General features: G+C 64.6%; 43 protein-coding genes. 17 read left to right on the top strand and 26 right to left on the bottom strand.

The features are described 5' to 3' along the window. The first annotated feature begins 61 nt into the window (after positions 1–61). On the top strand, positions 62–1,063 hold the full coding sequence (locus ARC63_RS04645; RefSeq protein WP_057502645.1) for a helix-turn-helix domain-containing protein: 1,002 nt from the start codon (positions 62–64) through the stop codon (positions 1,061–1,063). Between the two features lie 34 nt (positions 1,064–1,097). Here the strand turns inward: ARC63_RS04645 and ARC63_RS04640 are convergent, their stop codons facing one another. The 4 genes from ARC63_RS04640 to ARC63_RS04625 form a co-directional block, all read right to left on the bottom strand. Further along, positions 1,098–1,592 carry a hypothetical protein gene (locus ARC63_RS04640; protein WP_057502644.1) on the bottom strand — a complete coding sequence of 165 codons (495 nt, stop codon included), beginning with the start codon at positions 1,590–1,592 and terminating at the stop codon, positions 1,098–1,100. Between the two features lie 91 nt (positions 1,593–1,683). Then, positions 1,684–2,271 carry a TetR/AcrR family transcriptional regulator gene (locus ARC63_RS04635; protein WP_057502643.1) on the bottom strand — a complete coding sequence of 196 codons (588 nt, stop codon included), beginning with the start codon at positions 2,269–2,271 and terminating at the stop codon, positions 1,684–1,686. Positions 2,272–2,357: 86 nt separating this feature from the next. Beyond that, on the bottom strand, positions 2,358–4,127 hold the full coding sequence (locus ARC63_RS04630; protein WP_057502642.1) for an oleate hydratase: 1,770 nt from the start codon (positions 4,125–4,127) through the stop codon (positions 2,358–2,360). 141 nt (positions 4,128–4,268) lie between these two features. Further along, on the bottom strand, positions 4,269–4,793 hold the full coding sequence (locus ARC63_RS04625; protein WP_010484639.1) for a GNAT family N-acetyltransferase: 525 nt from the start codon (positions 4,791–4,793) through the stop codon (positions 4,269–4,271). Between the two features lie 163 nt (positions 4,794–4,956). On the opposite strand from ARC63_RS04625, the gene ARC63_RS04620 reads away from it, so the two are divergent. The 6 genes from ARC63_RS04620 (at position 4,957) to ARC63_RS04595 (ending at position 7,980) form a co-directional block, all read left to right on the top strand. After that, on the top strand, positions 4,957–5,412 hold the full coding sequence (locus ARC63_RS04620; protein WP_057502641.1) for an SRPBCC family protein: 456 nt from the start codon (positions 4,957–4,959) through the stop codon (positions 5,410–5,412). A gap of 11 nt (positions 5,413–5,423) precedes the next feature. Beyond that, complete coding sequence (locus ARC63_RS04615; protein ID WP_049410880.1) at positions 5,424–5,738, top strand: ArsR/SmtB family transcription factor; 315 nt, start codon at positions 5,424–5,426, stop codon at positions 5,736–5,738. 2 nt (positions 5,739–5,740) lie between these two features. Next, positions 5,741–6,199 carry an SRPBCC family protein gene (locus ARC63_RS04610; RefSeq protein WP_057502640.1) on the top strand — a complete coding sequence of 153 codons (459 nt, stop codon included), beginning with the start codon at positions 5,741–5,743 and terminating at the stop codon, positions 6,197–6,199. Positions 6,200–6,333: 134 nt separating this feature from the next. Then, complete coding sequence (locus tag ARC63_RS04605; protein WP_057502639.1) at positions 6,334–6,753, top strand: helix-turn-helix domain-containing protein; 420 nt, start codon at positions 6,334–6,336, stop codon at positions 6,751–6,753. Further along, positions 6,750–7,616: an alpha/beta fold hydrolase gene (locus tag ARC63_RS04600; RefSeq protein WP_057502638.1), complete on the top strand. Its 867-nt coding sequence runs from the start codon at positions 6,750–6,752 to the stop codon at positions 7,614–7,616. The genes ARC63_RS04605 and ARC63_RS04600 overlap by 4 nt, the downstream gene beginning before the upstream one ends. Then, complete coding sequence (locus ARC63_RS04595) at positions 7,609–7,980, top strand: DUF4180 domain-containing protein (RefSeq protein WP_057502637.1); 372 nt, start codon at positions 7,609–7,611, stop codon at positions 7,978–7,980. The genes ARC63_RS04600 and ARC63_RS04595 overlap by 8 nt, the downstream gene beginning before the upstream one ends. Here the strand turns inward: ARC63_RS04595 and ARC63_RS04590 are convergent. Together ARC63_RS04590 and ARC63_RS04585 are read right to left on the bottom strand one after the other, a co-directional pair. Continuing rightward, the gene (locus ARC63_RS04590; protein ID WP_057502636.1) at positions 7,977–8,759 is read right to left on the bottom strand and encodes a 3-hydroxybutyrate dehydrogenase; all 783 of its coding nucleotides are present in this window, start codon (positions 8,757–8,759) and stop codon (positions 7,977–7,979) included. The genes ARC63_RS04595 and ARC63_RS04590 overlap by 4 nt on opposite strands. A 61-nt stretch (positions 8,760–8,820) precedes the next feature. Next, entirely contained in the window at positions 8,821–9,300 is a 480-nt protein-coding gene (locus ARC63_RS04585) for a tetratricopeptide repeat protein (RefSeq protein ID WP_057502635.1), read from the bottom strand. 684 nt (positions 9,301–9,984) lie between these two features. Here ARC63_RS04585 and ARC63_RS04580 point away from each other — a divergent pair. Both ARC63_RS04580 and ARC63_RS04575 read left to right on the top strand, forming a co-directional pair. After that, complete coding sequence (locus ARC63_RS04580) at positions 9,985–10,368, top strand: hypothetical protein (protein WP_231298579.1); 384 nt, start codon at positions 9,985–9,987, stop codon at positions 10,366–10,368. Then, positions 10,368–13,553 carry a zeta toxin family protein gene (locus ARC63_RS04575; RefSeq protein ID WP_057502634.1) on the top strand — a complete coding sequence of 1,062 codons (3,186 nt, stop codon included), beginning with the start codon at positions 10,368–10,370 and terminating at the stop codon, positions 13,551–13,553. The genes ARC63_RS04580 and ARC63_RS04575 overlap by 1 nt, the downstream gene beginning before the upstream one ends. A gap of 89 nt (positions 13,554–13,642) precedes the next feature. Here the strand turns inward: ARC63_RS04575 and ARC63_RS04570 are convergent, their stop codons facing one another. The 3 genes from ARC63_RS04570 to ARC63_RS04560 form a co-directional block, all read right to left on the bottom strand. Then, the gene (locus ARC63_RS04570) at positions 13,643–14,122 is read right to left on the bottom strand and encodes a hypothetical protein (RefSeq protein ID WP_231298578.1); all 480 of its coding nucleotides are present in this window, start codon (positions 14,120–14,122) and stop codon (positions 13,643–13,645) included. An 85-nt stretch (positions 14,123–14,207) separates the two neighbouring features. Continuing rightward, the gene (locus tag ARC63_RS04565; RefSeq protein WP_057502632.1) at positions 14,208–14,939 is read right to left on the bottom strand and encodes a hypothetical protein; all 732 of its coding nucleotides are present in this window, start codon (positions 14,937–14,939) and stop codon (positions 14,208–14,210) included. Between the two features lie 98 nt (positions 14,940–15,037). Then, positions 15,038–15,877: a type 1 glutamine amidotransferase domain-containing protein gene (locus tag ARC63_RS04560; protein WP_057502631.1), complete on the bottom strand. Its 840-nt coding sequence runs from the start codon at positions 15,875–15,877 to the stop codon at positions 15,038–15,040. 97 nt (positions 15,878–15,974) lie between these two features. On the opposite strand from ARC63_RS04560, the gene ARC63_RS04555 reads away from it, so the two are divergent. Continuing rightward, the gene (locus ARC63_RS04555) at positions 15,975–16,907 is read left to right on the top strand and encodes a LysR family transcriptional regulator (protein WP_057502630.1); all 933 of its coding nucleotides are present in this window, start codon (positions 15,975–15,977) and stop codon (positions 16,905–16,907) included. 533 nt (positions 16,908–17,440) lie between these two features. Continuing rightward, positions 17,441–17,797 (top strand): hypothetical protein, encoded by a 357-nt coding sequence (locus tag ARC63_RS04550; protein ID WP_057502629.1) that lies wholly within the window; start codon positions 17,441–17,443, stop codon positions 17,795–17,797. Between the two features lie 433 nt (positions 17,798–18,230). Here the strand turns inward: ARC63_RS04550 and ARC63_RS04545 are convergent, their stop codons facing one another. The 10 genes from ARC63_RS04545 to moeB form a co-directional block, all read right to left on the bottom strand. Next, entirely contained in the window at positions 18,231–19,304 is a 1,074-nt protein-coding gene (locus tag ARC63_RS04545) for an SAVED domain-containing protein (protein WP_057502628.1), read from the bottom strand. Then, the gene (locus ARC63_RS04540; protein ID WP_057502627.1) at positions 19,301–19,765 is read right to left on the bottom strand and encodes a Mov34/MPN/PAD-1 family protein; all 465 of its coding nucleotides are present in this window, start codon (positions 19,763–19,765) and stop codon (positions 19,301–19,303) included. The genes ARC63_RS04545 and ARC63_RS04540 overlap by 4 nt, the downstream gene beginning before the upstream one ends. Beyond that, positions 19,755–21,473 carry a ThiF family adenylyltransferase gene (locus ARC63_RS22660; RefSeq protein ID WP_082587813.1) on the bottom strand — a complete coding sequence of 573 codons (1,719 nt, stop codon included), beginning with the start codon at positions 21,471–21,473 and terminating at the stop codon, positions 19,755–19,757. The genes ARC63_RS04540 and ARC63_RS22660 overlap by 11 nt, the downstream gene beginning before the upstream one ends. After that, a complete protein-coding gene (locus ARC63_RS04525; RefSeq protein WP_057502624.1) occupies positions 21,470–22,669 on the bottom strand; it encodes a nucleotidyltransferase domain-containing protein in 1,200 nt (399 codons plus the stop codon). The genes ARC63_RS22660 and ARC63_RS04525 overlap by 4 nt, the downstream gene beginning before the upstream one ends. 471 nt (positions 22,670–23,140) lie before the next feature. Then, a complete protein-coding gene (gene guaA / locus ARC63_RS04520) occupies positions 23,141–24,706 on the bottom strand; it encodes a glutamine-hydrolyzing GMP synthase (RefSeq protein WP_005413109.1) in 1,566 nt (521 codons plus the stop codon). Continuing rightward, positions 24,703–25,179, bottom strand: a complete 477-nt coding sequence (locus tag ARC63_RS04515) for a hypothetical protein (RefSeq protein WP_057502623.1) — start codon at positions 25,177–25,179, stop codon at positions 24,703–24,705. Before ARC63_RS04515 ends, guaA begins: the two co-directional genes overlap by 4 nt. 107 nt (positions 25,180–25,286) lie before the next feature. Then, positions 25,287–26,744: an IMP dehydrogenase gene (guaB, locus tag ARC63_RS04510; RefSeq protein WP_005416248.1), complete on the bottom strand. Its 1,458-nt coding sequence runs from the start codon at positions 26,742–26,744 to the stop codon at positions 25,287–25,289. 257 nt (positions 26,745–27,001) lie between these two features. Next, complete coding sequence (gene folD / locus ARC63_RS04505) at positions 27,002–27,877, bottom strand: bifunctional methylenetetrahydrofolate dehydrogenase/methenyltetrahydrofolate cyclohydrolase FolD (RefSeq protein WP_010484605.1); 876 nt, start codon at positions 27,875–27,877, stop codon at positions 27,002–27,004. Between the two features lie 168 nt (positions 27,878–28,045). After that, positions 28,046–29,878: a monovalent cation:proton antiporter-2 (CPA2) family protein gene (locus ARC63_RS04500; RefSeq protein WP_057502622.1), complete on the bottom strand. Its 1,833-nt coding sequence runs from the start codon at positions 29,876–29,878 to the stop codon at positions 28,046–28,048. Positions 29,879–30,201: 323 nt separating this feature from the next. Next, positions 30,202–31,338, bottom strand: a complete 1,137-nt coding sequence (moeB, locus tag ARC63_RS04495; RefSeq protein ID WP_057502621.1) for a molybdopterin-synthase adenylyltransferase MoeB — start codon at positions 31,336–31,338, stop codon at positions 30,202–30,204. Positions 31,339–31,427: 89 nt separating this feature from the next. On the opposite strand from moeB, the gene ARC63_RS04490 reads away from it, so the two are divergent. The 3 genes from ARC63_RS04490 (at position 31,428) to ARC63_RS04480 (ending at position 33,809) form a co-directional block, all read left to right on the top strand. Further along, entirely contained in the window at positions 31,428–32,243 is an 816-nt protein-coding gene (locus ARC63_RS04490) for an AraC family transcriptional regulator (RefSeq protein WP_057502620.1), read from the top strand. Between the two features lie 74 nt (positions 32,244–32,317). Further along, positions 32,318–32,953 carry a LysE family translocator gene (locus ARC63_RS04485; protein WP_057502619.1) on the top strand — a complete coding sequence of 212 codons (636 nt, stop codon included), beginning with the start codon at positions 32,318–32,320 and terminating at the stop codon, positions 32,951–32,953. A gap of 94 nt (positions 32,954–33,047) precedes the next feature. Next, positions 33,048–33,809 (top strand): hypothetical protein, encoded by a 762-nt coding sequence (locus ARC63_RS04480; RefSeq protein WP_057502618.1) that lies wholly within the window; start codon positions 33,048–33,050, stop codon positions 33,807–33,809. 132 nt (positions 33,810–33,941) lie between these two features. Here ARC63_RS04480 and der read toward each other — a convergent pair whose 3' ends face one another. The 7 genes from der to ndk form a co-directional block, all read right to left on the bottom strand. Beyond that, positions 33,942–35,339: a ribosome biogenesis GTPase Der gene (der, locus tag ARC63_RS04475; RefSeq protein WP_010484595.1), complete on the bottom strand. Its 1,398-nt coding sequence runs from the start codon at positions 35,337–35,339 to the stop codon at positions 33,942–33,944. Between the two features lie 17 nt (positions 35,340–35,356). Next, a complete protein-coding gene (gene bamB, locus ARC63_RS04470) occupies positions 35,357–36,565 on the bottom strand; it encodes an outer membrane protein assembly factor BamB (RefSeq protein ID WP_010484593.1) in 1,209 nt (402 codons plus the stop codon). Further along, entirely contained in the window at positions 36,565–37,203 is a 639-nt protein-coding gene (locus ARC63_RS04465) for a YfgM family protein (RefSeq protein ID WP_010484590.1), read from the bottom strand. The genes bamB and ARC63_RS04465 overlap by 1 nt, the downstream gene beginning before the upstream one ends. A 65-nt stretch (positions 37,204–37,268) precedes the next feature. Next, positions 37,269–38,141 (bottom strand): RodZ domain-containing protein, encoded by an 873-nt coding sequence (locus ARC63_RS04460; protein WP_019338408.1) that lies wholly within the window; start codon positions 38,139–38,141, stop codon positions 37,269–37,271. Between the two features lie 18 nt (positions 38,142–38,159). Continuing rightward, a complete protein-coding gene (gene pilW / locus ARC63_RS04455; protein WP_057502617.1) occupies positions 38,160–38,945 on the bottom strand; it encodes a type IV pilus biogenesis/stability protein PilW in 786 nt (261 codons plus the stop codon). Next, complete coding sequence (rlmN, locus tag ARC63_RS04450; RefSeq protein ID WP_057502616.1) at positions 38,932–40,137, bottom strand: dual-specificity RNA methyltransferase RlmN; 1,206 nt, start codon at positions 40,135–40,137, stop codon at positions 38,932–38,934. The genes pilW and rlmN overlap by 14 nt, the downstream gene beginning before the upstream one ends. A 10-nt stretch (positions 40,138–40,147) precedes the next feature. After that, complete coding sequence (gene ndk, locus ARC63_RS04445; RefSeq protein WP_008265389.1) at positions 40,148–40,573, bottom strand: nucleoside-diphosphate kinase; 426 nt, start codon at positions 40,571–40,573, stop codon at positions 40,148–40,150. Positions 40,574–40,918: 345 nt separating this feature from the next. Between ndk and ARC63_RS04440 the strand changes: the two genes are divergently transcribed. From ARC63_RS04440 to ARC63_RS04430, 3 genes are all read left to right on the top strand, one after another. Continuing rightward, a complete protein-coding gene (locus ARC63_RS04440) occupies positions 40,919–41,572 on the top strand; it encodes a TetR/AcrR family transcriptional regulator (protein WP_019338406.1) in 654 nt (217 codons plus the stop codon). A 39-nt stretch (positions 41,573–41,611) separates the two neighbouring features. Next, positions 41,612–43,984, top strand: coding sequence for a 3-hydroxyacyl-CoA dehydrogenase/enoyl-CoA hydratase family protein (locus tag ARC63_RS04435; protein ID WP_057502615.1), 2,373 nt, complete (start codon positions 41,612–41,614; stop codon positions 43,982–43,984). 74 nt (positions 43,985–44,058) lie between these two features. Further along, positions 44,059–45,267 carry an acetyl-CoA C-acyltransferase gene (locus tag ARC63_RS04430; protein WP_005416236.1) on the top strand — a complete coding sequence of 403 codons (1,209 nt, stop codon included), beginning with the start codon at positions 44,059–44,061 and terminating at the stop codon, positions 45,265–45,267. Positions 45,268–45,593: the final 326 nt, after the last annotated feature.

Genomic DNA, 45,593 nt, shown 5'->3' with positions numbered 1-45,593 from the left:
CCACTCCCCTCTCCGGCGGCGCCTACATATGTATAAAAACACCCCCCCGTAGCATCAAGCCATGCCCAGCCCACCCGCCGATCCCGCCGCGCCGCTCGTTGCCATCGTCGCCTGCCACGGCCAGGGGCTGTTCGAATTCGGCTGTGCGGTGGGCCTGTTCGCGCCGATAAGGCCCGAGCTCGGCGTGGCCTGGTACCGCACCCAGCTATGCGCAGGCGAGCCCGGCGCACTGCGCATGCTCGGCAATGCGCAGATGCAGCTGCCCTGCGATCTCAGCACGGTTGATGACGCCGACATCATCGTCATCCCCGGTTGGCGCGAACCCAGCGAACGCCCGCCGCAGGCACTGCTCGATGCGCTCAACCGTGCCCACGCACGCGGCGCGCGCATCGCCTCGATCTGCTCCGGTGCGTTCGTGCTGGCTTGGGCCGGGCTGCTCGATGGCCGCCAGGCCACCACCCATTGGCGCCTCACCGAAGCGCTCGCACGTGAGTTCCCACGCATCGATGTGCGCGAAGATGCGCTGTATGTGGATACCGGCAGCATCATCACCTCGGCCGGCTCGGCCACCGGCATGGACATGATGCTGCACATGGTGCGCAAGGACTACGGCGCGCGTGTAGCCAACCTGGTGGCCGAGCGGCTGGTGCTGGCGCCGTGGCGCGACGCCGGCCGCAGCCAGCGCGTCAGCCGGGCCATTCCCCATGGCGAGCCCACGCGCTTGGCAAAGCTGATGGAATGGATGCGCCGCAACCTGCGCGAGCCACATTCCCTTGGCAGTCTCGCCGAGCAGGCTGCACTCAGCCAGCGCACCCTGCAGCGGCAGTTCCTGGAAGCCACCGGCCTGTCGCCGATCGACTGGCTGATCCGCGAGCGCGTGGCCTTCGCGCGCGAACTGCTGGAAACCACCGACCGGCCGCTGCAGTGGGTCGCCGAGCAGGCCGGCTTTGGTTCACAGGAATCGTTCCGTCGGCACTTCCGGGGTCAGGTCGATGCGAGCCCTACCGAGTACCGCAGCCAGCATCGCGGCGGGATTGGCGCAGATCGGCTGGTGGGCTGCTGATTCTGCGGTACTTCGTGCTGCGGGCCTGCATCGCTTACAACGTGGTGGTGCGCCGATGGATCCGCCAGCACTGCGCGGCAAAGCCCATCACAAACACCACAGCCAATCCCAGCAGCGTCTGCAGCACCACCGGGGCCATCGGCGCCGCAGCAATCGGATGCGCTGCCGGCAAGCGGGTCAGCGTTTCATTGACGCCGGGCACCAGCGACAACAGGAAACTGAACGACAGCGCGAAGGTCGACAGGTAACGCGCTGCGCGCCCCAGCCAGCGCAGCCGCGCGGCCAGCACGCCGCCGAATGCCACCAGCAGCACGATCACCCCGAATACGTGGCCCGGGTTGATCCCGCCCGTGCTGGAGACGGTGAATGAGGTAGCGACAGACAGCACCAGTCCCGCCAGGTACAGCTTGCCCGAGCGTGTTGCAGGGTCGATTGCGCGATGGCGAATGAAGGCATACAGGCCGCTGAGAACCGGGATCAGGCTGACAACGGTATGGAACACGCCCAGCGTGGACAGAGAGTGCGACATGGAACATCTCCAGAGTTAAATAAACCTACTAGTAGGTAGTTGCATGATTCAAAAAATGACCCGCGTCGCCGCGGGCCCCACCACAGTCATGTCAGGCAGTCGCGCTCACCCGCGCAATGGCCAACCGCGCCAGTGCCGCGAACGTCGCCGCATCGCCGAAACCGCGCGCAGCCAGCATCGCGCCATGCACCGACGACATGAAGGCCTTCGCCTCGTCCGCCGCCGAGCCCTGCAGGCGCAACTGGCCCTGCGCGGCGCCCTTCTCCAGCGTCACCGTCAGCCACCCGCTCAGATCCTCGAAATGCCCGCGTACTTCATCGGCTATCGCTGCTGGGATCATCGGTGCCTCTGCGGCCAGCATCGCGCAGATACAGAACGACGACGTGCCGCCAGCAATGCAACTGGACCAGTAGTCCACATAGGCGTTGAGCTCCTGCAACGGGTCGCCCAGCTGCCGGTCCAGCAGCACCAGGCCCTCACGCGCCTCGGCCCGGTACAGCTCAACCACCGTGCGCACCAGATCCGCCTTGCTGGGGAAATGGTGGTGGATGCTGGCCTTGCTGATGTTCACCCGCGCCGACACGTCGGCGTAGCTGAAGCCGTTGTAGCCACCGGCCTCCAGCAGCGAACGGGCGTGGGCCAGGATCTCCTGGGCCTTGGGCGAGAGCGACTCTTTCATGCTGCCAACCTACTAGTAGGTTGAGGCGCTGTCAACTCCCCCCTGTTGGACTCGCCGGGCGTGGCCCGGCGCTACCCACGCCCCGCTCAGTCCTCCTGTACCAGCTTGAACTCGCGCAGCAGGCCACCGATCTGGGTCTTGTCCAGCTTGTTCATCAGCAGGTTGCGCAGGAACGCAGGCCCGGGAATATCCAGTTCCTTGCCATCGCGCAGACGACCGGCGGCGGCCAGCAGCGAGCGCACGTCGTAGGTGGAATTGAACACCTCCGGCACGCCGCGTTCGATATCCAGCAACGTGTACACCGCTTCCATCGGCGTACGCACCGAATACTCGGTGGTGAAAATGCAGTCGCGCTGCTTCGATTCGGCGAACTGGCCGATGAAGGCGAAGTTCACCGCACCTTCCGGCACCACGTCAGGGCGATCACCGGCCTGGCGCGGCATGAAGAACGCGGTGATGTACGGCATCATCACCGGTACCGTCTTCGCACCGGTCGCGGCCAGCTCGTCGATCTCGTCCACCGGCACGCCCAGGTGGTAGAGCCACTCGCGGGTGATCTCCTCGCCGGTGCAGTCCTGCATCGGCTTGTTCACGTAGTCGCCGGGCGTATCCACGAACAGCGAATACACCCAGACCACGATCTGGTCCTTGGGCTGGTTCTTGAAATGTGGCTGGCGGTTCACCGTCCAGCTCATCAGCCAGCGCGAGTCACGCACGCTGACGATGCCGCCGGTCACCACCTTGCCGCTGAAGGGATCGCGCTTGGCGATCTTCTGGATGTAGGCCGGAATGCGCGCATCCAGCGTGGTCACCGTCGCCGATTCCCACTTGGTTTCCGGAATGTGCGCGCCGAACACGTCCGGGCGCCCGAACGCTGCATCCTTCGCGGCAATGCGCCGCCACAGGTCCCAGGCCGGCGCCGGGCCTTCATTCAGGCGTGCCGCAGTGTGGTGGTCGCCATTGTCCGAGTTCTCAGTCAGCGAGCCGATGGTCATGAACAGAAGATCGTCCGCGCCCAGATCCACGCCACCGGCTACACCATCACGCATCCAGTGGATGCGCGTGGCCTGCTTGCGGCCCGGCTGCAGATCGAAGTCGACGTCGGTCACCTCGGTGCCGTACTGGAACACCACGCCATGGTCCTGCAGCCACTTCACCAGCGGCAGCACCAGCGATTCGTACTGGTTGTACTTGGTGAACTTCAGTGCGGAGAAGTCCGGCAGCCCGCCGATGTGGTGGATGAAGCGGTGCAGGTACAGCTTCATCTCCAGCGCCGAATGCCACTCCTCGAATGCGAACATGGTGCGCCAGTACAGCCAGAAATTGCTGTCCAGGAAATCACGGCCCAGCACTTCGTTGATGCGCTTGTTCTCCATCTCCTGCCGGGTGGCCAGGAACAGCGCGATGATATCCTTCTGCGCCTGCTCGGTCAGCGTGAACAGGCCATCGGTGTGCGCGTCCTCGCCGCGATTGATGGTGGCGCGCTGCAATGAATAGTTCGGGTCGTCCTTGTTCAACCAGTAGAACTCGTCCAGCACGCTGGCGTCATCGATCTCCAGCGAGGGGATCGAGCGGAACAGGTCCCACAGGCACTCGAAATGGTTCTCCATCTCGCGGCCACCACGGATCACGAAACCCTTTTCCGGTACCTTCAGGCCATCCAGCGCGCCGCCGGCAATCTGCTGCTGTTCAAGGATGGTGATGCGTTCACCGGCCATGCGCCCATCGCGCACCAGGAACGCGGCGCCCGCCAGCGAGGCCAGGCCCGAACCGACAAACCAGGCGCTCTTGCCATCGACACCGGCCGGCTTGCGCGGGCGCGCGAAGGCTTCGTAGTTGCCACTGCTGTAGTACATGCGCTGCTCCTTCCTGGAGGGGGTCATCAGGAACCCGCAGCGGGATGACACAGCCATCCCGTGCAGGTCATGGCCCTACTCTAGCGCCGAACCGATGTACCGTTTCCTGCACACACGCTGCGACCGAATGACGCAGCCGCGTCAGAGCTGCCGGCCCAGCAGCATGCCAGGCCAACCGTCCACGTTGAACGGTGCGATGCGTGTGTAGCCACAGGACTCATAGAAGCGCACCAGATCCCCATTGCCACCGCCGTAGCAGTCCACGCGCAGATGGTCGAGTCCGGCAGCGCGCGCCTGCTCATCGGCAAACGCCATCAAGCGGCGGCCAATGCCGCGCACGCGGCCATCGCGCGAAGCCACCAGCACGCGTACGTACAGCTCTGGCCCATCGGGCGCCGGTACATAGGGCATCGCCTCACCCAGCGCCAGGAACGCACGCACCTCACCCAGTGCGTTCTGCGCCACCCACGCGCCGGGCAGCGCGCAGGCATCAGTCACCTGGGTGATTCGACGCGGCACCGTCGACCACGGCTCGCTGCCCCACTGCTGCAGATTACCGATCGACACGAACCATTCGATCACCTCGTCGAAGAGCCGCAGCACAGCAGGGGCATCGGCCACGCTGGCGCGGCGGATGGTCAAGGTGTCCTTTCCAGCTTCAGTCATGCACGTACTCCTTTCAACGCATCAATCGGCTGCACCGAGGATGCCGGCCAGCGGCCGGCACTACCAGGGCCGGACGTCCGTGGGCCGGATTTGACATGCAGGCATTTACCTGCATATAGTCCACTCGACGGCGGCGCCTGCCCGCCCACGCGAGGAACCTGCAATGGTGGATATCGCACATCGGGTCGGCATCAAGGCCCCCGCAAGCCAGGTGTATCAAGCCCTGGCCACCCCCGAAGGCGTCGCCGCCTGGTGGGCTGAAGACACCCACGGCGACCGGAACGTCGGCGGCACGGTGAAGGTCCGTTTCACCCACAACGGCCAAGAGATCGGCGCCATGGAAATGCTGCTGGAACAGCTCATTCCCGGCGAGCTGGTGCTCTGGAAGTTCCTGGCCGGTCCCGCCGAATGGATCGGCACGCATGCGCGTTTCGCACTGAAACAGGAAGGCGACTACTGCATCGTGCTGTTCACCCACGAAGGCTGGAAAGAACGCGTCGAGTTCACCTCCCACTGCAGCACCAAGTGGGCGGTGTTCCTGTTGAGCCTCAAAGCCCTGCTGGAAACCGGCAAGGGCCAGCCCAACCCGCACGACGTCAGGATCGACAACTGGAACTGAAGACGCCCCGCATGAATGCAGACAAGGTGTTCAAGGCCCTGGCCGACCCCACGCGCAGAACGCTGCTGGACCTGCTCTGCGAAAACAACGGCCAGACCTTGGGCCAGCTCTGCGAGCACCTGGACATGGCCCGGCAATCGGTCACCCAGCACCTGGGCCTGCTGGAAGACGCGAACCTGATCAGCACCGTGCGGCGAGGCCGCGAGAAGCTGCACTTCATCAACCCGGTGCCGCTGCATGAAGTCTACGAGCGCTGGGTACGCAAGTTCGAGCAGCAGCGCCTGAGCCTGCTGCATGACCTGAAACGAGAACTGGAAGGAGAATGACGATGTCCGCAGAGACCACCCGCTTCATCCACGTGATCTATATCGCCTCCACGCCACAGAAGGTGTTCGAGGCCATCACCCGCCCCGAGATCGCCAGCCGCTACTGGGGCCATGAGAACGTCTCGGACTGGAAGCCCGGCTCGCGCTGGCAGCACGTGCGCGCCAACGAAACGCGCTCGGTTGAGCTGGTCGGCGAGGTGGTGGAAAGCACCCCGCCCTCGCGGCTGGTCATCACCTGGGCCGCCGCCTCGCAGGCCGACAACCCGGATGCTTACAGCCGCGTGACCTTCGACATCGTGCCCTACCAGGACATGGTGCGGCTGACCGTTACCCACGACGAGCTTGAACCCGGCAGTGGCATGGATACCGGCATCCGCCAGGGCTGGCCGATCGTGCTGTCGAGCCTTAAGTCGCTGCTGGAGACGGGCAAAGGGCTGGATGTGTTTGCGAAGCCGGCGTAGTCGTCGGGAGGGTTGGCCCGCGCGAGCGGCACCGGGCAGATGGCCCGCTGTCGCCGCCGCCGCACAATCCCCAATCGCTCCCCCACATTGCATTTCATGGAACAATAGGGAGCACATGGTTCTCGAGTTCCGTTATGTCCCTCGCGTTGCTAACCGTCGATCAGGCTGCCCAGCAGCTCCGCCTGCACCCCAAAACCGTCCTGCGGCATATCCGTAGCGGCCAACTGCGCGCGACCCGCATCGGCAAGTCCTATCGCATCACCGCCGAAGACCTCGACGTGTTCACCGGCACCGTGCGTCAGCCCTCCGCTGCGCGCCCACAACTGACCACGGTGGTGGATATTCCCGGATGCGGTGCGGCACGTGCCGCCGACCTGGTGCGTGCCCTGCATGCGCGCGTCACCGGCCGCGAGGCCAACGATGAGCCGCTGCGCATGGAGACGATCTATTCGCCTGAGCACGATGTGCTCAAGCTGATCGTGATCGGTGGCCTGGCAGGTTCCACGGCGCTGCTGGTCAGCCTGCAGCGCCTGTTGCAGGACCGCAGCGCATGAAGCGGCAGCGCCCCGGCATTCCCACGCAGCACGTGCTTGCCGCCTATCGCCAGGTGCTTTCGGGCTGGCCGGTACCCCACGAATCGCACCATCTCGCCACCCGCGCCGGTTCGACATTTGTGGTCAGCTGCGGCCCGGAACACGGCCCTGCCCTGGTGCTGCTGCATGGCACCCTCAGCAATGCCGCCAGCTGGATGTTCGATGCCGAACGTTGGAGCGAGTACTACCGCGTGCATGCCGTCGACATCATTGGCGAACCGGGCCTCAGCGAAGGCACGCAACCTGCGCTGGACAGCGACGCGCATGCGCAATGGCTGGATGATGTCCTCGACGCACTTGGCGTGGAAAGCGCAGCATTCGTGGGCCTGTCGTTCGGCGGCTTCCTGGCACTGGGCTACGCGCTGCGAAGGCCTGCCCGGGTCAACGCACTGGTCCTGGTCAGCCCCTCGGGTATCGGGCGCCAGCGTGCATTCCTGCTCAAGGCGCTGCCACTGTTGCTGCTTGGCCGATGGGGACGCGAGCACCTGCGCCGCGCGGTCATGGGTCCCGCGCCACTGCATGCACCTGCACGTGCACAGCCGCTGCTCGACCTGTTGGCATTGATCCGTGCCGAGGTTCGGCCACGTCCGCTGCGCATTCCCCGCATCAGCGACGAGCGCCTGGCTGCGTTGCATCCGCCGGCAGCCCTTGTCATGGGCGCGCGTGATGCCCTCATCGACACCCCTGCCGCCGCCGAACGCATGAAGCGGCTCGTCCCGACGGCGGACGTCACCCTGCTCGCAGACGCCTATCACTACATCCCCGGCCTGCGCGAAGACATCCTCGCCCGGCTGCGTCAACTGCAGAACCTCCAGAATGAATGATTCCATTGAACACATCGGCACCACCCGCCTCCTGCGCATCGAGCCGCAGGGCCCCGCACTCGATGCCAACGGCCTGCGCGATCTGGTCGGCGACGCCCTTGGGCATCAGGCCGAGTGGATTGCCGTGCCGGTGCAGCGCCTTTCGGCAGACTTCTTCGAGCTTCGCTCCGGCATGGCCGGTCAGTGGCTGCAGATGCTGGTGAACTACCGCCTGCACTTTGCCGTGCTGGGCGATGTCAGCGACTACCGCGCACAAAGCGAATCGCTGGACGCGTGGATCACCGAGTGCAACCGTGGTCGCGACGGCTGCTTCGTGGCCGATTGGGATGCTCTGCAGACTCGCCTGTCGGCCTCGGCCAGTTAGCGCGCCGTCCAGCCCCCATCCACCGGCAGCGCCGTGCCAGTGATCTGCGCCGCAGCGTCCGAAGCCAGGAACACCACCATTTCGCCCAGCTGCTCGGGCGTCACGAACTGCAACGACGGCTGCTTTTCAGCCAGCAGCGCGCGGGCGGCAGATTCCTGATCTGTGCCGTCCTTCTCCGCCAACGCGGTGATCTGCTGCTCGACCAGCGCCGTTCGCACCCAGCCCGGGCAGATGGCATTGGCGGTGATGCCGGTGCCCGCATTCTCCAGTGCGGTTACCTTGGTGAAGCCCACCACGCCATGCTTGGCCGCCACATAGGCCGACTTGTTCGCCGAGCCCACCAGTCCGTGTACCGACGCGATGTTGATGATGCGGCCGGCGTCCTGCCCCTTCATGTAAGGCAAGGCGGCCGCCGTTGCATGGAACACCGCCGACAGATTCAGCGCCAGGATTGCATCCCACTTCTCGACCGGGAATTCCTCGATCGACGCGGTGTGCTGGATGCCGGCATTGTTCACCAGGATGTCGATGCGGCCCATCTTCGCCACGGCGTGGTCGATCAGTCCGCGCACCGCCTCGCCCCGTGACAAGTCGGCGCCGTCATGCGCTACCCGCACGCCGAACTCGGCCTCCAGCCGCGAACGAATGCGCTCGATTTCCGCCGCGTCGCCGAAGCCATTCAGCACGACATCGGCACCTTGCCGCGCCAGCGCAGTCGCAATGCCAAGACCGATACCGCTGGTGGAGCCGGTGACCACCGCAACCTTTCCACTGAACATGGGCGAGCTTCCATTGGGGGTGGGCCGCCAGTGTAGCGTTACCGGCCTCCGCACCCTCCTCCTACGTGCCCACGTCCAACGAATACGCCAACAGGAACTCCCTGGCGTACTCATTCCCACCCTGCGCCGAAGCGCGAATCAGGTCCACCGCACGCGGCACGTCCCTGGCAACACCCTTGCCATGGAACAACGCCAAGCCAAACTCGAACATGGCCGACGGATAGCCGGCCTCCGATGCCCGCTCAAAACACGAGGCCGCCCGCATGACGTCCTGCTCGACGCGGTCGCCGGTCAGCAGGCACAGTCCTACCGCATGGATTGCCGGGATATAACCCTTCTCTGCGGCCTGCTTGAGGGTCGCGAAGCTGTCCGCCTCGGCATGTGCGTCGTCCTCCCCAACGGGCATCGAAGAAGAGAGGAACAACGCTTCGGCACAGCCGCTTGCAAGCTGTGGAGTCAACAGCCGCCGCGCCTCGGCAATGTCACCACGGTCGAGCACCGCATCGAAGTCGGTCGTGAGCTGGGTTGGCATGTTCGTCATGGCGCAGGCGTCCTTCCTGTTTGCGGGCATCCTTTCGTCCCGTTGGCATTATGCCAGCACCATCCCAGGGCATCCCGCCAGACCCACAAGACCGGGTGCCCAGAAGACCCTCCGCGTCCATCGGTGTTGGCCCTATAGTCAGCGCAATCCACCCATGGATGGCCCGACGGAGGCCGCTCAGGCACTCCGCCCGATGTCGCAAATGACATTGGACCCGCCACGGAATGTGCGGATACCCTTGAATCCGCATGGATCTGCCGAAAGGGTGATAGTCATGGCTTTTGCTTCCCCTCCGCCTGTCCCGGCGAACCTCCAGGAAATGCTCAAGGACTATCCGGAGCACATCGAACAGCTACAGAAGGCTCTCATTTCAGTGAGCCATAGGCGACAGAGTTACGCCCCCCCTTGAGGCCGCAGTATGGAGGACTGTCTCACTAGCTTTGTCGCCGAAGCGCGAGCTGAACTAGCAATTGCCGAAGCTTCAGACGCCCCCAAGGCAGTCGCACAGTCTCAAACAAAGGAAAGGCTCATGTCCTTTGCGAGATCCAGCAACTTTGGCATGGCCAGACTTGGCGATCTCAGGAAGTACTTCGAGCTTCATTCAAGGCCCGACTAGCGACGGCTTCTGTTAGTCGGCTGGCTATTGAGGGGGCATTGAACTCGCCATTACAAGTACAGATACTCATGAAAACGCGTCAGACAGCTGAACAGGTACCCACCATGCCTCAATCCTCCCCCCCGGTTCCGGCTAAGCTCCAGGAAATGCTCAAAGACTATCCGGAGTATATCGAACGACTGCAGAAGGCTCTCAACTCGGTGAAGGACAGGAGGATAAAGTCCACCCCTCCTTTTGAGGCCGCAGTCTGGCTATTGGAAGACCACCTCAGTGGCTTTATCGCTGAAGCGCGAGCTGAACTAGCCACCGCCGAAACGTCAGGCAATCCGCAGGCCATTGCACAGGCAAATGAGAAGCTCGAACTGATGTTCATGGCACGAAGCGGTGGCGGCGGGATGCTGAACATCAGTGATCTTGCGGCCTACTTTGAAACTCATAAAGAGCACTACTGATGCCAGCTCCCAGTGCCGTTCTTGCCCCCGCGACTCATGCAGAATACCTGGAGCGGCACGTCATCCCTCGGAGTGGATTCAATTCCGCAAACCATCATGAAGTACCGCGCGCCATCGTCTTGGCCGGGCAACCAGGTGCTGGCAAGAGAAAACTGAATGATGCGGCAAAGATCGACTTGGGGTATGACGTAGTGCCCATCGATCCTGACGATCTACGCGATACACATCCGGACGTCGAACGCCTGCGTCAGCAGCACCCATACACTTGGGCCGGCCACACCCACGAAGACGCCAGCCAATGGGCAAAAGAGCTGCGATCGGCAGCAATCGGTGGGCGTAGAAATCTCATCCTCGATGCCACGCTCGGCAACGGTGATAGCGCGGTCACACTGATCAAGGACCTTCAGGCCAAAGGCTACGACGTAGAGATTCGGGGCGTCGTCGCGCATCGGCTGGAAAGCGAACTTGGTGTGGATGCGCGCTTTGCGGACTCTTTGAATAGCGCCGGTTTCGGCCGCTACGTCCCCGAAGACGTGCGCAAACACGTTTACGATGCCCTGCCCGGCAATCTGGACAAGGTTCATGCCGAGACCGGCATCCAGATTCGACTCTACGGACGCGAAGGCGCTCAGGTCTACGACAGCCATAGCGATACCCGTCTACCGGGCGCAGCGCTGGAAGCCGAACGTGAGGCTCGGCTGAAAGACCCCCGAATCACCCAATCATTGCGCGATGGCTGGCGCGCACAAGGCCGCTGGCACGCCGAGCTTGGGGACACCCTGCCCCTCAACGACAAGGTCAGTCCACCAACAGCGGCAGCCGTTTTCGATGAGCGCGCAACGCTCAAGGTTGTTGAAGGCATTACACCCAACATCCAGGAAGCACGCGTCATCGACCACACCATCCGCGTGCGTCCAAACATGGTGCGGGGCGCCGTCATCGGTGGCGCCGCAGCGACGGTCGTTGAAGCCGCGACGGAAGGAACAAGGATCGCCGACCTGTACGCACGCGACAACCGGACGGGCGCGGAAGCCGCGCTGCTGGACTTCGGAGCACGCAGCGTCGGCGGTTGGACCGGCGCAGTGGTGGGCGCCAAGGTCGGTACGCTGCTGGGCATCGAATCCGGCCCTGGCGCCATTGTCACCGGCATCATTGGTGGCGGGTTAGGCGCCTGGGGTGGCGGTGAGATCGTCGACTGGATCGAGAAGTACCAGATCAACAACCAGGCAGACAGCACCGGCAGGGTCTGGACGTTTGACCCGGCGCATCCCGAAAAGGGCTGGACGCACAGCGAGCGGGAGATCATCGGCACCGTCGGCACCCTGGCCGATCGCCCGATCTACGGCGCGACTACACTGCTCACGGCCGACGCCGAATTGACCCAGCAACTGAACTACCAGGCCTCAAGCCGGGCCGTCGGGCTGCGGCTGTCCGCGCCGGATCAACCGATCAATCCCTTCAGCATCGCCGGCGATGCCAGCGATACGCCCAGCGCACTGCCACGCTCCTGGGAGCGCAATCCAGAAACCGGCGAATGGCGGCGCGAGGTCGTCCATCAGGTCCTCGAACACGGCATCAAGAACACCACGGTCGAAGTAGCCGACGCCACCAAGGCTGCCCAGCTTGATGACGCCGCACAGGGCATCATGGCCTTCAACGCCGCCCGTAGCTCGGCGGCCTTTGCCAAGCAGTACGAGCAGGCCTACACCGCCCAAGGCTGGTCCCAGTACGGACCGATTCCGGATGAAGTGATCTGGGCCCAAGACCATCCCGATCACGTACTGGCATCCGATGGACGCACCTATCAGCAACAGGGCGACGGCGAATGGCTGCATGACGGCTGGATCTACGACTCGCTGGCCGAGGGCAACATCCGCGACGAGTTGAACCGAACCTATCCGCAGATCCGCGCCATCCAACAGATGGAGGCGCCGGTACCCGGCGCCCACGAACGCAGTATCGAGGCACTGACCGTCAACGAACGCGAAGCCCGCGACCAGGCCATGCAGGAAGCCAATCGACTGGGTGTCGCTGCACCGCAAGCGCAGCAGGTTGCCGCCGCTGCCGTGGCTGAGGTTCGCGGCGAGCACGCCGAAGAACGGCTGACGCCACAAGCCGTGATCGATGCGCACAGCGTTGAACGCGCTGCACTGTCGCCCAACACATCACCCTTGGTACAGGAGCATCGCGCTCCTGCGCCTGCAGCGCCGACGCCTTCGGATCGTGTGGAATCCGTGCAGGAACCGGCTCGCCGCGAAGCACCACGACGGGAGCCGATCGCGGCCGCTGCAACGCAACCTGCACCGGATGAGTCAAGCGAGCGGCAAGCGCATACCGAGGCAAATCCTCCTGCGCACCCGATGCCGGCAGCCCCTGTGCCGTCACCCGGCATTCCCTCCGCTGAGCGATCTCCCGCACAGCCAGAAGTGAGTGCATTACCTACGTCGGATGTCGGACACCCCGCTCCTGCGCAGGAGCCCGTTGCGACTCAGACCCACTCTCTGGCCCCGTCAATCCAGGCCGAAGTGGCTGACGCCGCCCCGGCTACTGCTCGTCTCCACGAAGCCGAAGCAACACCAGCGCCAGTCCAACTTGAGCCAGACGTTCCAGCCCCCCTCGCAGCAGCCGAGGCCGCTGCGCCCAGGGTCTCAGAGCACGAGCCTCCTTACGCGCCACCACCCGTGGAAGCACTGGCGGCACCACCCTCAAGCGCAACGGCCCAGCAAGAGCCCGAAGCGCCGCCCGCCCCCCTGCTGCCTACCCAGCCTGAGCATCCCGATCACGCCCTCTACCAGCAGGTGCGCACAGGCGTAGCCACATTAGATGCAAAGCACGGCCGCACGTTCGACGAAGCCAGCGAGCGCATGACTGCCAGCTTGCTGGTGCTCGCCAAGGACAACGACCTGGATCGCGTGGACCACGTACTGCTGAGCAACGCCACCGCGGACAAACCCGCCGGTCATACTCTGTTCGTCGTACAGGGCGAGCCCAGCGACCCCGCACACCAGCGCGCTGCGATGCCGACCGAACTGGCCGCACAGACCTCAGTCGAAGAATCCATGCAGCAGTTCGACGCCGTCAGCCGCGAAGCGCAGCAGCGCGCCATCGCCAATCAACTCGAACAGCAGTTGGAAGATCAGCGCGTGCAGCAGGATATCCAGATCCGTGCCGCCAGCATGGGCTGAGTGTGTAAGACACGCGCGAAATCATTCACAACAACCCGCCCTCCTGGTCCCTCTGTTTGCCAATCGGCGCTATTGATATCGCCGCGCAATCAGAAGAACAGACCCGCTCGATCAACGGTCGCCAGTGGATTGGCCTTCCGCACCGCCTCCAGGAAAAGCAGGAAGTCGCGGTTGAACAGCGACAGATTGTTGGTGAACGTCACGCACTTTCTACCCGATGCTCTGCTGAAGCATACCTGCCAGACATAGCGCGAATAGATGACGTCGGACGTTCGTGTGACTGAGGTGATCTGCGAAAGCGGAACCGCCGTAGGCACCGGCCCACGCCGCAGGTAGAAGGACTCCGCATCAAAGAAGTAGTGCTCGCGATCCTCTTTGCCATCCACCATCACCAAGGTCATGGATGTTCCGGAGATCTGGCGAGGAGGATCCAAACGCAGCCCCGATTTCACGGACGAGCGAGCAGTTGCCGACATTCGCCGAAGGGTAAACCAGAGGATCACCAACGGAAGCGCCGCAAGGACAATGAAACCTACGGTCTTCAAAGCAGTTTCCAGCGTGCTGGGCACACAGATCTCCAGGATGAACGTTCAGGCACTTGCAAGGCCCGACTAGATCCACGCCACGCGTGGATGCTCTGGCTTCAACGCCCCATCACTTCCAATGATCCGGCCCCAGGAACGGCAGGCTCAACACAAACACCGGAACCGCCACAGGAATCAGCGCCGCGCCGAGCACCTTGCCCGCCGCCGAACCCACACCCGGCTTGTCCTCCCTCTCCGGCAGGATCCGCTGCGCCCGCGCATTGATCGGCTGTGCCAGCTTCCCCTTCTCTGCCAGTGCCGCAGCATCGGGCAGCTTCACCCGCTCGCCGTCGCCCTCGAACAGCGCGCTGTAATAGCTGCCGCCCTTCCTGGAAAGATTGCAGGCCCGGTCAAACGCCAGCGCATAACGGGTCCGGTCCATCGGCAGGTAATAGCGCGCCCGCTCCTCCACGGCCTTGGCCTCACGCGGGGTGACCTCAATCCGCTCCAGCTTGAACTGCGCGGCCTGCTGCGCCGTCACCTGCTCCGGCCGCAGCAGCAGCGCATAGCTGCCGTGCACCTTGGCCTTGTTGGCCGGGTCGCGCCAATCCTCATGGAAGTACATCTGCGCGCAGGCCACCGCCTCGCGCAGCGGGCTGTCCATCAGCGCCCGGTACTCGCGGAACGGCGCGGCATTGAAACGCATCGGCTCGTCATAGCGCGGCAGCAGGTACAGCTGGCCGTCGTCGGCCACGAACGCACTGGTGATCTCGCGGCTTGAGGCGTGCTCTTCCGGGCCACTGGCACAGCCGGACAGCAGGCCAAGGCACAAGGCGGAGAGAATGAAAAAAGACGTTCGCATGTCGTGTTCTAGAGCTTCCGTGGAAAACCGGCCCCGCCCGGAAGGACGAGGCCAGTCCGCCATGGTGCCACGGCACCGCATGCGATGCAGGCCCCGCCCTACTTCAACCGCTCCACCAGCCGCTGCCCCACCTCCAGCGCCGACGCCGGGTTCTGACCGGTAATCAGCTCGCGGTCCACCACCACATGCCCGGTCCACGGCGTCGCGTTGCTGCTGAACGTCGCCCCCGCCCGCTGCAACGCCGTCTGCGGGTAGAACTTCATCTCGCCGCCGCCCAACAGCGGCTTGGCCTGCTCTTCCTCCTGGTTGCTGATCACCGTCATCTGGTAGCCGCTGTAGATCCACTTCGGCGTGGCCGGCATCGCACCCGCTTCCAGCTTCGCTACAAAACCCGCAGCATCCGGCAGCGTGGACAGCAGCGCGATCGGCCCGTGGCAGACCAGCGCGGTGGTCTTGTTGCGCTGGTGGAAGTCGGCCAGCAGCCGGCCCAGCGCCGGGCTCTTCAGCAGGTCCTGCATCGGCGCGTGGCCACCGGGAATGTAGACCGCATCGAACCGCGCGTAGCCCTGCTGCTCGATGCGCGCCAGGCTGACCACCGGCGAGGCCGTCGGCGAGGTCAGCGCCAGTTTCTCCAGCAGGTCCTTGTGCAGTTTCAGCTGCGCGGCATCGTTGCCGAAGTACGCTGCCGTCACCGAGGACGCATCCACCGTCGGCGCGCGCCCCTGCGGCGTGGCGAAGGTCACCTCGTGGCCCGCGTCCAGCAGCAGCTTGACCGGCTGCATCAACTCGTTGAGATAGAAGCCGGTGGAAAGCACCTTGCCGTCCTTCAGGTCCAGGTGGTTTTCATCGGACAGCACCACCAGCACGTTGGCGGCATGGGCGCCGGTTGCGGCCAGGGTCAGGGCCAGCGCTGCGGCCAGCCGGGGCATCAGGTTCATGGGGTAGCTCCTATCGGGGAATGGCCGCCACTTTATTCATCGCCGCAGCGGCGATAAATTGGCCCCATCGCAAAACATCTGTTCCCCGGAGAGCCAAATGAGCCGCAAGTTCGACTACCTGGGCGATGTGGAGGTGTTCCTGGCGGTGGTCGAGCACGGCTCGTTCACGGCGGGCGCGGTGGCGCTGTCCACCACGCCGTCGGTATTGAGCCGCGCGGTCACGCGCCTGGAAGCGCGGTTGGGCCGGCAGCTGCTGCAGCGGACCACCCGCCGCGTGGGCCTGACCGACGCCGGGCGGCTCTACCTGGAACAGGTGCGCACCGCCTTCGGCCTGCTGGACGACGCCGAGCGCGATGTACTGGCCCAGGACGGCGCGCTGGCCGGCCGCGTGCGCCTGAGCGTGCCCACCACCTATGGCCACTACCGGCTGCCGCCCGTGCTGGCGCGCTTTGCGCAGCAGTACCCGCAGGTGCAGGTGGAATTGAACATCACCAACCGAAACGTGGACCTGGTGGCCGAAGGCTTCGACCTGGCCATCCGCTTGGGCCAGCTGCCGGACAGCGGGCTGGTGGGGCGGAAGCTGGAAGACGCCCCGTTGCTGCTGGTGGCCGCGCCGGGCTACCTGCAACGCCGTGGCACGCCACAGACACTGGACGACCTGCAGCAGCACCTGTGCCTGCCCTTCGTGATGCCACGTACCGGGCGGCTGGCGCCGTGGATCTTCCGCGACGGCGGGCGCGACGTGGATTGGCTGCCGCGCTCGTCCATCGAGACCTCCGACGATGTGCTGGGCGTGGTGTCGCTGGCCGAACAGGGCATTGGTATCTGCCAGAGCTATGCGTTCATCGTGCGCGAGCGGATGCGGCGCGGGCAGCTGGTGGAGGTGTTGCCGCAGTTGGGTGGGCGATCGCGGCCGTTCTCGGTGATCTATGCGCCGCATCGGCGGCAGTCGGGGGCGGCGCGGGCGATGATTGAGTTGCTGGTGGGGAATGCGGCTGAGGATCGCGCAGGTCGAAGCTGCGAGGCTTGATAGTGGTGTCGGGTTTGAACCGCTTTTCGGGGTGTGCGGCTTATCGGGCTCTGTTGCCAGTCGGTGCGGACTAAGAACTGTTGTAAAGAAGGCTGTCGCGCTATTCGCTTGTGGCGTGGGCGATTGCGCCACTTTGATTCGCTATCAGCAGAGCAGATGCGCGAATGCGTCTGCTGGCGTCGCGTGCTGCACGAATGGTGCGTGCAACAATAGTTCTTCGCTCTTGAATTCCGCGATTCCTTCGCGAATTTCTATTGGCATTCGAAGCGGCGGCGTAAACACCATGGCGCGCCACCGACAAGGGGTGGCCGGGTCTGCAAACCCGAAGAAAGCGATGTCTGTAGTTTGCGCTTGCCCGTCGGCACCGTCCTTAACCGGTGCCGGCGGGCAATCCGTCGGCCTGTATGGCGGGCGGTGCGTGGGGGCCCTCGGGCCCGCCGGTCTTATGACATCGCTTCTTCCGGTTTGCAGCCACGCATCGTCCGCCACCCTTCGCGGTGGCGCTGTTAAGCACAGCCACGGAAGCCGACGCCATGAACGAATCCGACACCTTCTCCTCGTACACCGTTGTTGAACCCATCAACGACGACACTCCCCTGCCCGACCTGAACTCCCTGCTCGGCATCCTCAAGCGCATGCGCGGCTGCGAGGGTGCCGATGGTCTGCCCTGGCCGGAGGCCGACGTCTCGCCCGGCCGCCGTGTGAGCTTGGCGAGAACCGAGCGCGCGTTGGTGGGGCTGCTGACGGTGCTGGAGGTGCTGCACTCGGCTGACCGTTGCCGGGTGGCAGCGGAGCCGGAGCGGCATCTGGATGAGGGCGTTGTTGATGGGTTGTTCCTAGCTTGCCGGGGGTTGGCTGAGTGGGCTTGTCAGGAGGTGAGGCCACAATAGCTAGTTTGCTACGAATACCACCGAATCAGGCCTGCTAAGAGTTATTGCCCAAGGCGGCTGTGCAATGACCACAAAGTGGTTCACCACGGCAGCTTTAGTGGGGCTGGCAGGGAGCAATTCCGACGGGACATTCGTCGCTTCGACGCCATCAGATAGCCGACCTATCTATCACCTGACCAAGGGCTGCTTGGTTCCTACAGCACTACTAGCAGGAGTCATCTACATTCTGCTGTCAGTCTGCGTGACGCCTCTCCCGAATTCTTTGCCAGCAGCAGCCTTGCTGGCAAGATCAAGTAGCCATGTCAGCAAAGATCCTAAAGAAGCATATGTGGCCACCATTAAGTTGATAGAGATCACGGACAATGCATTCATTGCCCGCAATCCATACTTAGCATCAGTGCACTTCCAGGCATCCCCAAGAACTACAATCACATCATCGATGCATGACTTCAGCTTGGGGCACCCCAGCTACAGGCATACGTACCATCCAAGGGAATCGTTTGGGATTGGCCTGTTCGTACTGATTGACCTCCACGCGAGGAAGGTTCCGCTTGTCATAGAGCATGCCCAACCGCAAAGCCAGGCTTGCCGGGGCAGCCAGAAAGAGAGTTATGTCTGTAATGCCGTTTCGAGCCAAAGACATCACTGTATCGAGGAACTGCTGAGCGAGTTGTTGTTGTTTCAACTCGGACCAGTGCGTGTCGGTACCACGCCCCTCCAGATCCATCCGGATGACAGGCGTTCCCGCTTCAGCGGTCTGCACATCAACATCAAGAACATCGTACGAAGCGGACACGCATAGCGCCACGCGGGTGGCACCTGCTTGCAAAGTATCCAGGCCTGCCACCACAAAACGATTGCCGTCATCCTCACCAGCGCTCAACCCACGCCAGGCACGCATTTGCCGATCCCAGTCCATGATGACCGTGTTTGACTCATCATCAACGATCACTCCCAGGAGAAAAAGCAACGGCACCGGCGCAAGCCCACCGAGCACAAACGATAGATCGGATCGGTCCAGTCCACCGCAACGTCGTGCTATGTCATCAGGCAGGCTGGAGATTCGGCGAACTGCGGCCTCTGGGCTCACAATCTGACCGTCTACAACTCCTTGCCTTACATCGACGATCACCTGCTCACGGTGACCAAGTATTGATGAGGGGACGGCTGCAGCCAGAGGTTGACCTTGCCAATCCCTCAACCCTCTGGCCTCGATCACGATGACCTTCTTACGGCTCTCTCGACGGATATCACGAACAACCAGCCCTACACCCAGCAATACAACCACACAAGTTATCGCGAACACACCCCAGCTCAACGCACCGGAACTTCCAGAGCTGTCCCAGCTAAAGGTGAACGGCCCTTGGGAAGTTGGAATCGTAATGCCGAATGTCAACCCTACGAGCACGAGACCAAAGAGCGGAACGCCCGCTCGAATGAGTGTGACGCCCGGCGAGCGCCGTCTGAAGACCCAATCAATGAGTGATTTGATGAAGTAATTTATCAATGTCTATCCTCCAGAATGACAACCGGTGATGGGCTAAAGTGGCGGCGGAACAAGGTGCAAGAGCATGCGATCTTCCGCCACCAATGCAGCCGAACGATCAGCAGAACCGCAAAGTCGATTCCACGTTCACCGTTGACAAGACCGACCATAGACTCAACATCCTGAGTGCTGGGTGTGACCGGAAATCGAGGGTGCGAGTGCCACTCCCCCAAGTAGTTGAAACGGTCATACTGGTCCCCCGTTTCACGGAAGAACGCATTCAAAGCCTCGGCATGGGCTTCCGAGCTTCGAACGAAATGCGCTTTCCCTCCCGTCTGGCTATCAAGCGACAAGTCAACGATTCGGAAATGGCCGGGCTCGATCTGCTCCCCCATCAGCACACCGCCAATCTCTCGGCTGCCCGCCGCTCTGAGCGCCTTGCGCAACTTCTCTTTGACGTTATCCGTAAATTCAACCTGCATTGTTGGCCTTTGGCAGAAGGTCCGCGACGAATTGCTTGAAAGCCTCAGCGTCGCCATCTTGCGCCTCAGTACCCCAACTATCGGTTGGGCCAAGATCGATCGGCCTCACATCAAATGGCGCCGAAAAAAGCCATCTTTCGGACAGGCCAATCAAATAGGCGGAGTATGGGAAGATCGTGGCTTCGGGACGAGCAATCAGGTCAGTTGCAAAGCGAGACAGGTGCGCAGCAATCACAGTTACATCTGCATCGTCGGCTATCAGCGGCGCTCCGGATTCGTCGCCCCCGGAATAAGGCTGGGAGGCAGGTTGATCAGGCCAATTTACGCCCTGATCGGCGTACCACGCCTCAATGCGTCTACGGGCCTCCAAAGGCGTGGGATCAACTTCTGGACGCAACCGAACAACTATGCCGCCAACCCCGCCACCAAACACCTGCGCCCAGCACAATGACTTTTTGGCTCTCCGTGCAATGGCCGAACACAGGTTAAAGACCGCAGGGTCGGCAGTTGCATCAATAATCACATCACATTCTGCGATGTATTCCAGCGTGGTAGCTGTTGACCCTCCGCTCTCTTGTCCGCCTAGTACGGTCGTGCGAGTGAGGACTTCACAATCGGCATTTACCTCGTTCACGCGAGCTGCCAACGCCTGCGATTTGTGCATCCCCACGGCACGCCAGTCGAGTTCATTACGAACCAGATTACCTGCGGCCAGAATGTCACCATCCACCAGCACAAACTTGCCGATACCAGCTCTGGCAAGCTGCACAGCCACCTTGGAACCTACAGACCCGCAGCCAACAATCGCAACTTTGGCAGACCGAAGGTTGACGTATGCGGGATCAAGACGAACGCCATCAAGCTCAGCAAGCACCAAATCGTAGTTGATGAGTTTCTTCGCTCCAGCCTGGCCCAATATCATCAGCGCTTGAATGCTTTGCCCGTCGAAGATAATTACTTCGGTCTCGCTCGGCGCTTGACTCAGCTCAGCCGCCAACTCTCCCAACCCAAGCTGTTCCAGCAGTGCTGCAAGGTCTTCGAATGCCCGACATTTGACCGCCTCCCCATCAGGCAAGCGGACTACCTTTGCCTTCAATGAAGTAGCACCATAGCCACGCCTATTGGGCTCTTGCCAAATGGGGTCCTCAGCAGGACCTATTCGTGAAAGCTGAGCTGCGTATACACCGGCGAGATGGTGCTCCTGCAGCTCAGCATCGACTGCATGCCCCTCTTCAACAAAAAAAAGGCCAGCCCACATGCCTCTGGAACAGAGGAAGCGGAATTTGGAGTGTCTTGCTCGCTGCGCAGGGAGGACTCTGTGATCTGATGGTGCGTGCTCACCCGTTTCCTGTTCGGATGAGAGCAGGCGATAAGCACTTTCGATCATCATGGCACCAGTGATCTCTGGCATCCAGTTGTCAGTGCGGTACTCCAAGCACAGCTCACCTGATGGACCGTACTGATGGCCGGACAGACGTTCCTTTTCGCGGGACACAACCGACGGCACCACATCCGGAAAGAACTCCGGAAAGTCCAGTGTCAGAGGAATGACCTTATCATTCACTACCAATTCGAAATCGACGGCAATCTGTAACTCCCCGGTCAGCCTCCAGGCCACAGCTTGGAGCCAGTCATGTTCATCTGTCAGTTCCGATATTGCAGCTCGCTCCGACTGCGCTCTTCGTGGTTGCTCCGCCCACCAGATCAAGCAAACCCCCTGGGAGAAGTAGGTTCCCGCCGAGTGTTCGGAAATGCTGGGGCACTGGCTGCTGCGATTGCGGCGGCGGCTGATGCAGGGCTCAGCATGCTCCCAGGCAGAGGGCCGAGTCGCGTGGCTGCCCTCTCGACGGCAGCCCCCATACGGGGTTGGACACTCTCGATCAGGCGACGGCGCTCAACCTGCTCTGCCAGCTTCCCGAAATCTTGACGTGCTTGCCTCAACCACTCGAAGAACGCGGCCTCCCGCTCCGGATGAATAGGCCACTTGTCCGCAAAGTTTTCAAGAGGATCGGAGGGGTTTCGAATAATGCAGTGAGACCCATCATGTTCGATGAACTCATGCATCCGCGAGAGAATTGCATACAGGGCATCAGCAATCTTTTCCTCGCCGTTATACGCATGAGCGGCCAGTGTCGTGATGATGACCGAGATTGGGCGTTCGTCATACCGTCCCTCGAACATGCCGTCACGATGGCGCTTCAAGATCATGATGGCAGATTGAAGAGGTGTTCTTACCTTGTAGTCAGGAATGTCTTCTACGCTGGCCTTGATCGACTCCGCCAATGCGCGCTTACGGCGTTCGAACACTTCCCCCATTCTGCCCTTGAACCATTCGGCGTAGCCCTTCGGGTTGGAACGTTGCCAATCATCGGAAAGCACATGGTAGACGGGGGACTCAAGATCCGTAATAACCATTGCCGTCTCCGACCATTTCAGGTCTAGACTTCGAGCTTCAAGCAAGATCCGCTGCCGCTCAGCATTTGGTACAGCAGGCACGATATCCATGTGGAACTGTGCACCATCTGCATAGTCCAACACCCAGCAGCGCCGTCCCTCTCGAACAGGCTTCACCATGTTCTGAGCTTTGCGGTACGCCTTTACTTCGTTCCCCACAAGCTCCTTCAGCTGTGCCTGGGTCAAGCTTCTCGTTCCGAGGAACCGAAGCACGCACACCGAGTCAACGTCATATTCTTCGTCATCATTCAAAGGACGGATTGCCGTCCCCAGCCGAAATGATCCTTGCACATAGACCTGGGGATCGTATTCGAGGACTGAGGACTCTGGCCGGTGAAGCCAGTCCCCTAGTGACGCATAGCTACGGCGGGCCTGTTCGTAACGTGACTCGCTGATTGCAAGCTCATCCGCAAGCGCGGCCAGAAAGTCTTCGGCGGTTTTTGTCGGCATGGACCTCTATTCCCTGAATTCTGCCTGTCTCTAACATTAATATGCCATTGGCGTCGGTATCGCGATAGTGCCCCGCTAGACTCGCGTCTTACTTGGGACAGGGGCCTGCTCCCACCCATTCACTCGGGGGGGGGGCAATCGAGACAGCGGAGCCATTGGCTGGCGACGACCTCACAATGAAATGCCCGCACTCAAGAATGGCAGGAGTGCTATTCACGTCCAGGTCAAGAGAATCGATACGTCCACCATAAGTTATGTCTTTGACGGACTCGGTGGCGTCCAGGCGAATATCCAGCATGGGAATTCTGGCAAACCTCAACGAGCAACAGAAGCGCCCATCAAGACCCGCAGCCCTGTCCCGCAGGACTGTAACCCTTCCGAAGTTTGTCGCTCACTTTATCCTTGGACCGTACCGAAACCGACACGACCACAAACAACAAGGGCGCCTCTCGGCGCCCTCGTTCTTTCAACTCATTCCCACTCAATAGTAGCCGGCGGCTTCCCCGAGATGTCATAAACCACCCTCGACACCCCCCGCAACTCATTGATGATCCGGTTGCTCACCGTACCCAGGAACTCATACGGCAGATGCGCCCAATGCGCGGTCATGAAGTCGATCGTCTCCACGGCCCGCAGCGCAATCACCCACTCATAAGCCCGCGCATCACCCACCACGCCCACCGACTTCACCGGCAGGAACACGGCAAACGCCTGGCTGGTCTTGTCGTACAGGTCGGCCTTGCGCAGCTCATCAATGAAGATGGCATCGGCCTTGGCCAGCAGTTCGGCGTATTCGCGCTTCACTTCACCCAGGATACGCACGCCCAGGCCCGGGCCCGGGAACGGATGGCGGTAGACCATGGTGCGCGGCAGGCCCAGCTCAACGCCCAGGCGACGCACTTCGTCCTTGAACAGCTCGCGCAGCGGCTCCACCAGGCCCAGCTTCATGTGCTCCGGAAGGCCGCCCACGTTGTGGTGGCTCTTGATCACATGCGCCTTGCCGGTCTTGCTGCCGGCCGATTCGATCACGTCCGGGTAGATGGTGCCCTGCGCCAGCCACTTGGCGTTCTTCAGCTTGTTCGATTCTTCGTCGAAGATCTCAACGAACAGATTGCCGATGATCTTGCGCTTGGCTTCCGGGTCGCTCACGCCTTCCAGCGCGGCGAAGTAGCGGTCGGCGGCATTCACGCGCACCACCTTCACGCCCATGTGCTCGGCGAACATCGCCATCACCTGGTCGCCTTCCTGCCAGCGCAGCAGGCCGGTATCCACGAACACGCAGGTCAGCTTTTCGCCGATGGCCTTGTGCAGCAGCGCGGCCACCACGGACGAGTCGACGCCGCCGGACAGGCCCAGGATCACCTCGTCATCGCCCACCTGTTCGCGCACGCGGGCGATCTGGTCATCGATGATGTTGGCAGCGGTCCACAGGGTCTGGCAGCCGCACACGTCCACCACGAAGCGGCGCAGCAGCGCCTGGCCCTGCAGGGTGTGGGTCACTTCCGGGTGGAACTGCACGCCGTACCAGCGCTTTTCTTCGTTGGCCATGGCAGCCACCGGAATGCGGTCGGTGGTGGCGGTGATGGTGAAGCCCGGCGGCGCAACAGAAACGTGGTCGCCGTGGCTCATCCAGACATTCAGCTTCGGCTCGCCGCCGTGGTCGCTCAGGCCCTTGAACAGCGCATCGGGGTTGATCACGTTCACTTCGGCGTGGCCGAACTCGCGCTGGTCCGCGGCTTCGGTGGCACCGCCCAGCTGGGCAGCCAGGGTCTGCATGCCGTAGCAGATGCCGAAGATCGGCAGGCCGCTGTCGAACACTTCCTGCGGCGCGGCCGGCGCACCCGGCAGCGTGGTCGATTCCGGGCCACCGGACAGGATGATGCCCTTGGCGCCGAACGCCGCGATCTCGGCCGGGTTGTGGTCCCACGCCCAGATTTCGCAGTAGACGCCCAGCTCGCGGATGCGGCGGGCGATCAGCTGCGTGTACTGCGCGCCGAAATCGAGGATGAGGATCTTGTCGTTATGGATGTTGGTCATGGTGCCGTTCCAGTGGTGTTTTTCGCAGCGCCCGGCGCTTCAAGGCTCTGCGTCAGCGTGGCGATGAACGCCTCGCGTTGTTGAATATGTGAGGGGTCTTCCTCGTCCCAGCGCAGCATCAGCAGGCCGTGCGGTGCGTTGGGGTTGGCGCGGTCAGCGCGCGGCAGCTCGGCGATTTCCTGCACTTCGGTGCCGGGCACGATGCGCCGTTGCAGCGCCGCCATCGAAAAGCCCGACTCCGCAGCGCCCCAGGACGCCCACCGCACACTCATCCGCGCGGGCTCCAGCGGACCCAGTACCGGCGTCAGCACCGGATCATCCGGCCCGTGCAGCAGCTCGGTAATGCACTGCAGCGTGACCTGCAGCGGGCGCTCGCCGGTGCCTTTCAGCAGCCAGCGCTGTTCGCCGGCGGCCTGGACCTGCCAGCCCTTCGGCAGCGAGAACGCGTTCTGGCACGCCTGCACGTCCTGCAATTGCGAAACCGCCGCGCCCGGAGACCCGGAGCGCGGCGGCGGTTCGGACAACGAACAGCCTGCCATCAGCAGGCTGCCCGTAATCGCAAGAGCAGTTCGCAAGCGCATCAGGCGCGGTAGTTCGGCGGCTCTTTGGTGATGGTCACGTCGTGGACGTGGCTCTCACGCTGGCCGGCGCCGCTGATCTTCACGAACTTGGGCTTGCTGCGCATGTCTTCGATGGTGGCGCAGCCCACGTAGCCCATGGTGGCGCGCAGGCCGCCCATCAGCTGGTGGATGATGCCGCCCACCGGGCCGCGGTACGGCACGCGGCCTTCGATGCCTTCCGGCACCAGCTTGTCGGCGGTGGCGGCGTCCTGGAAGTAGCGGTCCTTCGACCCCTTCTCCATGGCAGCCAGCGAACCCATGCCGCGGTAGCTCTTGTACGAACGGCCCTGGTACAGCTCGGTCTCGCCCGGCGATTCCTCGGTACCGGCCAGCAGGCCACCGACCATGATGGTCGAGGCGCCGGCGGCCAGCGCCTTGCCGATATCGCCCGAGTAGCGGATGCCACCGTCGGCGATCAGCGGGATGCGGTCCTGCAGCGCTTCGGCCACCAGGTCGATGGCGGTCACCTGCGGCACGCCGACGCCGGCGACGACGCGGGTGGTGCAGATCGAGCCCGGGCCGATACCGACCTTGACGGCGTCCGCGCCGCTGTCCAGCAGCGCCAGTGCGGCTTCGCCGGTGCAGATGTTGCCACCGATGACCTGCACGTTCGGGAAGTTCTTCTTGACCCAGCTGACGCGGTCCAGCACGCCCTGCGAGTGGCCGTGCGCGGTATCGACCACGATCACGTCCACGCCGGCGGCGACCAGCGCTTCCACGCGGCGATCGGTATCGCCACCCACGCCGACGGCCGCGCCGACCAGCAGGCGGGTCGACAGGTCCTTGGCAGCGTTCGGGAAGTCGGTGTTCTTCTGGATGTCCTTGACGGTGATCAGGCCACGCAGTTCGAACGAATCATTGACCACCAGCACCTTTTCGATGCGGTTGCGGTGCAGCAGCTGCAGCACTTCATCAGACGCGGCGCCTTCCTTGACCGTGATCAGGCGATCCTTCTTGGTCATGATGTGGCGGACCGGATCGTCCAGCTCGGTCTCGAAGCGCATGTCGCGGTGGGTCACGATGCCGGCCAGCTGGCCGTCGCTGCCCACCACCGGCACGCCGGAGATGTTGTGCGCCTGGGTCAGGGCCAGCACGTCGCGGATGGTGGTTTCCGGGCCGACGGTGATCGGGTCGCGGATGACGCCGGCCTCGAACTTCTTGACCTTGGCCACTTCCGCGGCCTGCTGTTCCAGGCTGAGATTCTTGTGGATGATGCCCATGCCGCCGAGCTGGGCCATGGCGATGGCCAGGCGGGCTTCGGTGACGGTGTCCATGGCCGCGGACAGGATCGGAAGCTTCAGCTTCAGGTCTCGGGTCAACCGCGTTTCGAGGTTGACGTCCTTGGGCAGGATGGTCGAGTGGGCGGGGACGAGCGAGACGTCGTCGTAAGTGAGTGCTTCAGCCTGGATGCGCAGCATCGGCATACCCGAGATGTGGGGAAGCGCGACATTTTACCCTGTTTTCGCGCCGCGTGGCAGGGGGTAGATGCGACGCAGTGTCGCGCGGGCGGTGATTGGTTCAGGGGGGTTTGGGTGGGTGCCAACCTTGGTTGGCACCTACCAGGAGCGGGTCGCCGGGAATCGCGGGGCATCAATGCAACCCCGGTAGCGCCGGGCCATGCCCGGCGAGCGCAGCGGCGCCGCAAACATCCGCCGGGCATGGCCCGGCGCTACCCTCAGGAGGCTTCCGCCGCTTCCAGGGTGTTCTGCATCAACGTAGCCACGGTCATCGGGCCCACGCCACCCGGCACCGGGGTGATCCAGCTCGCTCGCTGGGCGGCCGCCTCAAACCCGACGTCACCCACCAACCGGCCGTCATCCAACCGGTTGATGCCCACATCGATCACCACCGCGCCCGGCTTCACCCACTCGCCCGGCACGATGCCTGGGCGGCCCACGGCCACCACCAGGATGTCGGCGTTGCGCACGGCCTGTTCCAGCACGTCCTTGGGGGTGAACTTGTGGCAGCTTGTGACGGTGCAGCCGGCGATCAGCAGCTCCAGGCCCATCGGGCGGCCGACGTGGTTGCTCACGCCGACGATGGTGGCGTTGCGGCCACGTACCGGCTGGTCGGTGTGGCCCAGCAGCGTGGTGATGCCGCGCGGGGTGCACGGGCGCAGACCGAACTCGCGCAGGGCCAGGTGGCCGACGTTTTCCGGGTGGAAACCGTCCACGTCCTTGCGCGGGTCGATGCGCTGGATCAGCCGGCGCGCGTCGGGGATGCCCGGCAGCGGCAGCTGGATCAGGATGCCGTTGATCTTCGGATCGGCGTTGAGCTGGTCGATCAGGTCGAGCAGCTCGGCCTCGGTGGTACCGGCCGGCAGATCGTAGTCATGCGCCTCGATGCCGACCTTCTCGGCGGCACGGCGCTTGTTGCGCACGTACACGGTCGAGGCCGGGTCGCCACCGACCAGCACCACGGCCAGGCCCGGACGGCTGCCACCGGCGGCCACGCGGGCGTCGACGCGCACCTTCAGGCTGTCGAGCAGGTCCTCGGCGATACGGCGGCCATCAAGGATGCGGGCAGGATGCTGGGGGGCGGAATCGGTCATCGGAGGCAGGCGTGGGGCGGCGGGGACGCTATTGTCCCCGATTCAGGCCCCCTCGCCCACCGCCAATCCGGGCGGCCGCTGCGCTCGCCGGGCATGGCCCGGCGCTACCCCACCCGTGCGCACCACGGTAGCGCCGGGCCACGCCCGGCGAGCGCGGTGTGCGGCACCTCATTCTTCCTCTTCCGGCACATCCTGCGGGTTCAGGGTCTTGCTCTCGCGCTTCGGCGCGGTGAACGGCGTCGGCGTCGGCACGCCCTGCGGGCTGTTGCCGTAGATCATCCGCGCGCCGGCATTCAAACCACCACCAGCAATTTCCAACTCGAAACGCTCGGCATCGCGGCGCCGGATCTGCTCGGCAATCTCGATCGCGTCGTCCTCATCCGCACCCAGCTCCACCAGCGCGGCCTGGCCAAACAGCACCGCCGACTCGAACGTCTCGCGGATCTGGAAATCGACGCCGGCATGGATCAACCGCAGCGAATGCTCGCGGTCGAACGAGCGCACCATCAGCTTGGCCTGCGGGAACTCGTGCGACACCAGCTCAACAATGCGATCGGCCGCCTCGGCCTTGTCCACGCACACCGCAATCGCACGCGCGGTGGCCGCGCCCGAAGCATGCAGCACATCCAACCGCGTGCCGTCGCCGTAATAGATCTTGAAGCCGAACCGCGCGGCGCTCTGGATCATCTCCACATCGTTGTCGATGATGGTCACGTCCACGTCGCGCGCCAGCAGCGACTGGCTGGCGACCTGGCCGAAGCGGCCGAAGCCGATCAGCAGCACGCTGCCGGACAGGCCCTCGGCCTCGTCCACGCCATCCATGTTCACCGTCGGCTTCGGCGCGATGCGCTTGTAGAGCAGCACCACCAGCGGGGTCAGCGCCATCGACAGCACCACCACCGCGGTGAAGTTGGCATTGATCTCCAGGTTGATCACGCCGGCCGATGCCGCGGCGGAGAACAACACGAAGGCGAATTCGCCGCCCTGCGCCATCAGCACGCCACGGTCCAGCGCCTGCGCGTGGTCGCTGCCCATGATGCGTGCGACCACGTAGATGCACAGCGCCTTGGCCGCCATCAACGCCAGCACCAGGCCGAGGATCAGCTGCCAGTTGCCCGCCACCACGCCCAGGTCCAGCGCCATGCCCACGCTGAGGAAGAACAGGCCGAGCAGGATGCCGCGGAACGGTTCGATGTCCGCTTCGATCTGGTGGCGGAAGGTCGATTCGCTCAGCAGCACGCCGGCCAGGAACGCGCCCATCGCCATCGACAGGCCCGACAGCTGCATCAGCAGCGCCGCACCCAGCACCACCAGCAGCGCGGCGGCGGTCATCACCTCGCGCGCCTTCGATTCGGCCAGCACGCGGAACAGCGGATTGAGCAGGAAGCGGCCGACCAGCACCAGGCCGACGATGGCACCCACGCCGATCGCCACCGACAGCCAGCGCGAACCCTCGCCATCGGCACTGCCCGCACTGGGGCCCATCCAGGCTACCAGCGCCAGCAACGGCACGATCAGCAGGTCTTCGAACAGCAGGATGGAGACGATCTTCTGCCCCGACGGCAGCGCGATGTCACCGCGCTCGGCCAGCAGCTGCATCACCACCGCGGTGGAGGTGAGCACGAAGCCGGTGGCGCCGATGAAGGCCACCTGCCACGGCAGGCCGAACAGCTTGGCGATGCTGGTCAGCACCAGCGCGCAGGTGGCGATCTGCAGCGTGCCCAGCCCGAAGATCTCCTTACGCAGGCTCCACAGGTGCGAGGGCCGCATTTCCAGGCCGATCACGAACAGGAACATGACCACGCCGAGTTCGGCGGTATGCAGGATCGCCTGCGGGTCGGAGAACCAGCCCAGCCCGAACGGTCCGATCGCCAGGCCAGCGGCGAAGTAGCCCAGCACCGAGCCCAGGCCGGCCCGGCGGAACAAAGGCACCATCACCACCGCCGCGCCCAGCAGGGCGACGACCTTGACCAGCTCGCTGGTCGCTGCTTCTACCGCCATGCGGTGTGTTCCCCAAGATCCAGAATCGGGTTCAACAATAGAGCAATGCCGATGACGGCAATAGCACGCATGTTGCGCCGGATTGTCTTGGAGGTGGAACGATGCCGGGAGCGACCCCCGGCATCATCCCGAAACCATGCACATGCTTGGGTGGGCGCCATGACCTGTAGAGCCGAGCCCACGCTCGGCTGCTCTTCGTGCCGAGGCCAGAAGCAGCCGAGCATGGGCTCGGCTCTACAGTAGATCCACGCCATGCGTGGATGACGCACAGCCGCCGCGCCCCGGTAGATCCACGCCATGCGTGGATGAATCCCCGGCCGGGGTTACCCACCCCGGCAAAACGCGGCGTAATCGATATACCCCGGGAACGGCACGCCCGGCGCACACACCGGGCAATGCGGGTCCGGCCGGATGCCGGTCTCGCGGAAGCGCATGCCCAGCGCATCGAAGCGCAGCAGCCGCCCCACCAGCGGCTCACCGATGCCCAGCAGCAGCTTCAGCACCTCGGTGGCCTGCAGCACGCCGGCCAGGCCGGGCAGCACACCCAGCACCCCGGCCTCGGAACAGTTCGGCGCGAACTCCGGCGGCGGCGGTTCCGGGAACAGGCAGCGATAGCACGGTGCCACGCCACGCTGGCGACCGGCATCAAACACGCTGACCTGGCCGTCGAAGCGCTCGATGGCGGCATACACCAGCGGCTTGGCGTGCTTGATGCAGGCGTCGTTGAGCAGGTAGCGCAGCGGGAAGTTGTCCGAGCCGTCCAGCACCACGTCCACTCCCTCCAGCAGCGCATCCACGTTCTCGGAGGTGACCCGCTCGGGCACGGCCTCGACCTCGATCGACGGGTTCAGCGCCAGCAGCCGCTCGCGCGCCGAATCGACCTTGAGCTGGCCGACGCTGGCTTCGGTATGCACGATCTGCCGGTGCAGGTTGCTGCGCTCCACGCGGTCGTGGTCGGCGAAGCGCAGGCGCCCTACCCCCGCGGCGGCCAGGTAGAAGCCGGCCGGGGCACCCAGCCCGCCCGCGCCCAGCACCAGCACGCGCGACTGCTGCAACCGGCGCTGGCCGGCCTCGCCTACCTGTGGCAACAGCAGATGCCGCGAATAGCGATCAAAGAAATCGCGGTCGGCGGCGCTGGCCAGCGGCTGCACCAGCGGTAGCGACTGCTCGCGCCAGGCCACGGTGCCGCCCGTCACGGAAGCGACCTGGGTGTAGCCGGCATCCAGCAGGAACTGCGCGGCATCGACCGAGCGCCTGCCGCTCTGGCAGATCAGCAGGATCTCCTGGTCGTGCCGCGGCAGATGCGCGACCGGGTCGGCCTGCAGCTCGCCCTTGGCCACGCCGCGCGCGCCCTCGGCCATGCCTCCGGCCCGTTCGTGGGCCTCGCGCACATCGATCAGCACCGCGCCGTGGGCCAGGCGCTCGCGTGCCTGCGCGGGGGAAAGCTCTTGGATGCTCATGGCCGCATTATCGCGCAGACACCTTCGCCGCGCCTTGCCCCGAACATGGCACCATGCGGGCGTTGCCCCCTGCATCCCGGAACCGCTGCATGCGCTCTGCCACCGAATTCTGGCGTGACCCGCGCATGCCCTTCGTCGAAAGCCGACGGGCGTGCGACAGCCGCGCCTGCCATCGCCCGCACAGCCATGACACCTTCTCGATCGGCGCCGTGGACGCCGGCAGCAGCCTGTTCACCGGTGCTGTGGAAGGACCGCGCCTGCTGCAGCCTGGCAGCCTGGTCGGCGTACCTGCAGGCCGCGTGCATGCCTGCAACCCCCTGCCCGGCCAGGTCTGGAGCTACCAGATGCTGCATCTGGACGCGCGCTGGATGGCCGAGGTCCGCGCTGAGTATGACTACCTGCCCGAACCCGACTGGCAGCAGGAACCGATCCGGATTTCCAACCATCGTGCGCGCTACCAGCAGTACTGCCAGCTCAACCAGACGCTGTTCTCCGACGATCCGGTCAGCGTCAAGGAAGCTGCCCTGATCGCGTTCGTCGGCGATCTGGATGAACACGATGGTGTAGCCGTGGCTGGCCCGCCTGAAGATGCCGCATTACAGCAGCGGCTGCAGCCGGTGATGGACGTTCTGCGCCAGCGGCTCGAACACACCCCGGCCCTGCAGGAGCTGGCATCGCTGGCAGGCATGAGCCGTTACCAGCTGATCCGCGCCTTCCGGCGTGCCACGGGCCTGACCCCGCACGCCTGGCAGATCGACCAGCGCATCCAGGAGGCCCGGCGGCGGCTGTGCGAAGGGCAGGCACTGGCCGTGGTCGCCCATGCATTGGGGTTCGCCGACCAGAGCCATTTCCAGCGGGTCTTCAAGGCCCACGCCGGTGCGACCCCGGGCCAGTACCGGCGCTGAGCCTGCAATAACGTTCAATACCATCGCGCGGCGCATCCCCACACTGGCGCCCCCGCCAGCCGCCGCCGGACCCGATGGAACAGTTCCTGGTCATCGCCACCGTACATTTTCTCGCCCTGCTCTCACCCGGCCCCGACTTCTTCCTTGTTGCGCGCACTGCGATCACCTCTGGCTGGCGCACCGCCAGTGGCGCCTGCGCAGGCATCGCCCTCGGAAATGGCGTCTTCATCGTGGCCGCCTTCACCGGAATGGCCATGCTGCGCGCAGGTAGCGCAGGGTTCATTGCGGTGCAGTTGGCGGGCTGCGGGTTCCTGCTGTACCTCGGCACGCTGTTCCTGCGCCATGCGGGTTCGACGACGCTGCAGGCATCTGACGCTGCCGCCGGATCGCGAGCGGACGGTGCCCACGGATGGTGGAAGGCGGCAGGGCTGGGCGCCCTGTCTGCGCTGCTGAACCCGAAGAATGCGCTGTTCTACGCAACGTTGGCGGCAATGCTCAACGGTCCGCAGGCCGGCACCGCAACGAAGTTCTTCTATGGCGCGTGGATGTTCGGCATCGTCCTGCTATGGGATCTGCTGGTAGCCGCGCTGGTCGGCCACCCGTGGGTGCTGGGCCGATTCGCACGCGCCCTGCCCTGGCTGGAGCGCACCGCAGGGCTCCTGATGATTGCGCTGGCGCTGTGGATCGTCGTGTCGCTGTGGGTGGGCTGATGCCGGCGATTCGCGCCTGTCGCAATAGCGTTCAATACGGCGCGTCCGCACCAACCCACACTCGGCACTTTCTGTAGGTCGGTGGCAGGTTTACGTGCAGCAGTTCTTCATCGTCGCGGTGCTGTACGGCTTCGCCATGCTCCTGCCTGCTTCCAATCACGCGAAGATCCTGCGCACCGCAATGGGCGCGGGCGGGCACGCCGCCATGGCCGCGTCGTTCGGTATCGCCATCGGTACGGGCGTCATCTGCGCCATGGCTTTCGTTGCAGCGGCCATGCTGGGAAACCGCGGCCTGTGGACGCTGGCGATGCAGTGCACGGGCTGCCTCCTGCTGTTGCGCCTGGCGGGCATGTGCCTGCGCGATGCCGGGCTGACCACCCTCTCTCCGCTTTCGCTGCAGATGCCCTGGGGCCTGAGGGCCCGCTCCCGTTGGCCGCACGCCGAGGCTGGATGCCTGTTGGCGCTCGCCAGCACCAGCAACTGGATGCTGCAGTTCGCGGTGGCTGCCCTGCTTACCGGCCTCGTTGCCGACACTGGCACCAAGGCCGCTTACGTGGCCGGCCTGAGCGGCGTCGCGCTGTCGCTCGGCCTGCTGATGGCATGGCTCGGCAGCCATCTGCGCTGGGCACGGAGGTATTGCCGACTCCTTCCGTGGCTGGAGCATGCCGCAGGCCTGGTGACCGGGGCGGTGTCGGTGGCGTACCTGGCAGGAGCATTGGGTACCACCCTGGTCTGGGCAAGCATCACGGAGCAGGCGCGGCTGCCGGAATCGATGATGGCCGCACCCCGCAGCATCCCATGCGCCTTGCCACATTGCCGCGCACGTCGCGGCGGTCGCCCAGATCGAGATCTGTAGAGCCGAGCCCATGCTCGGCTGACGCACGCAGCGCGCCTCGTCAATCCGCGAAAAGCAGCCGAGCATGGGCTCGGCTCTACAGACCGGTTCGCCGCAACGAAAAAGGCGGCCCTGCGGCCGCCTCCCCGTGAATCACTTGCCCTTGACGTGCTTCATCAAGCGCCGCTTGGCCTTGACCTGCCGCTCGGTGAGGACGTTCTTCTTGCCCTCGTACGGGTTGGTACCCTCGCGGAAGATGAAGCTCACCGGCGTGCCGATCAGCTTGAAGCGCTTGCGGAAGAAGTTCTCCAGGTAGCGCTTGTAGGATTCCTGCAGCTCCTTCAGGCGCGTGCCGTGCACGATGAAGGTCGGCGGATTGGAGCCGGCCGGGTGCACGTAGCGCAGCTTGGAGACGTGGCCGCGGATGGTCGGCGGCGGGTTGGTCTCGTAGGCTACTTCCAGCGCCTTGTTCACTTCGCTGGTGGTGAAGGTCTTGTTCGCCGATTCGTGCGCGCGGTGCACCGCACGGAACAGCTCACGCAGGCCCGAGCCGTGCTTGGCCGAGATGCGGACCGATTCAGCCCACGGCACGAAGCCCAGCTTCAGCGACAGCATGGTTTCCGCCTGCTCGCGCTGGTACTCGGTCAGGCCATCCCACTTGTTGATGGCGATCACCAGCGCACGGCCGGCGTCGAGCACGGCACCGAGCACGGTGGCGTCCTGGTCGGTCACGCCTTCGGTGGCGTCGAGCATCAGCACGGCCACCTGGCACTGCTCGATCGACTGCATGGTCTTGACCACCGAGAACTTCTCGACGACCTCGTCCACGCGCGAACGACGACGCAGGCCGGCGGTATCGATCAGGCGGTATTCGCGGCCGTCACGCTCCAGGTCCACCGCGATCGAGTCGCGGGTGGTGCCCGGCACGTCGGAGGCGATCATGCGCTCCTCGCCGAGAATGCGGTTGACCAGCGTCGACTTGCCCACGTTCGGGCGGCCGACGAAGGCGATGCGGATGCGGTTCGGATCGTTGTCCAGCTCTTCGCCACTGCCTTCTTCCGGCAGGCGCTGGACCACCTCGTCCAGCAGGTCGTCCAGTCCCTGGCGGTGCGCAGCCGACACGGTCAGCATCTCGCCGAAGCCGTAACGGGCGAACTCCGAACGCACGGTGTCCTCGTCGGTGCCGTCGATCTTGTTGATCAGAAGCAGCGTCGGGCGCGACAGCTTGCGCAGCCAGGCCAGGATCTCGTCGTCCATCGCCGACGTACCCTCACGGGCGTCAACCACGAACAGGATCAGGTCGGCTTCCGCCGCAGCGGCGCGGGCCTGGCGGGTGGTAGCCCCTGCCAGACCCTCTTCCTCTTCCGCGATACCGCCGGTATCCACGACGAGGAAATGGTTGTCCTCGTCGAGGCGGCAGACGCCGTAGTTGCGGTCGCGGGTGACGCCGGGCTGGTCATGGACCAGCGCGTCACGGGTGCGCGTAAGCGCATTGAAAATAGTCGACTTGCCGACATTCGGCCGTCCAACCAGGGCGACCAAAGGCAGCATCGCGATTACTCCAATTTTTAATTTGCCAACCGGAAGGCGGTCAGCTTGCCATCAACGTTCTGCACCAGCAGCACCCCGTCTACGACGACCGGCTGGGCCAGCAGCGCGTCGCCGCCACTTTTCGCCCGTGCCGCCATCGCACCATCGGAGGTCTGCAACCAGTGCACGTATCCCTTGTAGTCGCCGACCACGACATAGTCGCCGTGCAGTGCCGGACCGGTCAGCGAGCGACGGGCCAATGCGGTCTGCGACCACATCGCTGCGCCGCTGGCCTTGTCCAGGCCGAACACGCCGCCCTTGTTGTCGGTGACGAACACATTGCCAGACGAGACCGCCACACCACCGGCACCGCCATGGTCGCGCGCCCACAGCGGGCGACCGGTCGGGCCTTCGATGGCCATCGTCTGGTTCTTGAAGCTGCTCACGAACAGGGTGTTGCCATCCAGCACCGGCGCGCCGTCGACATCCGCCATGCGCTCCAGCTCGGTCCGGCCTTCACCGTTGCCCACGTTCTGTTCCCACAGGGTGCGGCCATCCTGCTGGGCCAGGGCGGCAACCGCGCCCTCGTCCTTGCCGATGAACAGCACGCCCGGGCCGGTCACCACCGGCGCGTTGCCACGCACGGTCAGTGCCGGCAGCTCGCTTGGGTTGAACCACTTCTGGGTGCCGTTGCCGGCATCGAACGCGGTGATGCGGCCGTCATTGCTGCGCACGTAGACCGCGCCCTGGGCGATGGCCGGCGCGGCGATGACTTCACCCGGAACACGGGCGCGCCACTTCTCGCTGCCGTCGTTGATGTCCAGGGCGATGACCTGGCCATCCAGCGTGCCGATCACGACCAGGTTCTCACCGACCCCCGGGCCGCCGGACAGGCGCAGCTTGGCCTTCTTCTTTTCCTTCTTCGGCTCCCAGGTCCAGACCTTCTTGCCGGTCTGCAGGTCGATGGCGTGCACGCCACCGGTGAGCGCCGCAGCGAACACGTGGCCGTTGGCCACCGCCGGGCCCTGGCGCACGCCGATGCGGCGCTCGCCCTTGCCGAGGTTGACCGACCAGGCCTTGTTGACCTTCAGGGTCGGCTCGAACTTGACCAGCTCAGCCGGTTCCTGTGCCTTCTTCGCGGCCGCGTCCTTGCCGGCGAACCAGCCCTTCACGGTGCTGCAGCCGCTCAGGGCCATGCCCATCAGGAGCACGGTGGCGACGCGGGTGATCATGACCTTCTGACTCATCAAACCGACTCCGCAGGGGCGGCAACGGTGCCGCCGGCGTCCATAACCTTGGTTTCCAGCAGGCGCCGCTGCGGCGCTGCCACGTCCAGCGACTTCAGCGCTTTCTCGTACTGGCTCCGGGCGTCATCGCGCTTGCCCTGCGCCATCAGCGCGTCGCCATGGATTTCCAGGCTGCTGCTGTCGGTGGCGCTGCCCAGCAGCTTGATCGCCTCGTCACTCTTGCCGGTGGCCACCAGCAGGCGGGCCACACGCTGATCGACCACGCGCTGCAGGTCACCTTCGACCTTCACGCCGCGCAGGGTGGCCAGGGCTTCTTCGTTCTTGCCGGCGTCGACCTGGGCCTTGGCCAGCTGCAGCGCCGCGAGGTCGCCGTAGATGCTGGACGGGCCGGCTTCAAGCGCCTTGACCGCCTTGGAGGCGTCGTCGAGCTTGTTCTGCTGCAGGCCAACGAGCGCCTTCTGGTACTCGACATTGGCCGAGGCCAGCTTGCCGCCCTGATCCTTCTGGTACCACTGCCAGCCGGCAATGGCACCGATGGCGATGACTACGCCACCGAGGATGCTGGCGCCATTCTTCCGCAGCCAGCTGCGGACGCGTTCACTTTGTTCGTGCTCGTCGAGCAGATCGTCGATCGCCATGCGTACTCTCGCCCCGCCCATCGGGAGGGACCATTGGGATTAATCGAAGGTGGTGAAACCGCGCCTCAGTGCGAAACCGGGACTACGGAGCCTTCAGAGGATACCTGAAAGCGTGCCACGTTGGCTCGCTGGTAGGGGGTCAGATCGACGATAGCGCCGTTCTGCTGAACCTGGACCGCCGAGGCGTTGCCCAGGGTCACCCGGGTCACCTGGCCCGGTGTGAAGCTGCGGCTTTCGCCGGACTTGATCAGCGCCTTCTCGACGGTAGCGCCGTCCGGGCCGCCGATATCGACCCAGCTGTCGCCGCTGAACTGCATGTCCAGCGTGTTGGCGGCAGCCGCTGGCGCCGGGGCTGAACGCGGCACCGGGGCCAGCGAGGCCACGTACGGGGTGGCGGCCGGCTTGCTGGCCGGGGCGCTCGCCACTTCAGCCGGCGCCGAGGGCTCGACACCCGCAGCGGACGGGGTTACCGGCACGGCGGCCGGGATGGCGTCCAGCGAGGCGGTATTCGGCGACGGGGTGGCACTGCCATCGAAATGGCCACGGGTGGCGAACCACACCGGCACCGCCAGCACCGCGGTGATGCCGACATACAGCACGCGACGGCCGAGATTCTCGGCAATGCGGCGCGCACGCGGGGTATGGGTATGGCTGACCAGGGTGGGCGGAACCACCGGGCCGACCTGGGCCTGCTCCAGCAGCTCTCCCACGTCCACATCCAGAAGCCGCGCGTAACTGCGCAGCTGGCCGCGCACGAACACCGGCGCGCCAAGCTTCTGCCATTGTTCTTCTTCCAGCGACCTGACCACCTGGACCGGCATGCGCAGGCGCGAGCCGACATCTTCGAGGGTCAGTCCGGCCGCCTCGCGGGCCTGGCGCAGGCGGCTGCCGCAGCCGGCCGCAGTCTCGAGAGCGCTCACAGTCTGGTCATCAATCACAATGCATCAACCCTGGAGTTAGGAGCCCGCTTCCTGCGGAAATTCCTGTCGAATCCGCTGAATATAGCGATCAGATGCCGCCCGATCACCCAGCCGCGCTTCGATTTGAGACGCAAGTTGTAACACGGAACGCGTTGCGGGTGCAGCCGCAATCCTACGTTCGGCGAAGGCCCGGGCCTCCATGTAGCGGCCCTGGCGGAAGCTGAGCTGGGCCATCGCCTCCAGCGCGACCGGATTTCCCGGCAGCGTCGACAGCGCCGCGCGCAGGTCGCGCTCGGCACGTTCAAGCTGGCCAGCGTCCAGGGCACAGCCCCCGGCATTGGCCTGGGCCTCGGCCGGCGTGGCGTAGCCCGGCGCCTGCAGCGCACGATCGAACCAGGCCAGCGACTCGGCCGGGCGGCCCTGCTGGCACAGCCACGCGCCGTAATTGTTGAGGACGTCCCCGCGCTGCGGCGCCTGTTCGGCAGCCTTGCGGAAGCTCTCACCGGCCTGCTGGGTACGGCCACGGCGCTCGTCGATGCCGGCCATCAGCACCAGCGCATCAGGCGATTCGGGTGCCAGCTTCAGCGCCTCGCGCGCCTTGCGTTCGGCCGCATCGAGGTTGCCGACCTGCATGTCGCGGGCGGCCAGTGCCAGCAGGTCCTGCAGGCGCACCTGACGCCGCACGTTGTCCGGATCGCGGACCGAGTAGACCGGCGCTTCGATGGGGCCCAGCCTGGCCTTGGGTTGGGATTTGCAGCCACCGACCGCAACGGCCAGCACGCCTGCGAGCAGAACCAGCCAGAGGCGGTCAGGCCGCGGCATCGCTCCCCTTCCCCGCCTGCAGCGTCTTGTTGAACTCCGCCTGGCGGCGGGTGCGGTCCATCACCTGGCCCTTGAGCTGGCCACAGGCAGCGTCGATGTCGTCGCCACGGGTGCGGCGGACCATGGTCAGCACGTTGCTGTCGAGCAGGATCTTCTGGAAGGCGCGGATATGCGCCTCTTCCGAGCGCTCGTAGCGGGTACCCGGGAACGGGTTGAACGGAATCAGGTTGACCTTGCCCGAATCCTTGGCCTGCACCGCGTTGTCGAACTGGCGCATCAGGCGGGCCAGCTCGCGGGCATGCTCGGGCTTGTCGTTGATGCCCTTCATCAGGGTGTATTCGAAGGTGACCGATTCGCGGCGCTTGTTGGCGCGCAGGTAGCGTGCGCACGAGGCCATCAGCTCGGCGATCGGGTACTTCTTGTTGAGCGGCACCAGGGTCTCGCGCAGCGCATCGTTCGGCGCATGCAGCGACACCGCCAGCGACACGTCGCTTTCGGCAGACAGGCGGTCGATCTGCGGGACCAGGCCGGAGGTCGACAGGGTCACGCGCTTGTTGGCCAGGCCGTAGCCCAGGTCGTCGCGCATCACGCTCATGGCGCGCACGACGTTGTCGAAATTCATCAGTGGCTCGCCCATGCCCATCATCACCACGTTGGTGAGGCGGCGCATCTGGTGCGGCACGTTGCCCAAGTGGCGCGCGGCAACCCACACCTGGCCGATGATCTCGGCGGTGGTCAGGTTGCGGTTGAAGCCCTGGGTGGCGGTGGAGCAGAACGTGCAGTTCAGGCCGCAACCGACCTGCGAAGACACGCACAGCGTGCCGCGGGTCTTGTCCGGGATGTACACGGTCTCGATGGCGTTCTTGCCATCCACGCCCATCGCCAGCAGCCACTTGTGGGTGCCGTCGGCGGAGGGCTTGTCGAACACGATGTTGGGAACCAGTACCTCGGCATGGGCCTGCAGCTTGGCACGCAGGACCTTGCCGAGGTCGGTCATTTCATCGAAGTCGGTGACGTAGCGATGGTGGATCCACTTCATCACCTGGTGGGCACGGAACCTCTTTTCGCCAAGAACCTCGACGAAAAACTTCTCCAGGCCCGCGCGATCGAGGTCGAGCAGGTTCTGCTTGCCAGCCGTGGGTGCCGACTTCGGCAGCGGCTGGATGGCGGGGGACTGTACGACCTCGTTCACGGCATTACTCTCAGCGCGAGACGACTTCGGTGGCGGCGAAGAAGTAGGCGATTTCAATCGCGGCATTCTCGACCGAGTCCGAGCCGTGGGCGGCGTTGGCATCGATGGATTCGGCGAAGTCGGCGCGGATGGTGCCCGCAGCGGCTTCCTTCGGGTTGGTGGCGCCCAGCAGGTCGCGGTGGGCCAGGACGGCGTTCTCGCCTTCCAGGGCCTGGATCATCACCGGGCCGGAGATCATGAACTCGACCAGCGCGTTGAAGAACGGACGCTCGCGGTGCACGGCGTAGAAGCCTTCGGCTTCACGGCGCGACAGCTGCTTGTACTTGGCGGCCACGACCTTCAGGCCGGCCTTCTCGAAGCGGGCGTAGATTTCGCCGATGACGTTCTTGGCAACGGCGTCCGGCTTGATGATCGAAAGGGTGCGCTCCAGCGCCATGGGATGTCTCCAATGGAATCGGGCCGCTGATGGCCCGAAGGGTAACATGAAAAAAACCCGCGTCGGGACGCGGGCTTAGCCTGATAAACGTAGGCGAATTGTAAAAGATAACGTGGCCGGGTGGTAGAGGGCCGTGCGGCCCTGCTGTAGCGCCGAGCCCATGCTCGGCTGGCCCTTGGCCGAAGAGCAGCCGAGCGCGGGCTCGGCTCTACAGGTTCAGGTCCACCCATTCACCCACCTGAGTAAAATCTGACCGAGCCGGCCTATTTTGCTGCACTGCAAAATGCCATACGGTACCGTCTGGTTCTAGTATCAAACAATCGTTTGATTAAGGTCCGCCCATCGATGGCCAAGCCCGCCCACTTCTCGACCAAGGACCGGATCCTCGGCGCGGCCGAGGAGCTGTTCGCCCAGCACGGCTTCGCCGGCACCTCGCTGCGGCAGGTGACCAGCCAGGCCGACGTCAACATCGCCGCGGTCAACTACCACTTCGGTTCCAAGGAAAACCTGGTCAACGAGGTCTTCCGCCGCCGCATGGACGAGATGACCGGTGCCCGCCTGTCGCAGCTGGAGCGGGCCCGCAGCGAACACCCCGGTGAACTGCGCCCGGTGCTGGCCGCCTTCGTCGAACCGGCGCTGGCGCTGGCCCAGGACCGCCAGAACGGCGGCGCCTTCGTGCGCGTGATCGCCCGCGCCTATGCCGAGAAGAACGACAACCTGCGCAAGTTCCTGTCTGACCACTACGGCCACGTGCTGCGTGCGTTCGGCAAGGCCATCGGCGAGTGCGTGCCCGGCCTGAGCAAGGAAGAGCTGTACTGGCGCCTGGACTTCCTGGCCGGCTCGCTCACCTATGCCATGGCCGACTTCGGGCTGATCAAGCGTCCCGCCGGTGTCACCGAAGCGGCGCATCGTGCCCATGCCGCCCACGAACTGATCCATTTCGCCGAAGCCGGGTTCCGCGCCGCCGCACGCGCCAGCGCCCTGCCCGCTTCCCTTTGATTCCACCCAGTAACTGCTGACCAACAAAGGCCCTACACCATGTCCAATTCCCTGCTAGTCCGCCGCGCCGCCGTGCTGGGTGCCGGCGTCATGGGTGCCCAGATCGCCGCCCACCTCACCAACGCTGGCGTCGACACCGTGCTGTTCGACCTGCCTGCCAAGGAAGGTCCGGCCGACGGCATCGTGCTGAAGGCGATCGCCAACCTGGGCAAGCTGAGCCCGGCGCCGCTGGCCAGCAAGTCGCTGGCCGAAGCCATCACCCCGGCCAACTATGAGTCGGGCCTGGAGCAGCTGAAGGACTGCGACCTGATCATCGAGGCCATTGCCGAGCGCATGGACTGGAAGCAGGACCTGTACAAGAAGATCGCGCCGTTCGTGGCCGACCACGCGGTGCTGGCCTCCAACACCTCGGGCCTGGGCATCAACAAGCTGGCCGACGTGCTGCCCGAGCAGCTGCGTCACCGCTTCTGCGGCGTGCACTTCTTCAACCCGCCGCGCTACATGCACCTGGCCGAGCTGATCCCGGCCACCACCACCGACGCCGCCGTGCTTGAAGGCCTGGAAGCCTTCCTGGTCACCACCCTGGGCAAGGGCGTGGTGTACGCCAAGGACACCCCGAACTTCATCGGCAACCGCATCGGCGTGTTCTCGATCCTGTCGACCATCCACCACACCCAGCAGTTCGGCCTGGGCTTCGATGAAGTGGACGGCCTGACCGGCCCGCTGGTCGGCCGCCCGAAGTCGGCGACCTACCGCACCTCCGACGTGGTCGGCCTGGACACCATGGCGCACGTCATCAAGACCATGGGCGACACCCTGCCGAATGATCCGTGGCATGAGTTCTTCAAGTCGCCGAAGTGGCTGGACGCGCTGATTTCCAAGGGCGCGCTGGGCCAGAAGACCGGCGCCGGCATCTTCCGCAAGGTCGGCAAGGACATCGTGGTGCTGGACCTGGAGAAGCAGGACTACCGCCCGGCCGATCGCGCTGCCGCGCCGGAAGTGGTCGAGATCCTGAAGATCAGGAACCCGGCCGAGAAGTTCGCCAAGCTGCGCGAAAGCCAGCACCCGCAGGCGCAGTTCCTGTGGGCGACCTTCCGCGACCTGTTCCACTACAGCGCCTACCACCTGGCCGACATCGCCGAGACCGCGCGCGACGTGGACCTGGCCATCCGCTGGGGCTACGGCTGGTCGCTGGGCCCGTTCGAAACCTGGCAGGCCGCCGGCTGGAAGCAGGTCGCACAGTGGATCGCCGATGACATCGTGGCCGGCAAGAGCATGAGCAACGCCCCGCTGCCGGACTGGGTGTTCGATGGCCGCGACGGCGTGCATGCCGCCGAAGGCAGCTACAGCCCGTCGCGCAATGCCAAGCTGCCGCGCTCGGCGCTGCCGGTGTACCAGCGCCAGCGCTTCCCCGATCCGCTGCTGGGCGAGAAGTTCGCGCCGGGCGAGACCGTGTTCGAGAACGACGGCCTGCGCATGTGGCACGACGGTGATGGCATCGCCGTGGTCAGCTTCAAGACCAAGATGAACACCGTGTCCGACCAGGTGCTGGACGGCCTGCAGGAATGCGTCAGCCGCGCCGAGAAGGACTTCCAGGGCCTGGTGATCTGGCAGCAGAAGGAGCCCTTCTCTGCCGGTGCCGATCTGGCCGGTGCACTGGGCCTGCTGCAGGCCGGCAAGGTCGACCAGTTCGAAGAAATGGTGGCCAACTTCCAGCGCACCAGCCAGCGCATCAAGTACTCGCTGGTGCCGGTGGTTGCCGCCGTGCGTGGCCTGGCGCTGGGTGGTGGCTGCGAGTTCCAGATGCACAGCGCCAAGACCGTGGCCTTCCTGGAAAGCTACATCGGCCTGGTCGAGGCCGGCGTCGGCCTGCTGCCGGCCGGTGGTGGCCTGAAGGAACTGGCCGTGCGCGCCTCGCAGGCCGCAGGCCCGGGCGGTGACGTGTTCGCCGAACTGAAGAAGACCTTCGAGACCGTGGCGATGGCCAAGGTGTCCAACTCCGCGGTCAACGCCAAGGAACTGGGCCTGCTGCGCAGCACCGACAAGGTGGTGTTCAACAGCTACGAAGCGCTGCACATCGCCAAGGCCGAAGCGCGCGCCCTGGCTGAAGCGGGCTACCGTCCGCCGCTGCCGGCACGCCGCATCCAGGTGGCCGGTGACGTGGGTATCGCCACCTTCAAGATGATGCTGGTCAACATGCTGGAAGGCCGCTTCATCAGCCCGTACGACTACGAGATCGCCGAGCGCATCGCCACCGTGCTGTGCGGCGGCAAGGTCGACCGCGGCACCCTGGTGGACGAAGAGTGGCTGCTGACCCTGGAGCGCAAGCACTTCGTCGAACTGGCCCAGCAGGAAAAGACCCAGGCCCGCATCGCGCACATGCTGAAGACCGGCAAGCCGCTGCGTAACTGATCGCCCCTCCCTGCTTTTGGTGGGTGCCGACCGTTGGTCGGCACTCCGGCTAAAAAATTCAAGAGATCACTGCAATGACCAAGCAAATCCAGGACGCCTACATCGTCGCCGCCACCCGTACCCCGGTCGGCAAGGCGCCCAAGGGCATGTTCCGCAACACCCGCCCCGACGACATGCTTGCGCACGTGCTGCGCAGCGTCGTCGCGCAGGCCCCGGGCGTGGACGTCAACCGCATCGATGACGCGATCATCGGCTGCGCGATGCCGGAAGCCGAGCAGGGCATGAACGTCGCCCGCATCGGCGTGCTGCTGGCCGGCCTGCCGAACACCATCGCCGCACAGACCGTGAACCGCTTCTGCTCCTCCGGCCTGCAGGCCGTGGCGCAGGCCGCCGACGCGATCCGCCTGGGCAACGCCGACCTGATGCTGGCCGGTGGCACCGAGTCGATGTCGATGGTGCCGATGATGGGCAACAAGATCGCCATGGCACCGAGCGTGTTCGACAACGACCACGTGGCCATCGCCTACGGCATGGGCATCACCGCCGAGAAGGTGGCCGAAGAGTGGAAGGTCTCGCGCGAAGACCAGGACGCCTTCGCCCTCGCCTCGCACCAGAAGGCCATGGCGGCGATCCAGAACGGCGAGTTCAAGGACGAGATCAGCCCGTACGAGATCGTCTCGCACCTGCCGGACCTGGCCGATGGCCAGCGCATCATCACCCGCAACAAGGTCGCCGACACCGACGAAGGCCCGCGCCCGGACTCCTCCGCCGAAGGCCTGGCCAAGCTGCGCCCGGTGTTCCGCAACGGCCAGTTCGGCGGCACCGTCACCGCCGGCAACTCCTCGCAGATGAGCGATGGCGCCGGTGCCGTGCTGCTGGCCTCGGAGCAGGCAATCAAGGATTACGGCCTGACCCCGCTGGCCCGTTTCGTCAGTTTCTCGGTGGCCGGCGTGCGCCCGGAAGTGATGGGCATCGGCCCGATCGCCGCGATCCCGAAGGCACTGAAGCAGGCGGGCCTGACCCAGGACCAGCTGGACTGGATTGAACTGAACGAAGCGTTCGCCGCGCAGTCGCTGGCGGTGATCCGCGATTGCGGCCTGGACCCGAGCAAGGTCAACCCGCTGGGCGGCGCGATCGCCCTGGGCCACCCGCTGGGTGCAACCGGCGCGATCCGTACCGCAACCCTGCTGCACGGCCTGCGTCGTCGCCAGCAGAAGTACGGCATGGTGACGATGTGCATCGGCACCGGCATGGGTGCGGCGGGTATTTTCGAGGCGCTGTAAGGTTCAAAGCGTTGCCTCGTTGGGCTTCATGGCGTGGGCCGGGTTGGCAGGGCTGCCCGGGACACGCCGTGAACCCGTCCATGGGGGCTCGATGGCGCCATCCATGGCGCCAACGGTCCTGTCCACCCACACCGCCCCGCCTCTGATAGATCCCTGCGGTCTGTTGGTAACTGCGGCCGTTGTTCAGCGCGGTTGTTGGTGGGTGTCGACCTTGGTCGACACGATTTTTCTTGCATATATCGAATGAGTCATCCACGCACGGCGTGGATCTACCGTGTCGACCAAGGTCGACACCCACCAGGGCAATACGCCGTTCCGACAGGTCG

This window comes from Stenotrophomonas geniculata ATCC 19374 = JCM 13324 (assembly GCF_001431625.1).
GTDB lineage: Bacteria > Pseudomonadota > Gammaproteobacteria > Xanthomonadales > Xanthomonadaceae > Stenotrophomonas > Stenotrophomonas geniculata.
Note: the sequence above shows the minus strand (reverse complement) of the source record. Positions and strands in the feature narration are given on the sequence as shown.

Coding starts and splice junctions, on each gene's coding strand:
- ARC63_RS04645 (WP_057502645.1), top strand. CDS start 62: ATGCCCAGCCCACCCGCCGATCCCGCCGCGCCGCTCGTTGCCATCGTC.
- ARC63_RS04640 (WP_057502644.1), bottom strand. CDS start 1,592: ATGTCGCACTCTCTGTCCACGCTGGGCGTGTTCCATACCGTTGTCAGC.
- ARC63_RS04635 (WP_057502643.1), bottom strand. CDS start 2,271: ATGAAAGAGTCGCTCTCGCCCAAGGCCCAGGAGATCCTGGCCCACGCC.
- ARC63_RS04630 (WP_057502642.1), bottom strand. CDS start 4,127: ATGTACTACAGCAGTGGCAACTACGAAGCCTTCGCGCGCCCGCGCAAG.
- ARC63_RS04625 (WP_010484639.1), bottom strand. CDS start 4,793: ATGACTGAAGCTGGAAAGGACACCTTGACCATCCGCCGCGCCAGCGTG.
- ARC63_RS04620 (WP_057502641.1), top strand. CDS start 4,957: ATGGTGGATATCGCACATCGGGTCGGCATCAAGGCCCCCGCAAGCCAG.
- ARC63_RS04615 (WP_049410880.1), top strand. CDS start 5,424: ATGAATGCAGACAAGGTGTTCAAGGCCCTGGCCGACCCCACGCGCAGA.
- ARC63_RS04610 (WP_057502640.1), top strand. CDS start 5,741: ATGTCCGCAGAGACCACCCGCTTCATCCACGTGATCTATATCGCCTCC.
- ARC63_RS04605 (WP_057502639.1), top strand. CDS start 6,334: ATGTCCCTCGCGTTGCTAACCGTCGATCAGGCTGCCCAGCAGCTCCGC.
- ARC63_RS04600 (WP_057502638.1), top strand. CDS start 6,750: ATGAAGCGGCAGCGCCCCGGCATTCCCACGCAGCACGTGCTTGCCGCC.
- ARC63_RS04595 (WP_057502637.1), top strand. CDS start 7,609: ATGAATGATTCCATTGAACACATCGGCACCACCCGCCTCCTGCGCATC.
- ARC63_RS04590 (WP_057502636.1), bottom strand. CDS start 8,759: ATGTTCAGTGGAAAGGTTGCGGTGGTCACCGGCTCCACCAGCGGTATC.
- ARC63_RS04585 (WP_057502635.1), bottom strand. CDS start 9,300: ATGACGAACATGCCAACCCAGCTCACGACCGACTTCGATGCGGTGCTC.
- ARC63_RS04580 (WP_231298579.1), top strand. CDS start 9,985: ATGAAAACGCGTCAGACAGCTGAACAGGTACCCACCATGCCTCAATCC.
- ARC63_RS04575 (WP_057502634.1), top strand. CDS start 10,368: ATGCCAGCTCCCAGTGCCGTTCTTGCCCCCGCGACTCATGCAGAATAC.
- ARC63_RS04565 (WP_057502632.1), bottom strand. CDS start 14,939: ATGCGAACGTCTTTTTTCATTCTCTCCGCCTTGTGCCTTGGCCTGCTG.
- ARC63_RS04560 (WP_057502631.1), bottom strand. CDS start 15,877: ATGAACCTGATGCCCCGGCTGGCCGCAGCGCTGGCCCTGACCCTGGCC.
- ARC63_RS04555 (WP_057502630.1), top strand. CDS start 15,975: ATGAGCCGCAAGTTCGACTACCTGGGCGATGTGGAGGTGTTCCTGGCG.
- ARC63_RS04550 (WP_057502629.1), top strand. CDS start 17,441: ATGAACGAATCCGACACCTTCTCCTCGTACACCGTTGTTGAACCCATC.
- ARC63_RS04540 (WP_057502627.1), bottom strand. CDS start 19,765: ATGCAGGTTGAATTTACGGATAACGTCAAAGAGAAGTTGCGCAAGGCG.
- ARC63_RS04525 (WP_057502624.1), bottom strand. CDS start 22,669: ATGCCGACAAAAACCGCCGAAGACTTTCTGGCCGCGCTTGCGGATGAG.
- guaA (WP_005413109.1), bottom strand. CDS start 24,706: ATGACCAACATCCATAACGACAAGATCCTCATCCTCGATTTCGGCGCG.
- guaB (WP_005416248.1), bottom strand. CDS start 26,744: ATGCTGCGCATCCAGGCTGAAGCACTCACTTACGACGACGTCTCGCTC.
- folD (WP_010484605.1), bottom strand. CDS start 27,877: ATGACCGATTCCGCCCCCCAGCATCCTGCCCGCATCCTTGATGGCCGC.
- ARC63_RS04500 (WP_057502622.1), bottom strand. CDS start 29,878: ATGGCGGTAGAAGCAGCGACCAGCGAGCTGGTCAAGGTCGTCGCCCTG.
- moeB (WP_057502621.1), bottom strand. CDS start 31,338: ATGAGCATCCAAGAGCTTTCCCCCGCGCAGGCACGCGAGCGCCTGGCC.
- ARC63_RS04490 (WP_057502620.1), top strand. CDS start 31,428: ATGCGCTCTGCCACCGAATTCTGGCGTGACCCGCGCATGCCCTTCGTC.
- ARC63_RS04485 (WP_057502619.1), top strand. CDS start 32,318: ATGGAACAGTTCCTGGTCATCGCCACCGTACATTTTCTCGCCCTGCTC.
- der (WP_010484595.1), bottom strand. CDS start 35,339: ATGCTGCCTTTGGTCGCCCTGGTTGGACGGCCGAATGTCGGCAAGTCG.
- bamB (WP_010484593.1), bottom strand. CDS start 36,565: ATGAGTCAGAAGGTCATGATCACCCGCGTCGCCACCGTGCTCCTGATG.
- ARC63_RS04465 (WP_010484590.1), bottom strand. CDS start 37,203: ATGGCGATCGACGATCTGCTCGACGAGCACGAACAAAGTGAACGCGTC.
- pilW (WP_057502617.1), bottom strand. CDS start 38,945: ATGCCGCGGCCTGACCGCCTCTGGCTGGTTCTGCTCGCAGGCGTGCTG.
- ndk (WP_008265389.1), bottom strand. CDS start 40,573: ATGGCGCTGGAGCGCACCCTTTCGATCATCAAGCCGGACGCCGTTGCC.
- ARC63_RS04440 (WP_019338406.1), top strand. CDS start 40,919: ATGGCCAAGCCCGCCCACTTCTCGACCAAGGACCGGATCCTCGGCGCG.
- ARC63_RS04435 (WP_057502615.1), top strand. CDS start 41,612: ATGTCCAATTCCCTGCTAGTCCGCCGCGCCGCCGTGCTGGGTGCCGGC.
- ARC63_RS04430 (WP_005416236.1), top strand. CDS start 44,059: ATGACCAAGCAAATCCAGGACGCCTACATCGTCGCCGCCACCCGTACC.